Origin of the sequence: Paenibacillus sp. O199, from assembly GCF_001636635.1 — a bacterium.
In the GTDB taxonomy this organism is placed as follows: domain Bacteria; phylum Bacillota; class Bacilli; order Paenibacillales; family Paenibacillaceae; genus Paenibacillus; species Paenibacillus marchantiae.
Map to the genome: position 1 here is coordinate 40704 of NZ_LGRP01000009.1, position 57671 is coordinate 98374.

The 57671-nt window shown below is 47.3% G+C and carries 49 protein-coding genes and 1 pseudogene (1 of these 50 only partly in view); 40 read left to right on the forward strand and 10 right to left on the reverse strand.

The features are described from left to right. A pseudogene (locus A6049_RS34110) lies at window positions 1-187 on the forward strand (NADP-dependent phosphogluconate dehydrogenase); the annotation flags it as partial. A 520-nt stretch (window positions 188-707) separates the two neighbouring features. Further along, the gene (locus A6049_RS15655) at window positions 708-1217 is read left to right on the forward strand and encodes a shikimate kinase (RefSeq protein ID WP_240321453.1); all 510 of its coding nucleotides are present in this window, start codon (window positions 708-710) and stop codon (window positions 1215-1217) included. Window positions 1218-1490: 273 nt separating this feature from the next. On the opposite strand, the gene A6049_RS15660 is transcribed toward A6049_RS15655, so the two are convergent. Continuing rightward, complete coding sequence (locus tag A6049_RS15660) at window positions 1491-1796, reverse strand: rhodanese-like domain-containing protein (RefSeq protein ID WP_063565569.1); 306 nt, start codon at window positions 1794-1796, stop codon at window positions 1491-1493. Between the two features lie 164 nt (window positions 1797-1960). On the opposite strand from A6049_RS15660, the gene aroA reads away from it, so the two are divergent. From aroA to ptsP, 4 genes are all read left to right on the forward strand, one after another. Then, window positions 1961-3256, forward strand: coding sequence for a 3-phosphoshikimate 1-carboxyvinyltransferase (aroA, locus tag A6049_RS15665; RefSeq protein ID WP_063565570.1), 1296 nt, complete (start codon window positions 1961-1963; stop codon window positions 3254-3256). A 220-nt stretch (window positions 3257-3476) separates the two neighbouring features. Continuing rightward, window positions 3477-3911: a CoA-binding protein gene (locus tag A6049_RS15670; protein ID WP_053784277.1), complete on the forward strand. Its 435-nt coding sequence runs from the start codon at window positions 3477-3479 to the stop codon at window positions 3909-3911. 273 nt (window positions 3912-4184) lie between these two features. Beyond that, entirely contained in the window at window positions 4185-6065 is a 1881-nt protein-coding gene (locus tag A6049_RS15675; protein ID WP_063565571.1) for a glucose PTS transporter subunit IIA, read from the forward strand. Continuing rightward, window positions 6062-7822: a phosphoenolpyruvate--protein phosphotransferase gene (ptsP, locus tag A6049_RS15680; protein ID WP_063565572.1), complete on the forward strand. Its 1761-nt coding sequence runs from the start codon at window positions 6062-6064 to the stop codon at window positions 7820-7822. The genes A6049_RS15675 and ptsP overlap by 4 nt, the downstream gene beginning before the upstream one ends. A gap of 114 nt (window positions 7823-7936) precedes the next feature. Here the strand turns inward: ptsP and A6049_RS15685 are convergent, their stop codons facing one another. After that, window positions 7937-8464: a type 1 glutamine amidotransferase domain-containing protein gene (locus tag A6049_RS15685; protein ID WP_063565573.1), complete on the reverse strand. Its 528-nt coding sequence runs from the start codon at window positions 8462-8464 to the stop codon at window positions 7937-7939. A gap of 271 nt (window positions 8465-8735) precedes the next feature. Here A6049_RS15685 and A6049_RS15690 point away from each other — a divergent pair, with 271 nt between their 5' ends. The 4 genes from A6049_RS15690 to A6049_RS15705 all read left to right on the forward strand — a co-directional run bounded on the left by A6049_RS15690 (window position 8736) and on the right by A6049_RS15705 (window position 11644). Beyond that, window positions 8736-9149 (forward strand): hypothetical protein, encoded by a 414-nt coding sequence (locus tag A6049_RS15690; protein WP_090810777.1) that lies wholly within the window; start codon window positions 8736-8738, stop codon window positions 9147-9149. Window positions 9150-9271: 122 nt separating this feature from the next. Then, complete coding sequence (gene ytxJ / locus A6049_RS15695; RefSeq protein ID WP_063565575.1) at window positions 9272-9619, forward strand: bacillithiol system redox-active protein YtxJ; 348 nt, start codon at window positions 9272-9274, stop codon at window positions 9617-9619. Between the two features lie 92 nt (window positions 9620-9711). Next, a complete protein-coding gene (gene ccpA, locus A6049_RS15700; protein ID WP_024631149.1) occupies window positions 9712-10725 on the forward strand; it encodes a catabolite control protein A in 1014 nt (337 codons plus the stop codon). Window positions 10726-10948: 223 nt separating this feature from the next. Continuing rightward, window positions 10949-11644, forward strand: coding sequence for a 5'-methylthioadenosine/adenosylhomocysteine nucleosidase (locus A6049_RS15705; protein ID WP_063565576.1), 696 nt, complete (start codon window positions 10949-10951; stop codon window positions 11642-11644). Between the two features lie 152 nt (window positions 11645-11796). Here A6049_RS15705 and A6049_RS15710 read toward each other — a convergent pair whose 3' ends face one another. Then, window positions 11797-12429, reverse strand: coding sequence for a GNAT family N-acetyltransferase (locus tag A6049_RS15710; RefSeq protein WP_063565577.1), 633 nt, complete (start codon window positions 12427-12429; stop codon window positions 11797-11799). A gap of 271 nt (window positions 12430-12700) precedes the next feature. Between A6049_RS15710 and acsA the strand changes: the two genes are divergently transcribed. Then, window positions 12701-14425, forward strand: a complete 1725-nt coding sequence (gene acsA, locus A6049_RS15715; RefSeq protein ID WP_063565578.1) for an acetate--CoA ligase — start codon at window positions 12701-12703, stop codon at window positions 14423-14425. Between the two features lie 169 nt (window positions 14426-14594). Here acsA and A6049_RS15720 read toward each other — a convergent pair whose 3' ends face one another. Beyond that, on the reverse strand, window positions 14595-17717 hold the full coding sequence (locus A6049_RS15720) for a transglycosylase domain-containing protein (protein WP_063565579.1): 3123 nt from the start codon (window positions 17715-17717) through the stop codon (window positions 14595-14597). Between the two features lie 358 nt (window positions 17718-18075). Beyond that, entirely contained in the window at window positions 18076-18675 is a 600-nt protein-coding gene (gene rpsD, locus A6049_RS15725; RefSeq protein ID WP_063565580.1) for a 30S ribosomal protein S4, read from the reverse strand. A gap of 463 nt (window positions 18676-19138) precedes the next feature. On the opposite strand from rpsD, the gene A6049_RS15730 reads away from it, so the two are divergent. The 5 genes from A6049_RS15730 to A6049_RS15750 all read left to right on the forward strand — a co-directional run bounded on the left by A6049_RS15730 (window position 19139) and on the right by A6049_RS15750 (window position 24205). Then, a complete protein-coding gene (locus tag A6049_RS15730; RefSeq protein WP_063565581.1) occupies window positions 19139-21118 on the forward strand; it encodes a sensor domain-containing diguanylate cyclase in 1980 nt (659 codons plus the stop codon). Between the two features lie 132 nt (window positions 21119-21250). Beyond that, window positions 21251-22117: a hypothetical protein gene (locus tag A6049_RS15735; protein WP_063565582.1), complete on the forward strand. Its 867-nt coding sequence runs from the start codon at window positions 21251-21253 to the stop codon at window positions 22115-22117. Window positions 22118-22227: 110 nt separating this feature from the next. Next, window positions 22228-23343, forward strand: coding sequence for an aminopeptidase (locus tag A6049_RS15740; RefSeq protein WP_063565583.1), 1116 nt, complete (start codon window positions 22228-22230; stop codon window positions 23341-23343). A 96-nt stretch (window positions 23344-23439) separates the two neighbouring features. Next, window positions 23440-23685, forward strand: coding sequence for an HPr family phosphocarrier protein (locus A6049_RS15745; RefSeq protein ID WP_024631140.1), 246 nt, complete (start codon window positions 23440-23442; stop codon window positions 23683-23685). Between the two features lie 226 nt (window positions 23686-23911). Further along, complete coding sequence (locus tag A6049_RS15750) at window positions 23912-24205, forward strand: Fpa/YlaN family protein (RefSeq protein WP_024631139.1); 294 nt, start codon at window positions 23912-23914, stop codon at window positions 24203-24205. 191 nt (window positions 24206-24396) lie between these two features. Here A6049_RS15750 and cax read toward each other — a convergent pair whose 3' ends face one another. Then, entirely contained in the window at window positions 24397-25467 is a 1071-nt protein-coding gene (cax, locus tag A6049_RS15755; RefSeq protein WP_063565584.1) for a calcium/proton exchanger, read from the reverse strand. Window positions 25468-25650: 183 nt separating this feature from the next. Between cax and A6049_RS15760 the strand changes: the two genes are divergently transcribed. After that, entirely contained in the window at window positions 25651-26013 is a 363-nt protein-coding gene (locus tag A6049_RS15760; protein ID WP_024631137.1) for an Asp23/Gls24 family envelope stress response protein, read from the forward strand. Between the two features lie 158 nt (window positions 26014-26171). Here A6049_RS15760 and ftsW read toward each other — a convergent pair whose 3' ends face one another. Further along, the gene (gene ftsW, locus A6049_RS15765) at window positions 26172-27458 is read right to left on the reverse strand and encodes a putative lipid II flippase FtsW (protein WP_063565585.1); all 1287 of its coding nucleotides are present in this window, start codon (window positions 27456-27458) and stop codon (window positions 26172-26174) included. Window positions 27459-27471: 13 nt separating this feature from the next. Beyond that, entirely contained in the window at window positions 27472-27819 is a 348-nt protein-coding gene (locus A6049_RS15770) for a YugN family protein (RefSeq protein ID WP_063565586.1), read from the reverse strand. A gap of 212 nt (window positions 27820-28031) precedes the next feature. Between A6049_RS15770 and A6049_RS15775 the strand changes: the two genes are divergently transcribed. From A6049_RS15775 to A6049_RS15810, 8 genes are all read left to right on the forward strand, one after another. Then, on the forward strand, window positions 28032-29201 hold the full coding sequence (locus A6049_RS15775) for a M20 family metallopeptidase (RefSeq protein WP_063565587.1): 1170 nt from the start codon (window positions 28032-28034) through the stop codon (window positions 29199-29201). Between the two features lie 200 nt (window positions 29202-29401). Continuing rightward, entirely contained in the window at window positions 29402-31078 is a 1677-nt protein-coding gene (locus A6049_RS15780) for a DNA repair helicase XPB (RefSeq protein WP_063565588.1), read from the forward strand. Between the two features lie 50 nt (window positions 31079-31128). Beyond that, window positions 31129-33039, forward strand: a complete 1911-nt coding sequence (locus A6049_RS15785) for a helicase-associated domain-containing protein (RefSeq protein ID WP_063565589.1) — start codon at window positions 31129-31131, stop codon at window positions 33037-33039. Window positions 33040-33180: 141 nt separating this feature from the next. Beyond that, window positions 33181-33618, forward strand: coding sequence for a YlbF/YmcA family competence regulator (locus tag A6049_RS15790; protein ID WP_063565590.1), 438 nt, complete (start codon window positions 33181-33183; stop codon window positions 33616-33618). A gap of 80 nt (window positions 33619-33698) precedes the next feature. Beyond that, window positions 33699-33962, forward strand: coding sequence for a YlbG family protein (locus tag A6049_RS15795; protein ID WP_063565591.1), 264 nt, complete (start codon window positions 33699-33701; stop codon window positions 33960-33962). A gap of 217 nt (window positions 33963-34179) precedes the next feature. Further along, window positions 34180-34617 (forward strand): hypothetical protein, encoded by a 438-nt coding sequence (locus A6049_RS15800; protein ID WP_063565592.1) that lies wholly within the window; start codon window positions 34180-34182, stop codon window positions 34615-34617. Window positions 34618-34748: 131 nt separating this feature from the next. Next, window positions 34749-35666, forward strand: coding sequence for a selenium metabolism-associated LysR family transcriptional regulator (locus tag A6049_RS15805; RefSeq protein WP_063565593.1), 918 nt, complete (start codon window positions 34749-34751; stop codon window positions 35664-35666). A gap of 63 nt (window positions 35667-35729) precedes the next feature. Then, window positions 35730-36590: a PHP domain-containing protein gene (locus tag A6049_RS15810; protein ID WP_063565594.1), complete on the forward strand. Its 861-nt coding sequence runs from the start codon at window positions 35730-35732 to the stop codon at window positions 36588-36590. A gap of 155 nt (window positions 36591-36745) precedes the next feature. On the opposite strand, the gene A6049_RS15815 is transcribed toward A6049_RS15810, so the two are convergent. Then, complete coding sequence (locus A6049_RS15815) at window positions 36746-37192, reverse strand: GNAT family N-acetyltransferase (RefSeq protein ID WP_063565595.1); 447 nt, start codon at window positions 37190-37192, stop codon at window positions 36746-36748. 197 nt (window positions 37193-37389) lie between these two features. Continuing rightward, window positions 37390-39156 carry an Rqc2 family fibronectin-binding protein gene (locus tag A6049_RS15820; protein WP_063565596.1) on the reverse strand — a complete coding sequence of 589 codons (1767 nt, stop codon included), beginning with the start codon at window positions 39154-39156 and terminating at the stop codon, window positions 37390-37392. Between the two features lie 314 nt (window positions 39157-39470). Here A6049_RS15820 and A6049_RS15825 point away from each other — a divergent pair, with 314 nt between their 5' ends. The 15 genes from A6049_RS15825 to pknB form a co-directional block, all read left to right on the forward strand. Continuing rightward, a complete protein-coding gene (locus tag A6049_RS15825; RefSeq protein ID WP_063565597.1) occupies window positions 39471-42335 on the forward strand; it encodes a calcium-translocating P-type ATPase, SERCA-type in 2865 nt (954 codons plus the stop codon). A 184-nt stretch (window positions 42336-42519) separates the two neighbouring features. After that, window positions 42520-43353 (forward strand): diaminopimelate epimerase, encoded by an 834-nt coding sequence (gene dapF, locus A6049_RS15830; RefSeq protein ID WP_063565598.1) that lies wholly within the window; start codon window positions 42520-42522, stop codon window positions 43351-43353. A gap of 176 nt (window positions 43354-43529) precedes the next feature. Continuing rightward, window positions 43530-45419 carry a bifunctional homocysteine S-methyltransferase/methylenetetrahydrofolate reductase gene (locus A6049_RS15835; protein WP_063565599.1) on the forward strand — a complete coding sequence of 630 codons (1890 nt, stop codon included), beginning with the start codon at window positions 43530-43532 and terminating at the stop codon, window positions 45417-45419. Window positions 45420-45438: 19 nt separating this feature from the next. Beyond that, complete coding sequence (locus tag A6049_RS15840) at window positions 45439-46338, forward strand: YicC/YloC family endoribonuclease (protein WP_063565600.1); 900 nt, start codon at window positions 45439-45441, stop codon at window positions 46336-46338. Window positions 46339-46389: 51 nt separating this feature from the next. Beyond that, window positions 46390-46650 (forward strand): extracellular matrix/biofilm regulator RemA, encoded by a 261-nt coding sequence (remA, locus tag A6049_RS15845; protein ID WP_006209218.1) that lies wholly within the window; start codon window positions 46390-46392, stop codon window positions 46648-46650. Window positions 46651-46663: 13 nt separating this feature from the next. Then, window positions 46664-47236, forward strand: coding sequence for a guanylate kinase (gene gmk, locus A6049_RS15850; RefSeq protein WP_024631121.1), 573 nt, complete (start codon window positions 46664-46666; stop codon window positions 47234-47236). 155 nt (window positions 47237-47391) lie between these two features. After that, a complete protein-coding gene (gene rpoZ, locus A6049_RS15855) occupies window positions 47392-47607 on the forward strand; it encodes a DNA-directed RNA polymerase subunit omega (protein ID WP_024631120.1) in 216 nt (71 codons plus the stop codon). A 120-nt stretch (window positions 47608-47727) separates the two neighbouring features. Continuing rightward, complete coding sequence (coaBC, locus tag A6049_RS15860; RefSeq protein ID WP_063565601.1) at window positions 47728-48963, forward strand: bifunctional phosphopantothenoylcysteine decarboxylase/phosphopantothenate--cysteine ligase CoaBC; 1236 nt, start codon at window positions 47728-47730, stop codon at window positions 48961-48963. Window position 48964: 1 nt separating this feature from the next. Further along, window positions 48965-51514 (forward strand): primosomal protein N', encoded by a 2550-nt coding sequence (gene priA / locus A6049_RS15865; protein ID WP_063565602.1) that lies wholly within the window; start codon window positions 48965-48967, stop codon window positions 51512-51514. A gap of 181 nt (window positions 51515-51695) precedes the next feature. Then, window positions 51696-52184, forward strand: a complete 489-nt coding sequence (gene def, locus A6049_RS15870) for a peptide deformylase (RefSeq protein WP_024631117.1) — start codon at window positions 51696-51698, stop codon at window positions 52182-52184. A 12-nt stretch (window positions 52185-52196) separates the two neighbouring features. Then, window positions 52197-53150, forward strand: coding sequence for a methionyl-tRNA formyltransferase (fmt, locus tag A6049_RS15875; RefSeq protein ID WP_063565603.1), 954 nt, complete (start codon window positions 52197-52199; stop codon window positions 53148-53150). After that, entirely contained in the window at window positions 53147-54667 is a 1521-nt protein-coding gene (gene rsmB, locus A6049_RS15880; protein WP_090810748.1) for a 16S rRNA (cytosine(967)-C(5))-methyltransferase RsmB, read from the forward strand. Before fmt ends, rsmB begins: the two co-directional genes overlap by 4 nt. Window positions 54668-54897: 230 nt before the next feature. Beyond that, window positions 54898-55938 (forward strand): dual-specificity RNA methyltransferase RlmN, encoded by a 1041-nt coding sequence (gene rlmN / locus A6049_RS15885; protein WP_063565754.1) that lies wholly within the window; start codon window positions 54898-54900, stop codon window positions 55936-55938. Between the two features lie 7 nt (window positions 55939-55945). Then, complete coding sequence (locus tag A6049_RS15890) at window positions 55946-56722, forward strand: Stp1/IreP family PP2C-type Ser/Thr phosphatase (protein ID WP_063565604.1); 777 nt, start codon at window positions 55946-55948, stop codon at window positions 56720-56722. Beyond that, window positions 56719-57671, forward strand: partial view of a Stk1 family PASTA domain-containing Ser/Thr kinase gene (gene pknB / locus A6049_RS15895; protein ID WP_063565605.1) — the 5' end (the start) only. 1258 nt of this gene lie beyond the right edge of the window; 953 of the gene's 2211 nt are visible here — the first part of the coding sequence; its start codon is at window positions 56719-56721; the stop codon falls past the right edge of the window. Before A6049_RS15890 ends, pknB begins: the two co-directional genes overlap by 4 nt.

Consider the following 57671-nt stretch of genomic DNA (forward strand, 5'->3'; position numbering starts at 1 on the left):
TGTAGCTGCTGCGGTAACTCAAGGCGTTCCGGTCCCTGGGTTCTCCAGTGCATTGTCCTACTACGATAGCTACCGTACAGAGCGTTTGCCTGCGAACCTGTTGCAAGCACAACGTGACTACTTCGGTGCTCATACGTTCAAACGTCTGGACAAAGAAGGCAGCTTCCATCACAACTGGATGGAATAGTAGCATATATCGCAAGTCCGTGAGATTTGGCTAAAGTGTCCTGAATCAGGGGCCTTGGCTGGAAGAAGGGCTTGGACAGAAACTTAGATAGGGGACTTGGAGAGTCGGTTCATACCGATGAACTCTAGGTCTCTTTTTTTTACCGTATGTTAAGATGCTTCTACATTTTACGAGCCTGAGATGCTCTATTTCGTGGATATGAGCCTTTTCTATTCTCTAACGAACTCAGAAGGTCCTACTTACAACATTTGGAGCGAAATTGCGCTGTTTTGAAGGTGTTTTTGTGAAATGAGTTTCCTGAGATTTATTAGAATTCTAAAATCGCTTATAATTCGGAAATAAGCTGATCTGAGTTCGTTAAAATCGTTTGGAGTACATGGACATGCTTCGATATGATCTGGAAGTGCTTGCGGATGCTTGGAGGGAAGTGGGCCACACTATGGCCTTCCCCCGTCCGCAGGGCTGTGTTATGATAGGACAAAAGTGCTCACGAATTGCTTGAATTAAAGGAGTGTACACCTTGAGCAAGTCTAACAATATTATTCTCATCGGCATGATGGGAACTGGCAAATCAACCGTTGCTGACATGCTCGCACGCGAGCTGGGTTACCGACTGATTGATGTGGACGCCGCGGTGGAGAAAGAGGAAGGCTGTACGATTCCTGAATTGTTCACAGGCAAGGGAGAGACGTATTTCCGCGACGCTGAGAGTCGCATGTTGTGCTCGGTGTTAGAGAAAAAGGCGCAGGTGATTGCAACCGGAGGCGGTGTGGTTCTGCGTTTGGACAACTGTGATGTTATGTCGAAGAACGGCTGGGTGGTTGCCCTGACTGCTGATCCGGCAGTGATAGTAGAACGTGTCAGCGGCTGTGAGAACCGTCCGCTCTTGGCAGGCAATGCGGAGGAACGCATTCAGACCATTATGCAGGAACGGAAGGACGCATACCGGTTTGCGCATTACACGGTGGATACGACCGAGTTATCCGCTTCTGAAGTGACTCGTTTAATTTTAGCGCATTACCGCGTCTAAGCTTGTAATTATTTCGTTTTCTCTTCAGTGAGTGTATGGATAGACTGTACACATGAGTGCAGGGTCGATGCATGGAGAGAGGGATACATTTCGCATGTGGAAGAAGATATGCCGAAGGGTTTAAAGTGGTGAATGGAGCCATGTGATCGTGGAACGATGTGAAAAACGGGCCGATTGGCCCGTTTGACTTCCTGTAAGGATCAGGATGCACATTGGTTACCGAGAACTGCTTATTGCAGATATCCTAACCATTAACCTCGATCCTGATGTTGTTTAGTCTTCCTCTTGCCATTGCAGCATGCCGCCAACCATATTGGTACAGCCATCATATCCGAGCTGCTGTAAGTACTCACAGGCACGCTCACTACGGTATCCACTGCGGCAGATCAGAACAATCTCACCGGACTTTTGAATTTCGGACAGTCTGTCCGGAATCTGTCCAAGCGGGATGTGTTTCGCTCCTTCAATCATGCCTTGTGCGACTTCATCGTCCTCACGGACGTCTATCATCTGCAGCTTCTCTCCCGCCTGCAAACGGCGGCGTAGCTCAGAAGTTTCAATTTCAGCAATTTGTGTCATATTCAGGTCCTCTTTTCTGTATGGACTTAACGCCTATAATGATACCCAAGCGATGTATGGAATGTCAATTTGGCAGTACAACATCACGGCATGTATCCTGAATCAAATACGTAACAGAATCATCTAACGAAGCACATTATAATCAATGAAGGAGAATTTCATCCATGGACGTTATCGTTAAACCAACCCCATCCCTGAACGGGGAAATTGGAGCTTTGTCTTCCAAGAACTACACCACACGCTACTTGCTAGCTGCTGCGCTGGCAGAAGGCACAAGTACGATCCATTACCCGGCTCATAGTGAAGATAGTGACGCTATGCGCAGATGTATTCGCGACCTTGGAGCGGTGCTTGAAGAAGATGATAGCAAAATCGTTATCCAGGGCTTCGGCAGCCATCCACGTGATGTGCGTGAATTAAATGTAGGCAATGCGGGTGCAGTGCTTCGTTTCCTGATGGGGGTAACGGCACTTTGTCCTGATGTGACGTTTGTAAATACGTACCCGGATTCTCTGGGCAAACGCCCACATGATGACCTGATCGATGCGCTTGGTCAGCTTGGTGTTGAGGTACAGCACGAACAAGGGCGCTTGCCAATCACGATCAAAGGGGGTCAGGCTAAGGGTGGACATATCCGTGTATCCGGTTCCGTCAGCTCCCAGTATTTGAGCGCGTTGCTGTTTGTAACTCCTCTTCTGGAAGAAGACAGCACAATTGAAGTATTAAACGACTTGAAATCCAAAGTGGTTATTGGCCAGACGCTGGAAGTATTGGAACAGGCGGGCATCGTCATTCATGCGAGTGATGATTACATGTCCTTCCGCGTACCTGGCGGTCAAGCCTATAAACCACAAACATATACGGTTCAAGGAGACTATCCGGGTTCAGCAGCTGTCCTCGCGGCCGCGGCTGTCACCCAATCGGATGTTAAAATTTTGCGATTGATGGAACAGAGCAAACAAGGTGAGCGTGCCATTGTAGACGTTCTGCGCATGATGGAAGTGCCGTTGACGCATGAAAACGATGTGGTACACGTGCAAGGTAACGGTACATTGAAAGCCGTGGAATTCGATGGAGATGCCGCGACAGACGCGGTTTTGGCCATGGTAGCGGCGGCAGTGTTTGCGGAAGGCACCTCACGGTTCTATAATGTAGAGAACTTACGTTACAAGGAATGTGACCGAATTACAGATTATTTGAACGAACTGCGGAAGGCAGGAGCCAACGTAGAAGAACGTCAGGCCGAGATTATCGTACATGGTCGTCCGGAAGGCGTCGAAGGCGGCGTTGAGATTAACGCTCACTACGATCATCGCGTAATTATGGCACTGACCGTTGTCGGTCTGCGTTCCAAAGAACCGCTTCGTATTCGGGATGCACACCATGTAGCCAAGTCTTATCCGCAATATTTCGATCATTTGCAGGCGCTTGGCGCCTCGGTTCAATGGGTAAAAGAGTAAAATAACACGTTTAAGAGGTTGTTCAAAAAACCGCTTTTGATTACGAAGGATGCCTGGAGGCATCATCAGCATCGAATATGGAATTCAGCCGAAATGTCCGTTGCTCACGTAGTTTTCCCTACGCTCCGCTACTCCATTTCTAGCTTCATCCCATCTTCTCGGTACTGAAAACCGGTCTTTTTGAACACGCACTTTAAGCAGAAAAGGATGGTGCTTGAACATGGAATTTAACAATCCTACTCGTGAAGAAATTGGACAACTTTTGCGCAAGGCAGGCAACATCGCAGTCGTCGGCTTATCGGACAAATCAGATCGCACTTCCTATATGGTAGCGGAAGCCATGCAAAGCAGAGGTTATCGTATCATCCCGGTAAATCCACAGGTACAAGGTGAGATTCTCGGTGAGACGGTATATGCGACCCTCGCAGATATCCCTGAGCCGGTAGATATCGTGAACGTATTCCGCCGCGATGAATATTGTGCAGATGTCGCTCGTGAAGCTGCGGCGATCAAAGCGAATGTATTGTGGCTTCAGCTTGGTATCCACAGCGATGAAGCCGTTCAGATTGCAGCTGAGAACGGCATGACAGCGGTAACGAATCGTTGTATCAAGGTAGAGGATTCCATCGTTCTGCGCGGTGCTGGACGCGGTTAAATCTCGATTCCTAAAAAATCCCGTTAACCTCAAGTTGACGGGATTTTTTCTGTTGTATAATTGGAATATAAAATATACTTTGCAGCTTAGAAGACCGCATGAAGTTAAATCCAAGTGGTATTCCGCTCCATTTAATTATTGGGGGAACAAGGAAATACGCTCCTTTTTGTCATGCCTGGCGGGAGAGAAATACAAATTACCAACAGGTTACTGTTTTGCTTTGACAAAACGTTGCGTAAAGCTTACCATCTAGGATAGAAAGGAGAGGTCGCCATGAATTGGCTCGGATCCTTGCAGCAGCTCGGACGAGCGGTAATGCTGCCTACAATGGTCCTGCCCGCCGCCGCAATTTTGCTGAGTGTTGGCAGTTTGCCCTGGGACGCCTGGGGATTGAAAGTTGTTGGTGAAGTGTCTACCGTGGCCGGACACGGTATTTTTTATTTTTTGCCGTATTTGTTCGCTGTCGGTGTAGCGCTGGGACTCTCCAACCAGGCCGGACAAGCGGGACTCGCTGCTCTGGCTGGTATTGTGATATATGATCAGGTGACTCGCAATTTCGGGGATGGCACCGTTCAACCTGCTTCCTTAATCGGAATTATTCTCGGCGCACTTGCCGGGGTGACGCATAATCGCTTCAAAAGTATTAAACTGCCCGAAATCTTACAGTTTTTCGGTGGTTCAAGGTTTGTTTTACTCATAGTTGGACTTTGCTCGGCACTGTTCTCCTTCTTTATGTTATGGATCGCACCCATTTTGCAACATGCATTGAACGCCATCGCCACCTGGGAATACAGTCTCGGCGGTTTTGGGCTGTTTATATATGGGGTCTTGTACAGGGTGCTGGTGGCCTTCGGACTGCATCATCTGCTTAACAATGTATTCTGGTTCCAACTGGGGACGTATGAAACAGCAGACGGCAATATAGTGCAAGGGGATTTGCCGCGATTTTTTGCGGGTGATCCAACAGCAGGGTATTTTATGGCCGGGTTATTCCCGATCATGATGTTTGCGATTCCAGCGATTGCCTTTGCCATTATTCAGGAGGCAAGGGAAGATCTGAAGCCGAAAATCAAAAAAACATTTCTCACTTCCGCACTCGTTTGTTTTCTGACAGGGGTATCGGAGCAGATTGAGTTTGCCTTTTTGTTTGCGGCACCTTATCTGTTCATCGTGCATGCAGTCATGTCAGGACTTGCGATGTGGATCAGTTACTGGCTTGATATACGCCATGGTTTCTCCTATTCGGCTGGCATTATCGACTACATACTCAATTTCCATCTATCGGAGAATGCTTGGAAGCTCATTCCGATTGGCATACTATACGGGTTAGTCTATTATTTCCTGTTTAGGTGGGCGATTCGCACGTTCAAGATTCCAACTCCAGGACGCGAAGAGGGGTCCATGCTGGAAGATTGGGTAGGTAACATTCCTTATCAAGCTCCTCTTATTTTGGAAGCATTGGGCGGGAAAGAAAACATTGTGCAGGTAGAGGCTTGTATTACACGACTTCGTCTCACCGTGCATAATGATCGATTAATCGATACAGGTGCAATGAAGAGTATGGGGTCCGCAGGGCTTATCAAGCTGGGTGGCGGTAACGTACAAGTGGTATTTGGCACCTATTCGGAATTAATCCGGGAAGAGATTGCGAAGCTGCTCGAACGTGATCTGCAACAAGTTCTGTTCTGTGCTCCTGTGCAAGGCAAAATGCTGCCGATTGAAGAGGTACCGGATCAGATATTTGCAGCCAAGCTTGTGGGTGATGGTGTAGCCTTTGTCCCGGAAAAGGGAGAGCTGGTCTCACCCGTATACGGAACGATTATGCACATGTATCCAACAATGCATGCCTTGGGCATCTCCACTCGGGAAGGGCTTGAGGTCCTGTTGCATATCGGTATCGACACATCCCAACTGAAAGGCCACTTTGAAGCCTTTGTTCAGGAAGGGGATACGGTGGAGCCCGGTCAGTTGTTAATCAAGTTTGACCTGGCTGTGTTGCGAGCCGAGGCGGCATCGCTGACGACACCGATGGTCATCACGAATCCCGATCGTGTCAAATCATGGAGCTTTGCTCCATTTAAGCAAGTTAAGAAAGGTCAGGCATCCGTTATGTCCGTGGTGCTCTATGACAGGAACGTTGGAGGGGTAGAATGAAGATACAAGGCATCAACGGCGCTGCAGGCATAGCCATCGGCAAAGCATTTGTCCTGCCCAGTTGGGAATGGGATCTGCCGGACCAGAAGATGGATTCGGTGGATCTCGCCCAAGAGTTCGAGCGGCTGTACGAGGGCATACGGACATCGAAGGATGAGATTGAATATATCAAGAACGAGTTCAAGGAAGTCGTCGGTCCTGAAGAGTCCAGCATCTTTGATGCGCATCTGGCCATTCTGGAAGATCCGGTGTTCATGAACGAAATTCGTGGCATTATTGAACGGCAGTACAAAGCAGCAGAAGTAGCCGTCAAAGAGGCCATTGATCATTTTGTCACCATGTTTGATCTGCTCGAAGATGAGTATATGAAGGAGCGAGCCATCGACATCAAGGACGTGGGGAACCGTCTGTTAAAGCATCTGCTGGGCGCACCGGAAATTACGCTTCCATCGGATACCCAGCCTTATATACTCGTGGCCAAAGAGCTGTCTCCCTCTCAATTAGCGCATTTGAATCCAAGCCACGTGCTGGGTATTGTGACACTTATTGGAGGCAAAACGTCACATTCGGCAATTATGGCTCGTGCCCTTGGCATTCCTCTCGTTTCCGGTCTGGAAGCGAGTCTTGGCATGCCGGTGGAGACCGGAGATATGTTGGTTGTCGATGGAGATAATGGCCTCGTATTTACGGAGCCGGATCGCAAGACGATTGAACGTTACACGATGATTCGCAGCAAACAATTGAAGAAAAAAGAGCAGCTGCAGGTACTTGCAACAGTGGATGCCGTAACCAAAGACGGTTCCGTTCTGCATCTGGCTTCTAACATCAGTTCCGTCAAGGAACTGGATATGGCACTGAAACATGGGGCGAAGGGCGTGGGGTTGTTCCGGACAGAGTTCCTATACATGGACCGTGCTACGTTCCCGGGTGAGCAGGAACAGTATGAGGTTTATCGTCTTGTCGCTGAGAAAACTGCAGGACAGTCTGTCGTTATTCGTACGCTCGACATTGGTGGTGACAAGCAGCTAGACTACTTTGAACTGCCAGAAGAAGATAATCCATTTCTCGGATATCGTGCGATTCGGATCAGTCTGGACCGCAAAGATCTGTTCAAAACACAGCTCACAGCCATTCTGCGGGCCAGTGCTGCGGGCAATGTCAAAATTATGTACCCGATGATCTCTTCGGTAGAAGAACTTCAGGAGGCCAATGAAATCCTGCGTGAAGCGATGTCTGATCTGGACGAGCGCGAATTGCCGTACGATCCACATATACAGGTGGGCATCATGATTGAGGTTCCGGCAGCGGTGATGATAGCCGATTTGCTTGCCGAAGAAGCTGATTTCTTCAGTATCGGTACGAATGATCTCGTGCAATATGTACTGGCTGTAGACCGAATGAATGAGCAGATTGCACATATGTATCATCCGTATCACCCGGCTGTATTACGCATGCTTCGCGCAACAGTCGATGCGGCTCATACGGCAGGCATTGATGTCAGTGTATGCGGCGAGATGGCAGGAGACGAACGTTCGATTCCCCTATGGCTGGAGCTCGGGATCAGCAATCTGAGCATGTCTCCACAATCCTTGCTGCGTGTGAAGCACAGAGTATTGAATACGACGGCTGCTGCTGCCAAAGAGGCTGCCCATGATTGCTTCAGCCTGCGGACAAGTGCAGACATCGAAGAGCGTCTACAGGTCTTCAATGATTCGATGGGCAGTCCGGATGAACAGAGTGGATCGAATGCATCCTGAATGGGTTATTTTCAAATAAATACCTTTAAGTGAAAATGTTAACTTTTGTACAATTTTGGAAAATAGTCTTATTTTAACGATAAAGCCCCACGCCATATGGCGCGGGGCTTTGTTTTATTTTTCAGCAAGTGCATCGCAAAATGCTTTGCCATACGGCGGAAGATCAGGTGGACGGCGAGCTGAAATGATGTGTCCATCCACAACAACGGCTTCATCTTTCCAGATGGCTCCGGCATTTTCCATGTCATCCCGGATACCCGGTGTAGAAGTTACCGTAACCCCGTCCAGTATTTTGGCGGATATCAGTACCCAACCTGCGTGACAGATCTGTCCAATCGGCTTACGATCCGCATGCATTTCCTTAACGAGCTCAAGTACTTTGGGATAGCGACGAAGCTTGTCCGGTGCCCAGCCCCCGGGTACAAGGATACCATCATAGTTTGAACTATCCAATTCATCAAAACTGTATTCCGCCTGCGCGGGAACACCATATTTACCAATGTAGGTTTTGCCTTTTTTCTCTCCGGCGAGATGCACCTCAGCGCCTTCTTCACGAACACGATGTACCGGATACCACAGTTCCAGATCTTCGAATTCTTCATCGACCAGGGCGATGACTTTTTTGCCTGTTAATCTCATCATCATCTCTCCTTTTGCGGTAATTAGCACATAGCGTCTTTATTGTAACAGATTCTCATGTTGACTTCATCGTCATGCAATCTCGCCATTGGGGAAGCGATTACATCTCAATGAACGCCTACATTCGACAACCTTCATCTGGAGACAGTGGTAATTTGTGCAACCTCTGGTTTATAGCAGGATTTGAGCGGAAATAGGTCGAATGGTATCTGTATAAGAGTATAGAACGAATGAGGTGATGACTGTGCGTAAGACGTGCAGATGCGGACATGTAATGGAACTGGAATTAAGAACGGTGGTATATGCCAAAAAGGTGGAGATTCGTAACGTACCTGTATTTGCTTGTACAGACTGTGTTTCCTATGAAGTGCTTCAGCCGGTCAAGCCGGATTTGAAAGAGTGCATCAGTACACTCGGTGAACAGCCAGCGAAACAGGATGTATCGTTTGGAGAGCGAAATGAACTTGCGGATCTTTTCCATGAACAACTGCTGGCTTGGCCGGACGCTTCGGATCGTGAGATGGAGCATCGGATGCAACGTGCTGTGGAGGAGAGAATTAACCTGCTGCTGGATATTATGGGTTACGCCCAAAAGTCTAATGATGAAGAATGGATCGAGACAACACAGCGCAGATTAGGTCAATTATCCGGTTTTGTATGGCAGGCGCACTTCTCGAATGCTGTCTAATTTTGACGTGCAAAATGCTTGTTTTCATGAAAATTGGCTTTTTCGCCCGCTTTTTGTTAAGATATCGTAGAGTGAAAACGCTCAACATAGCGGTAATCCTGGTAAAGGGGGATGTATATCAAATGGCTGACATGACTAAAATGACAAGTATTGAACAGCTAAACTCCGCAGTGGAGGCTACCGAGGATCAACCCTTGCTTCTGTTTAAGCATAGTACACGCTGCCCGATCAGCGCGAACGCCTATCAGGAGATGAACGATTATTTGCAAAATAGTCCAAGTGAACAAGTGAAATACGGTATCATTTATGTAGTGGAAAATCGCCCTGTGTCCAATGAAGCAGCGGACAAGCTGGGTGTTAAGCACGAATCTCCGCAGGCAATTCTAGTCAAAAAGGGAATTCCTGTATGGCATACTTCCCACTCGAATATTACTTCAACCACAATCACGAAAGCACTGCGTGAGTCCTAAAGCCTATTTTAATTGATTAATGCATAAATTTGTCGTAATATAAATCTTAATGAAAATGGTATGAAAATTTACTGGTAATGGAGAGAAGTACTGTGACGGTAACCATTTATGATGTGGCACGTGAGGCCGGTGTCTCTATGGCAACGGTATCACGGGTTGTTAATAATAACCCTAATGTTAAGCCACAGACACGCAAAAAAGTATATGAAGCCATCGATCGGTTGGGATATCGTCCGAATGCGGTAGCCAGAGGCTTGGCGAGCAAGAAGACAACCACGGTCGGGGTCGTTATTCCGGACATTTCGAACTCAACCTTTGCAGAGATTGCCCGCGGGATTGAAGATATTGCGAATATGTATCACTACAACATTATTTTGTGTAATGCGGATAAGAAGAAAGAAAAAGAAATTCGTGTAATTAACACGTTGCTCGAGAAACAAGTGGACGGTCTGCTCTTCATGGGTGGAACTGTGACGGACGAGCATATTCAGGCGTTCCAATCAGCGGCTGTGCCGATTGTTCTCTGTGCAACAAGTGACGAGAAGGGCACGTACCCTTCTGTAGATATTGACCATGAAGCAGCGGCATTTGATGCTGTAAATACGTTAATCCGTCATGGACACAAGGAAATCGCAATGATCAGTGGTACACTGCAAGATCCTGCCAACGGTTATGCTCGTTTCCAAGGGTACAAGAAAGCGCTTGAAGCAGCAGGTATGGAATATCAGGAGGATCTCGTACGTATTGGTAACTATCGTTATGAGTCTGGTGTAGAAGCGATGAAGTATTTCCTCGGATTGAAGAAAAAACCATCGGCAATCTTCGCTGCAACAGATGAGATGGCAATTGGTGCTATTCATAGCATTCAGGATGAAGGTCTGAAAGTACCGGATGACTTCTCCATCATCAGTGTGGATAACATTCGTATGGCTTCCATGGTCCGTCCTCAGTTGACTACTGTAGCTCAACCGATGTATGACCTGGGCGCTGTAGCGATGCGTTTGCTGACCAAGCTGATGAAGAAAGAAAATGTGGAGAACCCACGGGTTATTTTGCCGCATGAAACGATTCTTCGTCTGTCTGTAAGCCATGCAGACGTAGTTTAAATACAGGCTTTGATGGTTCATCGTCATTTCTGATTGAAATGGAAATGATTTAAGAAAGGGAGAAGGCATTCTCTCTACATAGTGGAATGACGGAAGCTCCGGAAACGGAGCTTTTGTGCTGAATGGGACTCTGAACGTAGACGGAGAAACATACTTGGAGGGAAACGACTCCAGGTTTACATGCAGAATGCAGAATGCAGAATGCTATATAGGAGGTCATAACATGCGTGAAACGATCGGTATCATTGGTGCAATGGATGAGGAAGTAGAACTTCTCTTGGCTGGTATGAAGCAACTAGAGACTGTAAAACAAACTGGTATTACCTATGTTGCAGGTGAATGGCTGGGTAAACAGATTGTGGTCTGCAAATCAGGCGTGGGTAAAGTGAATGCGGCTGTGACAACACAGATTTTGATTGATCGTTTTCAGGTTAATCGTATTATTTTCACAGGTGTTGCGGGTGCAGTTAATCCAGAGTTGAATATTGGAGATATGGTCATCTCTTCCGAATGTGTACAGCATGATATGGATGTGACCCCACTTGGATTTGAGCGCGGGGTTATTCCTTACCAGGAGACGTCCGCCTTCCCAGCGGAAGCATCCCTTATCGCATTAGCTGAAGAAGCCTGCAAAGCGCAGGGAGCGAACTATCTGATCGGTAAAGTGCTGTCAGGAGATCAATTCATTGCAAGCAAAGATACGGTGAAAATGCTGTATACCGAAATGAATGGGGCATGTGCGGAGATGGAGGGAGCTGCCGTAGCGCAAGTGAGCTTCATGAACCGCGTTCCGTTCGTTATACTTCGCGCAATGTCTGACAAAGCAGATGGATCAGCACATGTGAACTTTGCCGAGTTTACTGTGGAGTCTTCCCAGCGCTCTCACCGTATTGTGGAACATATGCTGGAACATATGTAACCCCATAAGCTATACGCATGTTGAGCATGATAAAGGCTTAAAAAGCAACAAAAAACCGCTTATTCGTAGCAGATCATCCATGATGAACCTGTTCGCGAAGAGGCGGTTTTTCTATGTATACGTATTCGAAAATCATCCATGTGCATTCATGATTAGTACATAAACCGATGGCGGAATCGCACCCGGTCGAATTGTTCTTCCGATTCCAGGGGTACTTGGCTGCCAATGCGGACCATGAGGCAGTTTGCCGGATGTGAACAAATCTCGGGATCATCGGTGGCGTACCAGGTCATGTCTACGGTTTGCATCAATTTTTCCATCATCTTGCGGTAATCCCATACGGAAAGGGCGCTGCCCTTCAAATCCCAATGCCAGTAATATTCCGTTGTGAATATGATATATTTCTCCATCTGTCCATTTTCAAACGCGGTGAGCAGCATTTCGCGCCCAATCCCGAGAGTGCGATAGGAATCCGCAACCTCAATGGCTCCCAGCTCAATTAGATCGGTCATATTGCCCTCCGACCAACGCTCGCAATCATCTGCATAATGGAAAGTCACATAACCGACAATGGTCTCATTTTCCCGCGCTATTATGATTCGACCTTCGGGCAATGCGGCAATTTCGGCCAATGCCTCCTGTTGTTCCGAAGGGCGCCGGAAAGCATCCAGATCGGAATGAAATTCAAGCTGCGTAATCGTCTCGGCCTGAACTGGTCCCTCAATGATGATTCGGTGGCCGGACTTGAAGATGGAACGCATATGATGCTCCTTAATATGCTCCATAGTTCATGCTCCTCTCTCCCCCTACTTATAGCAAAAAACCAAAAATTTGAAAAGCCATAGACGATGATTGAAAAGATTTGCTATAATTGCGTAGACAAAAAATGTTCACAAATCAACTGCAGTTTGGGTTCATCGGTTTGGCCTGGCAAGTACATGATGAGAAGTTCTCTCTACTAATGTAAGCGCTAACTGGAAGTTCAGTCAACACAAAGGCAATCAGAAGTGACCCATATTGGGAATCGAAATGTCGAGTTGAAGGAGGCTGGCAAGCATGAGTCAAGCACATGGTGAGATGCTGCAAACGGTTGTGTCTGAATCTAATCTGGGCGATTACACGGAGGCCCGAAGCCGGTTTGATTGGGAATCGGTCGAAAGGCACTTTACGTGGCACGCCAGCGGGAAAGTCAACATGGCGCATGAAGCGATTGATCGTCATGTGCTGGAAGGAAGAGGCGGGAGAACGGCGCTATTATACAGTGATGCTACGCGTGAAGAGGCATACACGTTTGCTGACTTAAGTGAGCAATCGAGTCGCTTCGGTAACGTTCTCCGCAAATATGGTATTGCTAAGAGTGATCGGGTATTTATTTTTATGCCTCGCAGTCCTGAGCTCTATTTCAGCCTGTTGGGCATATTGAAGGTTGGGGCTGTTGCAGGTCCTCTATTTGAGGCCTTTATGGAAACTGCGGTGAAGGACCGACTGGAGGATAGCGGAGCTGTCGCCCTGGTGACAACCCCTCAATTGCTGGGACGAATCAAACGTTCCGAATTGCCTGAACTGAAGCATATTTTTGTTGTGGGTGGCGGTCCGCAGACGGAAGAAGGACTCATCGACTTTGATGCAGAGATGTCCGCAGCTTCAGATGATATGGAAGTGGAGTGGCTGACACGCGAAGACGGACTGCTGATTCACTATACTTCCGGCTCTACAGGCAAACCGAAAGGTGTATATCATGTGCAGAATGCAATGATTCAGCATTATTACACCGGCAAGGTTGTACTCGATTTGCGCGAGGACGACGTATACTGGTGCACAGCCGATCCGGGGTGGGTAACAGGTACCTCCTATGGAATTTTTGCACCATGGTTGAATGGTGTGACCAACGTTATTCGTGGGGGACGTTTCAGTCCGAAAGACTGGTACAGCACCATTGAGAAAAACAAAGTCAGCGTATGGTACAGTGCACCGACGGCTTTCCGCATGTTGATGGGAGCGGGCGAAGAGACCATTGCCCAGCATGATTTGAGCAGTCTCCGTCACGTCATGTCTGTGGGTGAGCCACTTAATCCCGAAGTTGTCCGTTGGGGCTGGAAAGCCTATGGACAGCGAATTCATGATACCTGGTGGATGACGGAGACGGGTGGACAATTAATCTGTAACTACCCGGGCATGCCAATCAAACCAGGTTCCATGGGTCGTCCATTACCGGGAATTGAAGCAGCCATTATTGACGATCGAGGACAGGAACTGCCGCCATATAGTATGGGGAACCTGGCTATTCGTACTTCCTGGCCGTCCATGATGGCGAAGATCTGGAATAACCCGGCCAAATATGAGGAGTACTTCCGACTTTCTGGCTGGTATGTATCCGGTGATTCCGCTTATATGGACGAAGATGGCTACTTTTGGTTCCAGGGCCGGATTGATGATGTCATTAACTCTTCAGGAGAACGTATTGGCCCCTTTGAGGTGGAGAGCAAGCTCGTAGAGCACCCTGCGGTAGCAGAGGCAGGCGTTATCGGCAAACCGGATGTAACTCGCGGAGAGATCATTAAGGCCTTTGTGGCACTTCGTGAGGGGTATGAGCCGACACCGGAGCTGAAGGAAGAGATCTATCGATTTGTAAAAGAGGGCTTGTCTGCTCACGCCGCTCCGCGTGAGATTGAGTTCAAGGATAAACTGCCCAAGACCCGCTCCGGCAAGATTATGCGCCGCGTGTTGAAAGCTTGGGAGTTGGATCTGCCCACAGGCGATCTATCGACCATTGAAGACTAAAGCATAAACCAGCGGATACAACGTGTCTGCCTGTCCCATGATTCCAATACAAAGCCTGATCCGTGTCTCATTGCGGATCAGGCTTTTACTTTTGGATATCAATGAATAACAAAACCCCATCCTCATGATGCGAGAATGGGGTTGAGAGGGGAGTTATGATAACTCTGTATTACGGTTGGAAATGCACAGCTCCGGACGGCTCGGATTCGCCTATGCTGTTGCTGGCGGATACCTTGAACCATCCACTGGTGGATGCAGGTACTCCGTAGTCCATGGAGGTCCCTGAAGTTGTGCCAATTTTGGTGTAAGGGGCTGACCCTGTTTCACTAAAATATACAGCATAACTTTGAACACCATCTGATTCCGGATTGGAGGCCCACTGAATGCGCAGTCCTTGGGAGAGCGCCGACACGCTCACTTGGCCCGGTGTAGCCGGAGCCGTAGTTGCGGCGTTCTCATTCTGAGAGTCTTCCGGTGTAACGACTGTTCCCGGAACATTAATCGGTTCATTTATTTCTTCATCTGCAGGAGGCTCCACCGTTCCCGCACTGCTAACTGCTGCGCTAGGAGCAGACTCACGACCAGCTACATCCACTGCTGTCACGTAGAACGCAAAGTTTCCATCTTGTGCATATGCAGTAAATGATCTGGACTCACCTGTCAGGACAACCTGCCCCTGATTCTGGAATCCGGCGCCATTTACTGAGCGATACAGGCGATAGCCAACCACATCACTTTCCGGTGTTGCGTTAAATGTAATCACGGCGTTCCCGTTGGCAACGGAAATTCTCACATTGCCTGGTGCATCTGGTGCTTTGCCGTTATCCGTTCTTGGATCGATCTGTGTCGGCATGTCTGCATCGGCATCTTCCGGCAGGTAATATGCAAGTGATTCGTGACGACTCATGCGTGAGAATGCACTTTGCAGTTCCTTGATGAGATCAGAGATCGGTTTCTTGCGCTTGACGACGGTTTTCTCTTTCGTCATATCTCCAGGTGTTTCATCACGCGGAATGTAGTTGACACCATTGTAAGTGATATATTTGGCTTTTGCGACACCATCATCGCTGTCCTTCGGCACAAATTTGCTATTGAAAATATCAGTGACAAATCTGTCAGTCAGAGATGTTGGCAATTTGCCGCTATAAGCCGATACAGTTCGTGTCTCGATCCCGGATGGTTTCTTGAATGAATCGGTTACGAACATCTCTTTGTCTGTAGCGATGACTTGATTCATGATTTGCGTCCACAGCTGCTGTGCACGTTTCTTCTGTGATTTGGTCTCGAGCGTGTTTATCGGCTGTTTGTATCCAACCCATACACCCAATGTGACATCCGGCGTATAGCCTTCAAACCAGACATCCGCATAGTTTTGGGTTGAACCCGTTTTGCCTACGATAGGCACACTCTTGGAGTACTTGTAATTTTCACGAACTTTATCGGCTGTACCTTCTGTAATAACGGTACGTAGCATATCTGTCATCAGGTATGCCGTCTGTTCTGAGAAAGCTTGAACAGGCTCTGCATCGTGTTTATAAACGATATTCCCTTTTGAGTCTACAATTTTGCTAATCATATAGGAATCATTGTACACACCATTGTTAGCAATGGCTCCATAGGCATTGGTAAGCTCTTCAACGGTAACACCGTACTGAAGTCCTCCAAGAACACCGGTCTGAGCTTGGTAATCTGCCGGCTGGATGGTGGTAATCCCCAGCTTCTTGGCAAAAGCCCATGATTTGTCGATACCAACTTCTTCGTTGAATAGCTTAAGCGCAGGCACATTTAGCGAGTAGTTGAGTGCTCTACGGGCAGTCACAAGTCCCTGGTAGCGATTGTTGGCATTTTTCGGAATATGGAATCCGGTCTGGCCGTCTTTCAGAATTATCGGTGAATCGTCAATAATGGAAGCTGGTTGAACAAGTCCTTCATCCAGTGCAGGCAGATAAGCGGCAATAGGTTTCATAGTTGAACCTGGCTGACGCACCATCTGAGTTGCATAGTTCATCTGCTCATCCTGGAAATTACGGCCTTCAATCATGCCGAGAATGGCTCCTGTTTTGTGATTGATCAACATGGCAGCAGTCTGTTCTTTTCCCTTCACGGGATCGTCAGCAGCGAAATTACTGTCATCTTCGGCAATGGTACGCATTGTTTTGTAGATACTTTTGTTGATCGTCGTGTAGATACGATATCCGCCTGTACGCAATTGCTGCTGAGCTTCTTCCAGCAGAGCACTGCTTTCTTTTTGCGGTGTATCGGTATCCGTATCCTTGGCTGTATCCGCATTGGCATCCGTGCCTTCAGCCTTATCCGAATTCAGTTGCTTCATTAAAATCTGTGCAGCTTGTCGCTCTGTTTCCATCATAAGGTATGGATAAGTATTGTAAGCTTTGATGGTTTTGGGTGCGAGTGAACTCTTGATGTCAAAAGCAAGAGCTTCGTCATACTCGGACTGATTAATTTTGCCCAGTTCCAGCATACGGCGCAAGACCAGATGCTGACGATTGATTGCACGCTCAAAATTGTCCTCAACAAAGTCGCCTTTTCCATTAAAGGCAGAGTAAGAGGAGGGGAGCTGAGGCAATCCGGCAAGATAAGCAGCCTGAGCTGTGTTTATTTTGCTCAAATCATTAATATTGAACAGTCCTTTGGCAGCTGCCTTGACTCCATATACATTATATCCACTGGAGCCGTTACCAAAAGGAACCTTGTTCAGATACGCTGTCATAATTTCGTCTTTGGTCAGGAAACGTTCGAGTCGGAGCGAAAGTAATATTTCTTTCACTTTCCGGTCTTCGGTTCGATCCAGATTGAGGAATACACGCCGGGCCAATTGTTGAGTCAGTGTGCTACCGCCTGTTTGAACAGATTCTTTCAGCACTTTCTGTTTCACGGCACGGAGCGTTCCGCTCATGTCTACACCTTTATGTTCGTAAAAATGATTGTCTTCAATCGAAATGACTGCATCAATAACGTTCTGTGGGATCTGGTCAAAGGTGACCGGACGCCTGTCTTCTTCTGTTCGTAATTGACCGATCGGGCTGCCGTCGGCAAAGTAAGCAAAGCCTGTGATGGAGTTTTCGCTGACTTTTTGTTCAATCAGCGCCCGTGAACGGACGGGTTCGTCTTTCACAATGGAACTGACGTATCCCATTAGAGCACCGCCTACAAATAGTACCCCCATGAATCCAAGGACAACCATCCATTTGACGAAACTACCCAGTCTGCGGGCAAAACTGCGCTTGCGGGCAGGCTGTTCCTCGGGCTTTTTCTTATTAACATCAACCATTCAGTGTCTTCCTCCTTTTAACAGCACTTATTATAGCATAAAAAGGCTGGTTTGCATGCCTGAGAAATACAAGCAATGGTCGAAAATTGCCATTCTTTCTTGGATTATGATATATATCATGCGGAATTGAATTACATATCATGAGAAGTCATGGAGAATTTCAATAAAACGTGGAAGTATTGAGCGTCCGAGTGTGGATGAAAATAGATGACTATGTATAGGAAAGAGGCCATATCCTTGTATTAGGTGCAGGTACGACCTCTTTTTTTTGCTTTTTGTTTCTCTCGAAATAAAAAAAACAGCTGCCGAGAAAATCTCGGACAGCTGTTTGGTGTGAAGCTTAATGAAATTCCAACGATTAACGGTTGTAGAACTCGACGATTTGTTTTTCGTCGATGTCTTGGGACAATTCCGAACGCTCAGGCAAACGGATAAATTTACCTTCCAGAGCAGTATCGTTGAATTCTACGTATGCCGGAAGATGCGAACGGTTTTCCAAAGCTTCCTTAACGGAAGAAAGACCGCGGCTTCTTTCACGCAGGCTGATAACGTCGCCAGTGCTTACTTGGTAAGAAGCGATGTCAACTTTTTTGCCGTTTACAGTTACGTGACCGTGGGATACCAACTGACGCGAACCAGCGCGGGAGTTAGCGAATCCAAGGCGGTATACGAGGTTATCAAGGCGGCTCTCAAGCAAGAACATGAAGTTTTCACCTGCGATACCTTGCATTTTTTGCGCTTTAGCAAAGAGAGTGCGGAATTGCTTCTCGCCCAAACCGTACATGTGACGCAATTTTTGTTTTTCTTGCAATTGCATACCGTAGTTGCTGATTTTTCTCCGTTGGTTAGCTCCGTGCTGACCTGGAGGGAAAGGACGTTTCAATTCTTTGCCTGTTCCGCTCAGGGAAATGCCGAGGCGACGGCTCAATTTAAATTTAGGACCAGTGTAACGTGCCATGTTTAAAGTAGCTCCTTTTTAGTTAAAGTTCATATAGGGCTCTGTTTGCGCTCCAATTTGTTGATGCGGGCTAAGCCACGCATAGAACGATCAGGAAAGTTCAGCCGCTGTCCTGAAAGCAACAAAAAGAATGAGGGTGACACAACCGGTAATGCCCAAATTTAAAGACCCATTAGTAGTCTTCATCAACAATTTATTTTACAGTTTACTAGAACCAAAGTCAAGCCTGTGATAAAAGCAAAAAAACGTCTAAATTTGTCGATAGGTCCTTAGGCCCAAAATAATGGGACAATTTTCTGAAATATGGATGCAAAAATGCTTTAAAGAGAGTAAAATAGATTGTATCTTAACTTTAAATGATCTTGTACATTAAGGTTATCGCATAGAATTTGCAGGTTTGCGATAACGTCTGCAGATTAATGCATCCGAGTGGATGCAAAAACGGTGCAAAGGAGCGCCTGACATGTTAGAACATCTAAGAAGTAAACCAGCCAGCTTGAATTCGCGAAGTTCGGGCGATTCCGCATCTTCTGCCGCTCCTCACGAAGCGCATGTATTCTGGATGCAAAAAATGGACATCACACCTTTTGATTTTTCATATTTGGGAAGCCTGCTGCAACAAGCATACACCGACTGGCATATCCAACGGCGGCCGCACTCCGACAGATCATCGATAATATACAACGTATGGAATACAGAAGGGATCTGTATGGGGCAAGGAAATGAAGGGGCTCCATTGCTCGATGTACATTCGACTGTGATGCAATGCCTTGAAACGGGACAGGTACAGTCGTTACGTGGAACCACTGAAAGTGGAGAGTACCATCTAATGGCTGAACCTCTTTTCTCCAGAACAAATAAGGATATGTTTGCTGTCTTCACTGCTGTAACCTACGAGCAAAATCGAGATGACACGTCTGAAGCCGTTGTTCGATCGGAGGCATTGCATTATCGTACCTGCTTTTACCGAAGATTTGAATACATATTTATGACGGATCTATTACATGCTCATGAACAAACGGCTCGTGAAGAGCACCGAAGGTCAATTCTGTTCCAAATCGTTCAACGGATGCATGACAAAATGGATGTGGATGCCATATTGGATGAAGTCTTTGACAGCATTGACTACTTATATCCAACGACCCGTATGACATTGTATATGTCTCAGGATCAGAGCAGCCTCAACCCCCGCATTAAACCGTTGCTTGTTCATGAACGTGGAGAAGACATCTGTGTACAATCGTTTATGGAAGGCAAGCTCATTGTTGTTCGATCGGATGAAGGTGAACATCGCATACTGGAGGTTGGTCTTCCTCTAAAAGGTAAACAAGGGATCTATGGTGTATTTCATATTGAGATGAATGAGGAGTTAATGGAAGATTCCGATCTCCAACTCATTACGATGATGGCGGATACAGCAGGAACTGCCTTTGAAAATGCCAAACTGCACGAGCAATCGAATATGTTGATCCAGGAACTTCGTCTAATCAACGATCTGACACAACGTTTGAACAAAAGCCTGCAGCTCATGGAGATCTATCAATTCTCTGAACAGGAGTTAAAGGACATCTTTCAGGCTGAATCATGTTGTATTCTTCAACTGAATGACAGTACGGATCACTTCGAAGTGATGTCATCCAATGTGAATGAGTTAGGTCGCAAATCGTTTCCAATGGATTATGGAATCGCTGGTTTGCTGTATCAAACCGAAGAACCGCTCATCCTATCCAATTATGCGAAATACGATAGAGTGTCATCGGTCTTCATGGATCTTACCGGCTCAATGTCATTGATTGCTTCACCCGTTCGGGTGAATGGTGAAGTGAAGGGTGCCATTTTGCTGGGACATCCCAAAAAGCAGTATTTTTCGTACGACAATTACCGTCTGCTGCAGATGTTGTCCATTCATATCGGACTTGCTCTCTCCAATGCAACGCTTCACGCCGAGGTACGACGTTTGGCTAACCTGGATATGCTGACAGGACTGTATGTGAGGCATTACCTGGATAGTGTGATCCATGAACGTCAGGCTCATGAATTCTGTGGTTCACTGGTTGTTGTGGATATTGACCAGTTTAAGCAGGTGAATGACACGTTTGGGCACCAAACAGGTGATCAGGTATTGAAACAGGTAAGCGACATTGTAACAAGTTCCGTCCGGCCTGAGGACATCTGCGCCAGATGGGGCGGGGAAGAGCTGGCCATCTATATGCCTCAGATTGGTGCTCGTCAGGCACTGGAATATGCGGAAATCATTCGCACCAGGGTTGCTGAAGAAACAAGGCCTTCCGTGACCGTATCCAGCGGTATTGCCGAATGGAACTGGATGGATGAGAAGGTTAGTGTGGAATCGTTATTTTATCGGGCTGATATGGCATTGTACGATGCGAAGCATGGTGGTCGAAATCGGATCGTCATGGAAGAACAGGAAGTTACACGTTAAGAGAGGACTATTCCGATTGCGGAGTCGTCCTCTCTTTATTTTTTTGAAGAGGCGATGCCAAAGGAAGGAAGTATAAGCAAATAAGGGAGGGGCAGGCTATGGAGAAAGTTTGATGGAAAGGTGGAATAGAACATGTTGAACCGTCGGTATTTACGTGGGCTATTGTTGATTCTGAGCATTGTTGTGTTGTGTGCTCCTGGTTGTGGATTGTTAGAGCGAGATCGAACTCCTGAGGAGTTATTTTCACTTGCTTTATCCGGAATAGCAGGTAAAGAAAAGCTGAGTTTTGATGGGGAAGCAGGATTACGACGCGAAAGCAACGGGCTGTTCGAAAATCAGTTTAAATTTGAGGGCAAGCTGGAGGATCATGACCGCTTGACCTTGCAAACGAGGCTGCCTGGAGCCGTGACTGCTGCCGGAGCGGGAGTAAAAGGGGTAAATGCCGCCGCTGTTAACAATAATGGGCAACCGAGTGGATTCAGTGCATCTTTTGAACGCAAACAAGGACAGTGGATGGCTTTAACTGCCCAACATGAGCCCCTGCGCGGATCGCTGTCCCGTTTTAATCCCATCGCTCAAATGGAAAGTATCGATCGGTTGAACAAAACGATAAAGTCCGAGTACGGTTCAGGTCGTCGAACGAAAATACTGCGAATTGAACTCGCACCAAAAGACGCCAAAACGTGGGCACTCGCGCAGCTTAACGACGAGATGAATGCGATTCGGGCAGAGTATATGCACAAGGCAACTGCGGTTAAGGGAGGCAGTCAGGAGAAGCTTGAGAAGGATTTGAACAAAGTGTGGGAACAAGGGGAAACATCGATGCAAGAGATGATGAAGCAGGCCGAGGTACAGACGGTGTATCATCTAACCGTAGATCGGAAAACTAGCTTGCCCTTGCGACTTTCTTCGGAAAGCCAGGTGAGCTATAAGGACATGAACAGCAAAAGGAATAAAGAAGCTCTTGTCACAGATGTAAACTTCAGGGCTTATGAATAGATAAGTTGCGGGGCTGCCTGCTGACGAGATCGTTGTAGCGTGCTACAATAGTATCGTAATTTACCGTTGTTCAATTCAAGGAATGGCGGATGACAGGAGGAGTTTACACGATGAAGGACCCAAGAATTCAGAAGCTCGCAGCCAATCTGGTGGGCTACTCTGTAGATGTACAGCCCGGCGAGAATGTGCTGGTTGAGATGATCGGCACGGAACGTGATCTGATTAATGCAATTATTGAAGAAGTAGGCAAAAAAGGCGGTAACGTCTTTGTACAGCTGACTGACAAAACAGTACAGCGTGCCATGCTCAAAAATGCGACAGAAGAAATGATGAAAACCTGGGCAGAGATCGATCTGAACCGGATGAAACAAATGGATTGTTACATTGGTATCCGTGCAGGGGAGAATGTGAACGATCTGTCCGATGTACCGGAAGAGAAAATGAAAATGTACAATTCACTGTATTCCCATCCGGTACATAGCGAGCAACGGGTAAAACATACAAAATGGGTTGTGCTTCGTTACCCGAATGCAAGTATGGCACAGCTGGCGAATACAAGCACAGAAGCGTTTGAAGATTTCTACTTCGACGTATGTAACCTGGATTACGCTAAAATGGACAAAGCACAGGATTCATTGGCTAATCTGATGAAACGCACGGACAAAGTGCGTATCACTGGACCGGGAACAGACCTGAGCTTCTCCATTAAAGATATCGGTGCAGAGAAATGTTCTGGCCAAAAAAATATTCCGGATGGCGAAGTGTACAGTGCCCCTGTACGTAATTCAGTGAACGGAACGATTAGTTATAACGCGCCAACGCTGTATAACGGCATTACTTTTGAAAATATTAAATTCACCTTCAAAGACGGTAAAATCGTTGAAGCAACAAGCAACGATACAGACCGCATCAATGAAATTCTGAATTCAGATGACGGCGCTCGTCATATCGGAGAATTCGCAATTGGATTTAATCCACATATCCTGCACCCAATGAAGGACATTCTGTTTGATGAAAAAATTGCAGGCAGCTTGCACTTTACGCCAGGCCAGGCATATGAAGAAACAGATAACGGAAACCGTTCCTCCATTCACTGGGATCTGGTGTTGATCCAGCGTCCAGACTACGGTGGTGGCGAAATTTATTTTGATGATGTATTGATCCGTAAAGACGGGATTTTCGTTATTCCTGAGCTGGAATGCCTCAATCCGGATCGTCTGAAATAGGAACAGTATTTTGCTGTTGCTAGGAAAGCGGATTCACGGTATCATGTAGTGGTAATTAATAGATGATACCAAAAGTGAAAAGACGGAGGGATTCCTATGTCGAGTAATAACGCAGCGGTAGTGGAAATTGCTCAAACAGCGAGCAAGTTTACTTCTTCAATCGTGCTTCATTCAGAGAACAAGTATATCGATGTGAAAAGTATTCTCGGACTGTTTACAACGCTGATCAGCACGCACAGCTATGAACTGCACGTTCATGGCCCGGATGCAGCTGAAGCCAAAGCAGCTATGTCAGAAGTATTTGCCAAACATGGACTGAATGTAAGTATCGCATCCGAGTAATGGCACTAAGAAGCATCTCTGCCTATTATGGCAGAGGTGCTTTTTTTTGCATGAGATAATTCAGGTGTACGGCAAGACCTCCGTAAAATAGGGGGATTAGGCAGGAATAAAGCTCTCCATAATCTATGGTTATTTTGGTCAGGTTCTTGTATTAGCTCCTGATTTCGTCTAATATTAGAGGTAGAACGTCTTTACGCGATTTTTGGGACATAGGGGGGAAAAATGCATGACTTCATCTGATCTGCAGGACCAGTTGCACTTGAAAGCGATCAGTCTTCTTCAAGAAGATGCAGATAAAATACAGAAGCTTATTGAAGTACAGATGGAGAATCTGGCTACCCGCTACTGCCCTCTCTATGAGGAAGTATTGGATACACAGATGTATGGGTTCTCCAAGGAAGTCGATTTTGCTGTTCGTGCAGGGCTTCTTCCAGAAGGTGCTGGTAAGCAGCTGGTAAGCGCGCTTGAGCGGAATCTGGCGATTCTATATGAAGCTTTGAACAAGAAGAATGAGCAATAGCCTGCAATAGCGTGGGTCAGAATAGAAGGCATGCAGGTGTTTGCATGCTTTTTTTGTGCGCCTGAATTGAAACAGCTCGTCTGATGTGGTTTAGGCGAGGGAGAAAAGAAAAAACAGCCTGGAAATGCGATTTCCAGGCTGCCTTTTACGCGCTAATTTTTTGTCTATTATTTAGGATGATGGGAGTACTGTTATACCAGGAAGAACGATACACCCAAAATAACATACACAACCATTAGGAGTAGACCTTCGTACCAGTTCGTTGAACCGTCCTGGGTGATGGACTTGGCGATAAATACGGCTACGCCAATGGCGACCAGCTCAATCGTTGTAAACACAATGTCCATCGTTCTGCCTGTGAAGTAGCTGACAAAAACGAGCACAGGAGCTACAAAGAGTGCGATTTGTAAACTGCTGCCGACTGCGATCTCAACGGCGGCACCGATTTTGTTTTTCATGGCAAGCATAATGGCTGCACTATGTTCCGCGGCGTTACCGATAATGGCAACGAGGAACGCACCGACGAACAGTTCGCTGAGTCCAAATTGTTCAGTAAACACCTCAAGGGTGCCAACGAGCCATTCACTGACGAAGGCAACCATGACGGTTGCAAGAACAAGATAGAGAATTGATTTTTTCTTAGACCACTCGGGTGCATGTTCATGCGGCAACTCTTCATCTTCATCCACAGTGACATCTGCGAGATAGTTCTTGTGCGTAACCATGGAGAACACCAACCACGCTATGTAGGCAAGGATCAGCAAACCTGCGACAATGAGACTGAGTGTGTTCGTATCCTTCTGTGTGATGGAATGGGTATTCAGGAAGACGGCTGGAATAAACAGGGCAATGATGGCTACAATCATCAGGGAGCCGTTTAGACCGGCAAGGGATACGTTATAATTCTGAATTTTGAACTTGAGTCCTCCGGCAAAGATACTTAGACCAAGCACCAGCAGCAGGTTACCGATAATGGAGCCTGTCAAACTGGCCTTAACCATGTCGAACAATCCTTCTTTGACGAGGAAAATGGCGATAATCAATTCGGCGGCATTGCCGAATGTAGCATTCAAAAATCCGCCTAACCGCTGTCCGGCATAGTGGGCTACATTTTCGGTGGCTTTGCCTAAAAAACCGGCCACAAAAATAACCGAAATGGCTGAAATGACGAATTGCAGAATCGAATCCCATTTCAAGTAGTGGGCGACGGCGCTGAGTGCAAAGGTGGCAATCAGCAAAATGGATGAAATTCGGTTTCTCACAACAAACACCTCGGTAACATATTATTTTGTTTTAAACGATATGACTAAATACTTATGAGATTATTTTCATATTTCAATATAACCAAATCATGGTAGGTTGTAAACGCATCTTTTTGAGTTTAATTTGCTTTTTGGGGTCGAAAGGATTTAAAATACGAGTAACGAAGTGAAGGAGGATGTGGCATGGCAGAACAACTTCAACTAGAGGGCGGAAACATCCGGATTGCCGATGACGTAGTGGCGAAAATTGCCGGAATGGCTGCGATGGAGACACCCGGAATTGCCGCAATGTCTGGAGGATTGTCAGAGGGCTGGGCCAAGCGCCTGAGCGGTAAAAACGTACAGAAAGGCGTGGGCGTGGAGGTCGGCCAGCTGGAAGCAGCCATTGATCTGCGCATCATCGTCCTGTACGAGACACCGATTCATGAAGTTTCCCGCATGCTCCAGCAGAATGTAAGAGAAGCGGTAGAGACCATGACCGGGTTACGTGTTGTTGAAGTCAATGTAAAGGTAGAAGGCGTATCTTTCAGAGGCGACGATCTGTAAACTTGAGCAATCCGTGATGGAAGAACAACGGTATATTGACCTGGTTCTTCATCTAGATAAACAACACCAAAAAGACTTCGCATCGAATTCGATGCGAAGTCTTTTTCTGTTTTCAATACATTTTGTTCCAAAACCATTCGTATGACGTTTCCTTCCCATTACCGAATTCGGCGAATGGATTCACGTGAACGAAGTGCGGGAGAAGTACGTGATGTCTGAACCGTCACTGACTTCGTTTTCTCTTCCTTGATGACGTCCAAATTATTGGTACGTGAGATGCTGAGCAGGATACCCATAGCCACCATCATCACAAAGAGTGAGGTACCGCCATAACTGATGAACGGAAGGGTAACCCCTGTCACCGGAATGGTCTGGGTCACGCCCCCAATGTTGATAAAGGCCTGGATCGCAATTAATCCCATAATACCAATACCGACCAGTGTCCCAAATGGATCGGGACAGCGAAGGGAGACGATAATGCCTCGCCAGATGAAGTAGAGGTAGACCAACAGAAATAGGGCAGTTCCAACAAAGCCGAGCTCTTCTCCAATTACAGAGAAAATAAAGTCGTTATAAGCATTGGGCAAATAATGCAGCTTCATCGTGCCTTGTCCGATCCCGGAGCCGGTGATGCCTCCATCCCCGATGGCAACAAGGGAGCGATAGAGGTTAAGGCTTCCGCCTGTTTTGTCGGATAAAGGATCTAGGAATGCCTGAATACGGCCGATTTTATAGTTCTGCGTAGCTTCCGTAGTTGTGGTGCTATCTGCAGTATCTGAAGAAGACATGGAAGAAAACAAGGCATTCGCTCCAAGCGCCAATGCTGCTCCCAACACTACCAGCAAAATAGAACCCATAATGTGTTTCATACTTGCTCCACCCGCATAAATGACCAGTCCGCACGTCGTAACCAGAATAAAGCAGGTACCAAAATCCGGTTGCAACATAATCAGTCCTGCAATGAATCCGACAATGACCAGCACGGGAATATATCCTGTCCTAAGATCCCTGAACCGTTCCCCTTTTTTGGTAATCAGTGCAGCAAGGTACAAAACAATGGCAATTTTGGCAAATTCCGCAGGTTGAATACTGAAGCCGATAATTTCAATCCAGCTTCGGGCACCGTTTACCTTCTTACCTGCAACCAATACAATTAGTAGCAATACCGTGGTGAGTAAGAAAAATGGTGCATAAAGTTTTTTGTATTTGTTAAATCGGATATTCATGGCAAAAAACATGCCCACTAAACCGATAACCGCCCACATAAGTTGTTTTTTCGTGAAGAACAGGGCATCATTGTTAAAATTTTTGTTTGCAATTGCAATGCTGGAACTGGAGCTGAACACCATCACCAGTCCGAAGCCCACCAACAATAAAGTGAGGATTAGCAGTTGGAAATCCGGCGTGCCTCTCTTCGTTTTCGTTTGGGCCGTTTGTTGTTTCATGGTTCGGCCCAGCCTATGCTTCCAGCAGTTCTTTAAGCTGCTGTAGTTTTTGGGCCGCCAGCTTCACGACTGGCTGCGGTATGGTAGAGTCATAATCCAGACCATGCGGAAAGGTTGCTTTTCCAAGATAAACAGCTTCAACTGCGAGAACCGTATCCGGTTTTTCGAGTTTGCCATCTATCGCACGGGTATTAATACGTACAAAGTATTCCGATTTGGTTTGTTCATCTTCAATTTTGTAGTCATATGTAGCACGATAATATTCCCATTGCCACCGGACAAATCCGACTTTCTCGGCGCTCTCATCCAGGTATGCCAAGTCGCTCTTCAAGCCATCCAAGCCTGTATTCTCAAAAATCATAAGCGTCTGATCCTCCTCATAAGCTTCCGAGAGTATAAATCTCGTTCTTTTCTCTAGTTTATGATAGTATGTTTCCCCTTCCCGTGCAAGCTTTCAAGCGTTCATTCGTATCGGTTTTCTTCCAATTCTGCTACAATATACAGCAATAGGTTTCAAGAGGAAGGTTCGGGCTTGATGAAAGTCCCGTATAGAGAGCGAAAGGATGGAGAGACATGACAAATAATATATGGTGGAATGACCTGCAAATCCACATGGTAGAATGGCGTCGTCATCTTCATCGGAATCCTGAGGTTTCCTTTCATGAGGAGAAGACATCCTCTTTTGTAGCGGGTATGCTGGAGAGCTTTGGTGTTGAAGTGAGACGACACGTTGGTGGACACGGGGTTATAGGTACCCTTCGTGGGGACAAGCCAGGGCCTGTCGTAATGCTTCGTGCAGATATGGATGCACTTCCGATTCAGGACGAGAAGGACGTTGAATATGCATCACAACAAGCAGGAGCTATGCATGCCTGTGGTCATGATGGTCACATATCCATTTTGCTAGGCACGGCACTGTATTTCAGTCGCCATAAACATGAGATCAAGGGTGAAATTCGCTTTTTGTTCCAACCTGCAGAAGAGTTGCTACCAGGTGGTGCGCTCAAAGTCATAGCAGACGGCGGACTGGAAGGGGTAGATGTCATCTATGGAATTCATCTGTGGACCCCGCTTCCTGTAGGCGTGGCAGCGAGTACTCCGGGGCCGATGATGGCAGCGGCAGATGACTTTTATATTGAGATCAAAGGAAAAGGTGGACATGGCGGCATGCCGCAATCCACGGTGGACAGCCTCGTGGCTGGTTCAGCCCTTGTGATGCAATTGCAGACGGTTGTCAGTCGCTCGGTGGATCCCTTGCGTCCCGCAGTATTGACAATTGGTACAATGCAGGCGGGCTCAGCGCAGAATATCATCGCCGAGTTATGTAAAATGACGGGTACAGTGAGAACCTTTGATGAAGAGACGCGCAGTATCATGAAGGAACGTGTGCATACGATCGTGGCTCAGACCGGAGAGATCTACGGTGCCGAGACGAAGTTGAACTATATTATGGGATATCCTCCTGTCGTGAATGATGAGCAGGAAACGGCACGTTTCTTCAAGGAAGCGGTAGATGTATTTGGTGCAGAACATGTACAGAAGTCACCGATGTTGATGCCAGCTGAAGATTTCGCTTATTACTTACAGCAGATTCCTGGCTGCTTTATGTTTGTTGGAGCAGGTAACCCGGAGAAGAATGCCATCTATCCGCATCATCATCCCAAGTTCGACTTTGATGAGGATGCCATGCAAAATGCTGTGAAACTATTTATAGCAATGGCTAAAGGATATACAGCCGAATGATTTGAGTATAGTTGGGCATCCTATTCATACCAAGGTATGAGCAGGGTGCTTTTTTTGTTAGGTCTTTATAAAGCTTAAATTAAGGTCGAACTGTTGTATTATACAGGTTCAATTTCGGAAGAAACCGGAACTGGACTTTTTGTGATGCCTGTTATTCGGAAAAATATATAACTCATTTTCTAAATTAGGGAGGAAGCGGAATGGAGAAAACGGACGCCTGCATTGTCCAGCGTGATTTTACAGTATTGCTTGAAGTGGGTCATCCTGGATTTGATCAGGCCAGAGCTCAACTAGGGATGTATGCCGAACTGGTGAAGACACCTGCGGCTTTTCATACATATCGCATCACTGCATTATCACTGTGGAATGCCGCTGCACTCGGCTGGAGTGCTGATCAAGTGATAGAAAGTCTGGAATCAGTGTCTCGTTGGAATGTTCCTGCCGCCCTGATTCAAGATATCCAAAGAATTATCCATCAATATGGGAAGTTGCAATTGAAGCCACAGGCAGATCACGGGAGAATGCGTCTCGTGAGTGAAGATGAACGATTGCTGGATGAATTAAGCAGTATGAAGACCATCTCGGCTTTTCGGATGGAACGTGTCGATCCCCATGAGCTCATACTTGGCGGTGAGCAACGCGGATTGCTGAAGCGTGAACTAACTCGTTTGGGTTATCCGGTGCTGGATTATGCGGGATATCGAGAAGGAACAAGTCTGCCGTTTGAATGGCAAGCGAATACTCAAGGTGACAGTTCAGAAGGATTCAGGTTACGCCCTTACCAGCGAGATGCAGTGGATGCATTTGAAGGTAGCGAAGGCATGGGAGGCAGTGGTCTGCTTGTTCTTCCCTGCGGTGCAGGCAAAACGGTTATTGGGATGGCCGTGTTAGAACGTCTGCAATGTGAATGTCTTATCTTGACCTCGAACACCACATCCGTTCGGCAATGGATTCAGGAATTACAGGATAAAACAACGATAACGAATGAACAGATTGGTGAGTATTCCGGTCAGAAAAAACAGGTGAAACCTGTGACCGTGGCAACTTATCAGATTCTTACACATAGAAAATCGAAAGATGCTGATTTTACTCATATCAAATTGCTAAGTGAACGCCAGTGGGGACTCATCATTTATGATGAGGTCCATCTGCTTCCAGCACCTGTATTTCGAGCTACAGCAGATATTCAGGCTACAAGAAGACTGGGATTGACAGCAACATTGGTGCGTGAGGATGGCTGTGAACAGGATGTATTTTCGCTAATTGGTCCGAAACTATATGACATGCCGTGGAAAGAATTAGAGCAGCAAGGGTGGATTGCGAATGTACAGTGCCAGGAAATACGCATTCCGTTTACTCCTGAACTACGATCAAACTATTTGGAAGCAGAGGTGAAGCACCAATTTCGCCTTGCAGCCGAAAATCCGGCCAAATTAGCTGTGATCAGACGGATATTGGACCATCATGAGGGAATGCCAGCGCTTGTCATCGGACAGTATCTGGATCAGCTCGAGAGCATTGCCCGGGAAATTGAAGCGCCGCTCATATCGGGTACGATGTCCCAGCAAGAGCGAGTGAAATGGTTTGCAGCGTTCCGGCGTGGTGAGATCAAAACGATTGTCGTATCCAAGGTTGCCAATTTTGCCGTAGACCTGCCGGATGCTGCTGTTGCACTTGAAATATCCGGCAGTTTCGGTTCAAGGCAGGAAGAAGCCCAGCGATTGGGTCGGATTCTAAGGCCGAAGTCCGGAGAAAATAAAGCTTATTTCTATGCCCTTGTATCGGAGGACAGTAAGGAACAGGAGTTTGCATTACGCCGTCAGATGTTTCTGGTCGAACAAGGATATGAGTACAAAATCGTTCATGAATTGCAATGAAAATGCGGTTTACATCTCTACTTAAAAATAAGAGAAAGGCATGATTAGCAATGCGTACACAAGGTAATCTGGATGTGAATTCATTAAAAGAGCTTTCATGGGTTGAAAGAACGGTACTTGGTGTGATTTTTTGCAAATATGCCGGACAACCCTTTTCCAACATGCTGACATCAGCAGAGTGGGCTGTGGATGGTCTTAGCAGAGCTGAAGCAGTGACGACGTTTATAGCGCTTCGGCATAAAGGCTGGATCAAAGCTGTGCGCAAGTCTTGGGGCGAACGCTTGTATTACATACCAGAATCACTACTTCCTTTGTTAACCATTGCCTACGCAGCACGAGTTGGACAGTTCGCTCAGCTGAAGACGAATGTAATACAGGATGAAATGACACAAGATAAGGCCATATCCAGTATTGAAGTCCACAAAGTGACGATTGTTCGAGAGGGAAAACCGGATATTGCCGCAGAGCTTCTTCATGTACTGGCTTGGATGGTAAGAGAAGGTCAAGCCCAAGGAGGACTCCTATTAACAAGTAAGGGAACGATCCACAAGAAAATGGTGCAGCGATTAAGTCGGATGACGGTTCTGGGCCCTGAAGATTTTGCCGAACTAGGTATTCACTATGATCATGCGGATGTGTATCCAGTCCATGTTGCCCTTATTATTGATTTGCTGCTCAGTCTGGGTTTGATTGAAAAGGCGCATAACCGAATGCATGTGTCACCTGACCGTCTTTATCACTGGTTAACGTTGTCGTGGTCTTCTATGCACCGAGAAATCTATAGCGTATGTATGGACCGATATGGTGCAGCTGAGCCTAAACTTCAGCATTTTCGTTATCAACTGATGATGTTTGCTTCACGGGAAAATGAATGGTTGAGTATTTCAGCAGGGACTTTAGACAACGTTGAGCTGAAAGAAGCAATTGAAATTAGAGAGAGTGAAGGTTCTTCAGGATTATCCTTCTTAACACATATCTGGGGTTGGCTCGATGTTCTGACAGGTTTGGGATATGGTGAGGTTGGTGAGTCAGCTGCGGGAGAGCTTTTATATCGCTGGCAGATTGATCCAAGAATTTTATTGAACTTTGCGAATGACGAGTCAGAAAAACCGGAAAAGAATACGATTTTTGTTCAGCCTGACTTTGAAATTATGGTTCCTCCAGATGTAGCCCCACAGGTCCGCTGGAATCTGGACATTGGTGCAGAGCTTGTGAGTCGTGATCGAATGTCCATATATCGGATAACAAAGGAACGAATCATCGCAGCATCAGAGATCGGTCTTACAGCGGATGTAATGATAAACTTCCTTAGACTGTATGCTGTCTCGGGAGTGCCTGAGCATGTGGAGCTAGCGATCCAGCAGTGGGGACAGGATGCAGACAGACTTTACATGGATGCTAGGCAGAACGTTGATCAGGATGAATCGGTGGATAAAGTTAAGAAAAAGGACACCTGGATATATGAATCGAGAAGTGAATTACTTGAAAAGTTGAACAGGCCAGAGGCGGAAGCCATTCTAGATGAGTCCATTGTCGGAGCAGATGAGTTCAAAGTCGGACTTGAGGTGCAGAAGGAACTCTTTTATATTCGTGGAAGAGCGGGGCTCATTCAATGTGACTCCAATCTGCACACGTATGAACACGATCATTCCATCACGGAGCAGTCAGGTCTGTTTCCCGGATACGGAGAGATCCCTGAGATGTGGCATAACGAGTGGCGAGGATATCATGTATCCACAGCTCGTCAGATTGCTGCGAAAGCCATTGAATGGCAGACAAAACTGGGTCTGAAGCTAGACAGCCATATCGTTTATGTTATCCCTGATCAGATTCAAGGTCATGAAGATTGGACACTAACGGGCTGGTCCATATCGGAGGATGGTACAGATCCCACAGAACGCCGTACTTTCTCACCTAACGAATGGAACCAGATACGCCTGATTATTCCGAACCATGCATAAACTTGATCGACTTTGCCAAAGCAGATCGCCTGTTCCCTTTATTTCTATTTGCAGGAAAAACTCTTCTTAACTTTTCGGGGATATGATATGATGAAGTAGTCTACGTTAAGTAGAACTTTATATATAGATAGGATGAATTTCATGAGCGTAGCGGAAATGAACACGGTCGATATGGCCCAAGTGTTAACGGGCGCATATGAACTGGGCGACATGATTAACCAATCAGCCGAAGTATCGGATTATTTATATTGGAAGCAGCAAGTGGAGACGAGCCCTGAAATTCAGGCGGGGATACGCAAGCTGGAAGCCAAAAAGGAACTATTCGAAGAAACCCAGCGTTTTGGGCATTTTCACCCGGACTATCACGCCGCAAAAGATCAGGTTCAGGCTTTAGAGCTTGAATTGGAACATTTCGAGGCGGTAGCCCGCTTCAAACAGGCGGAGAAAGCATTGGACGATATGTTGTTCCAGATGTCGGAGACGATTGCATTCGCCGTGTCAACGACGATCAAGGTACCGAGCAATGATCCGAATCCGAAGGGCGGCTGCGGTAGCGGAGGCAAGTGTGGTTGTAGCTAAGATTTGATAAGAACATAAATTTATGACAGACCGGACCTTTCCGAGGATCCGGTCTCCATTATAGAAAGGCGGGGAAAATGATGTTTGCGGAAAGGACAGGATTCATTATATGGGTCAGTGATTTGAAAGCGGCTCGTAATCTCGAAAAGTATGGTACCGTTCATTACATCTCCCGCCGTATGCATTATGTCGTCATGTATGTTAATGCAGAGCGGGCTGAAGATACGATGAAAAATGTGAACAGACTTTCCTATGTGCGCAAGGTTGAACGTTCCTACCGGAATGAGATTAAAACAGAGTATGCTAGCAAAACGATGGACAAAACGAGTTTTTACGGGATATAACAAAAATGGTTTGGGAATGTACAGTGAACTTATTGTCACTGTACATTTCGAAACGATTAACCAGAGGGGCCCTTCGGGGCCGCTCTTTTATTGAATTAGGCATAAACTGGATTTTGTGAAAAAATCTGAAGTTACGCCTTGAGGTTGCGGGACTTATGTTGTAATATATTGGGTAAATAAATAGATAGAAAGTCCTATCTGGTGGAGAGTGATTCCCATGCGTGATAAGGTGATGCAACGTTGGAGCACGTACGAGCCTTTTTTCGTGGCTCTTGGAGACAAAAAAGTGGCCGACATCGTCATTACCAATCATGCCAAGATGCGGTATGCAGACCGTATTGAGCCGGCACGTAATGATGATGACCATATTGCGGCATGGTTATGGGAGTGTCTGAAGCAGGACCGTATTACACCATACTACCGTAATGAGCAGGATGTTTACCTGATCGACGAAGATTTGGTCGTGGTTGCTGAATTTTCCGAACTTGAAGGGGAATATGACATTGCTGGCAATCCGCTTCATAAGATGATTGTTGTTACGTTTCTGGGGAAAATGTCCGAGACGATTGAACTGCGGGATTTAAAATCGTATTATTCTTGGCTAAGACATTCAAGACGAATGACTCTTGTCAAGAACAGTCGCAAGCATAAGTAAGTTTGGAATAATCCATATTTTCGAATTGATAGATTCAGGTTACATCGCATGCAGACAAGCTGCATGCTTTTTTTGTTGGAATTCACGAAATCGGCTACAATGGGGAAAGCGTACAGAAGAGGGGCGAAGATATGAATTTTCATCAATTGCATATTTTTTATACCGTAGCAGAGAAGGGAAGTTTTTCAGCGGCTGCGCAAGCACTACATATGACACAACCTGCGGTGACGATGCAGATTCAATCGCTTGAGGATTATTTTGGGACCAAGTTGCTGCATCGTTCTACCAAGAAAATAGAATTATCCGAGGCAGGTCGGACATTACTGCCTCACGCCAAACGCAGTGTAGAGTTGGTCAGACAGACAGATGAGGCGATGTCCGCGTTTACACAGATGCTGCAAGGCAGATTGCAGCTTGGGGCAAGTTTGACGATTGGTGAGTATGTGTTGCCACGAATGCTGGGTCCTTTTGCTCGCCAATACCCGGATATCTCGATCGTTATGAAAGTGATGAATACGACGCAAATTATGGACGATATCTTGAAACATCAGCTTAACTTTGGACTGATTGAAGCGCCAGTAAACCACCCGGATATGATTGTAGAGCCGGTCATGCAGGATGAATTGAAGCTGATTGTTCCGGCAGGGCATGCTCTGGCAGATCGTGGGGAAGTAGAGCTTGAAGATGTGCTGAACTACGCGTTTGTGTTGCGGGAAAAAGGCTCGGGTACCCGTCAGGTGATGGAAGATCAGTTGCAGAAGAGAAATATAGATCCACAGGATATGAATGTGGTGATGGAACTTGGCAGTACAGGTGCTGTGAAATCCGCCGTAGAAGCGGGTGTGGGTATCACCATGTTATCCCCGTCGTCCGTTCAGCATGAGCTGGCCCTTGGACTGGTTCATATCGTGGATATTCGTGGGCTTGAGTTCAAACGACAATTCTACGCTATACATCTGAAATCTTCATTGCTTCCCTTGTCAGCAGTAGCGTTCCTGAATTATTTGCGTCAGCATGAGCAGACAACATCAGAAGGACGAGCGGAATAAGAGGGCCATATTAATTTAAAATCCATTCTGTTACTCACTAGATATAAGAAGGAGCTGTTGTTCATGAATCAATTTAATGGACGTTGTGATCTTCATACGCATAGCCAAGCGTCGGACGGAATGCAGCCACCTGCCGAGAATGTGAAGCTCGCCAAACAAAGAGGACTGTCTGCGGTGGCGCTGACAGATCACGATACAGTAGCTGGTGTAGCCGAGGCACAGCGGGCTGGCCGTGAGTATGGAATTGACGTTGTGGCAGGGGTAGAGATCAGTACCCGCGCTAGCGGCAAGGATATTCATGTGCTGGGGTATTATGTGAATACAGAAGAGGAGAAATTTCTGGAGCGACTGCGCGGGCTTCGGGAGGCGAGAGAAGAACGCAATCATCTGATCATTGCCAAACTGCAGGAGCTTGGACTCGAAATTAGCTGGCAGGAGGTCATTGATGGCCTTGGCCGACCGCTGGAGCCGGATGAAAGCATCGGTAGACCTCATATGGCCGATGTGTTGGTACGAAAAGGATATGCCGCTGATATGAGGGATGCATTCAATCGTTATCTGGCTGAAGGCCAACCGGGCTATGTATCGGTTCCCCGAGTTGCACCGGAAGATGCATGCCAGTGGATTAAAGATGCGGGTGGGGCTGCTGTTATTGCCCATCCTGGTTTATACAGAGACGACGAATTGGTTCGTCGCATTCTGGTGGACGCCCATCCTGACGGTATTGAAGTGGTTCATTCGGATCATGGACCAGAAGAGGAGCGCAGATATGCGGAGTTGGCACGGGAATTTGGGCTCATTCAAACAGGTGGTTCGGATTACCATGGTGTAAGACAAGGGGTAGTATTTCATGGGGATCTGGGTAGCAAAACCGTAACCATTGATGTGCTCGATAAACTCCGGGCTGCAGCTGGAAAGTCTTGATGGGGAAACTTTCTTCATATGTTTTATTAGACTGGGGTATAAGGGATCGGTTGTCATCGTGCTAAAATTGAATATGAAAAAAAAGGACATAGAGATGGGGTGAGCGTTAGTCGCTAGCCATGTCTCTATGTCCTTTTTGATTGCCTATAAATAAGCTAGGTTATGGAATAATTCACCCATGTGCCGCGAGCAGCTCCAAGGCGTTCAAATAACTGCTGTGCCCGCTCGTTGGTTGCTGCTGTGATCCAGGACATGTAAGCACATCCGTGCTCACGTGTATACTGCTGACAATGTTCAAACAGTTTGGCCTCGGCTTCCCCTTCTCTGCAAGCTTCCGTCACAAACAAGTCATTCATAATGGCAACGCGGTTTGCCTTCATCGTGCTGTAGGTAAAATAGAGTGTAGCGAATCCGATAAGTTCACCGTCCTGCTCTGCAACGAATTGAACACCTATCTGCTGATCAAGCAGGTTTTTGATTAAAAGCTCGATTGCCTGATCACCAGGCCAGGGGTTGTTATAAAAGCCGACGACATACTCGTGCATTAATGCACTCAGCGGTAGTACATCATTAGGGTGAGTTGGTCTGATATTTAGCGTCATGGGACACATCCTTAGAAATTTATTTATAGATTCAATAATTGAATTATTATACATTAAAATGAATTTATATTCAAAATAAAACAATAAACTGAATCATCAACTTAAGTCCATGGTTATTTGAGAAACAAAAAATCCCCCGAACAGTCTTTTGTTCCAGGGGATTTTACGTTGCCTAACCGGGTTGAAAAGCAAGCCTCTTATCCATTTTTGATCGTGGATGGCAAACTTTTAACCAGCTCTTCGTTTGGCGTCACAAATAAGGTCTTCTGGTGGTCATAAATGACAAAACCTGGTTTGGAGCCACTCGGCTTGCGTACATGTCGGATAAAGGTGTAATCCACCGGCACGCTGCTGGATTCTTTGGCTTGACTGAAGTAAGCCGCGAGTTGTGCTGCTTCCTCCAAGGTCGCTTCGCCAAAGTCTGTACTGCGAATGACGACATGTGAACCCGGGATGTCTTTGGTGTGCAACCAAGTGTCATTGGAAGAAGCCAAACGGTTGGTGACGTACTCATTTTGCAGGTTGTTTTTGCCTACGAGAAGTTCAATTCCCTCTGAAGAAGTAAACTGATGCACTGTAGGGCGGTCGTTTTTCTTTTTCTTTTTGCCTTTTTTGTTGCGGTCGCGAAGATAACCCTGTTGCACAAGCTCATCGCGAATTTCCTCGATGTCGTTCATGGATGCGATAGACAGTTGCTGGAGCAGATTGTCGAGATAGTCGATCTCGTCTTTCGTTTTTCCAAGCTGCTCATGAATAACAGCCAGACTGTTCTTATATTTGTTATATCGTTTGAAATAACGTTGTGCGTTGTCAGACGGTGTAAGCAATGGGTCAAGCTGAATGGTAATGTTCGCTTGATCTTCATCATAGAAGTTCACAAGCTCCACACTTTTGTCCCCTTTACTAACCTGATGCAGGGAGGCAAACAGCAGCTCACCCCATAATCTGAATTTATCCGCATCGTCGGCTTCCAGCAGATCCTTGTTCAGGTTGTCCAGCTTTTTGATGTTTTTGCTGCGCTCATTTTGCAGAAAACGTAGCAGATCGCTCACTCTTTGCTTAACCGTATCCCGCTCGGCCTTGTCTCCGTAATAATCTTCCATACACTTGCTCATCGTGTCATAGGTTTTCTCTGCGTCCTGAATGCTCTGAAGCTGAACGGCTGAGAAAATCATTTTGCCTTTAGCATTTAGCCCAGTCACAGGCGTATAACTATTATCTCTTACTGGCCCCATGATGGACTCAAAAGCATTCCACAGCGCATCGGCTTCGATTCGAGCCACACCTTCACTTGCAGCTTGATCGTCACCTTGATTAGCAGGTACCCGAGAGGTAATCTCTCCTGCGATCAGCGGACTAAGACCGCTGAATGAATTCACCAGCCAGCGAGAGGCCTCTTCTTCAGCAGCAGTATAGCTATTTTGGAATTCAGTGCTGCTCACTTCCAGCGGATTGCTTTTATGCTGCTCTGGTGGCTCGGTGTACGAAAATCCAGGCATAATGACCCGGTAACTACTGATGGACGGGGTTACGTGATGAATCCCATCCAGAATCGTCCCCGTGATCGGATCGACCAAAACAATATTACTGTGACGCCCCATCAGTTCAATGATGATCCGTTTGACCGAAACATCACCCAGTTCATCGCGCTGACGCACGTCGATATGAATAATCCGCTCCATACCAATCTGACGAATTTCCTCAATGATCGCACCCTCGCAGTGCTTACGCAGCAGCATGCAGAACATGGGAGCTTCAGTAGGGTTAACAAACGTTTTTTCGGTAAAATGCACACGCGGATATGTCGGGCTTGCCGAAATAAGCAATTTGCTATTTCCACGCTGAGCACGGAGGGTCAGTACAACATCATGGCCGTTAGGTTGATGTATTTTGCTGATGCGTCCGCCCTTGCAGCCTTGCAGTTCATGTACGATAGCTCGTGTTACGATGCCGTCCAATGCCATTTTTTTCAACGTCCTCTCTATCTATAACTGAAATGAACACCGGGATATGTAAAAAAGAACCCGTTGCAGATTCGTATTCGTTTGTATAGCAATAAATCGGATTGCCACTGTGTATATAACCACAGACCTTTATTTTAGCTTATTCTGCCCATCAGGGAAAGGATTCGCCATCGGGTGCTAATTAGGGTCCTGTCCGAATACATATAGAGCAGGTAGTTTGTCCGGCATCGCGTACAACCTGTTGATTAGCATAGCCGGTGTAGTATGTGTGACGTTTTACAGAGGAAATACAGACTGGGAGGGAATTTTGAAGCATGGAACATACCAAGTGGCACCAACTTAGCGTTGAAGAGCTTCGTAACACTCTTGGCGTCAGTCTTGAGGAAGGATTAACCGAAGAGACTGCAACCGAAAAGAGGAAGGCCGCCGGTTCAAATGAGCTGAGCGAAGGAAAGCGCATATCTCCAATTACATTATTGCTTAATCAATTTAAGGATTTCATGGTTCTGGTGTTGATGGGTGCCACACTGGTGTCCGGATTGCTTGGAGAATACTTGGATGCTGTAACGATTGTTGCCATCATTGTGCTTAATGCCATTCTTGGTTTTGTACAGGAATTCCGGGCGGAGCGTTCCCTTCGTGCATTGAAACAATTGTCGGCCCCACTGGCCAAAGTGCTAAGGTCAGGTCAGGAATTACATCTTGAGGCCAAACTTTTGGTGCCAGGGGATATCGTGCTTGTGGAGAGCGGTGATCGCATACCTGCCGATGTACGCTGGCTGTCCACGAACAGCCTCGATGTGGAGGAATCTGCACTTACGGGGGAATCGGTTCCTGTAAGCAAACATTGCCATCCCATAGCTGCGGAGGATGTGCCGCTAGGAGATCAGAAGAACATTGGATTCATGGGAACGATGGTCACTCGTGGTACCGCCAAGGGCGTTGTGGTCCGGACGGGCATGGATACCGAGATGGGCAAAATAGCCGACTTGATCCAGAATACGGAGGAACAGGAAACACCGCTGCAACACAGGTTGGAACAGTTGGGTAAAATTTTGATTTTTGTGGCGCTCGGATTAACCGTCATGGTTGTTGTTGCAGGTATTTTGCATGGACAACCGGCAGTAGGCATGTTTCTGGCAGGCGTCAGCCTCGCAGTGGCCGCCATACCAGAAGGCTTGCCAGCGATTGTAACGATTGCGTTGGCCCTTGGCGTACAGCGTATGATCAAGCGAAAAGCGATTGTGCGCAAGCTTCCCTCCGTCGAAACCCTTGGTTGTGCCTCGGTCATCTGTTCGGATAAAACGGGTACGTTGACCCAGAACAAGATGACGGTTACGGACGTGTGGCTGGAGGGACGCAGCATCAAGGTCACCGGGGATGGTTATGCACCAGAAGGACAGATGCTGGAGAATGGTCGTACCTTGGAACTGATGAGTGACCAGACATTGCGGAGAATGCTTCAGATCAGCGCACTATGTAATAATGCCAGTATTATCGAGAGTGTTGGAGATGAGATGCGGAGTAAAAAGAAAGGTAAAGAGACAAATAAGGATAGTAAGAAAGAAGCGAAGAAAGGTACAAAGAAAGATCATGTTAATGAAACGGTCAAGGAAAACAGCGTGGTATGGGAGCTGAAAGGCGACCCTACGGAAGGGGCGCTTGTAACACTGGCCTCCAAAATGGGACTTACCCCCGCTGGCCTCAAAGAGTTATATGCACGTGAGCAGGAGTTCCCGTTTGACTCTGACCGGAAGCGGATGTCTGTCTTGGTTCACCATCAGGGTGGGCGGATGGTCTACACCAAGGGTGCACCAGATGTGCTGATTGGGCAATGCAGCTACATTTTGTGGGAAGGCAATGTGGTACCTTTCACAGGAACGCTGCGGCAGAAAGTCATGGCGGCGAACGAGAATATGGCGGGTTCTGCACTGCGGGTTCTCGGGATGGCTTACCGCGATGTACGGCCGAATGAAAAAGTAGAGAATGAACATGCTGCCGAGAGCCAGCTCGTCTTTGTCGGGCTTGCAGGCATGATTGATCCACCGCGGCGTGAGGCACGGGATGCAATTGCGACTTGTCGCAGAGCAGGCATACGTACCGTTATGATTACGGGCGATCATGGTACGACGGCAGAGGCTATCGCCCAACAGTTAGGTATTCTTCCACGGGGTGGGGCTTCACTTAGCGGCCAGCAATTGGCGGGTATGACGGACGAGCAGCTGGATAAACAGGTAGAGGGCATTTACGTATTCTCACGAGTATCGCCTGAGCACAAACTACGGATTGTAAAATCATTGCAGCGCAAAGGACATGTCGTAGCGATGACTGGAGATGGCGTGAACGACGCACCAGCCATTAAAGCAGCAGACATCGGTATTGCGATGGGAATAACAGGCACGGATGTGACGAAGGAAGCATCGGCGTTAATTCTGAGTGACGATAATTTCTCTACTATAGTAGCTGCAATTGAAGAAGGGCGTAATATTTATGAGAACATCCGCAAGTTTATCCGGTATTTGCTAGCATCCAATGTTGGCGAGATTTTAACGATGTTTTTCGCGATGATGATGGGACTGCCTTTGCCACTCGTGCCGATCCAGATTCTGTGGGTCAACCTGGTGACGGATGGATTGCCAGCGATGGCACTTGGTGTGGATCAGCCGGAAAAAGATCTGATGGAACACAAGCCGCGTGGCGCCAAGGAAAATATTTTTGCCAGACGATTGGGTTGGAAAATTGTCAGTCGGGGTGTATTGATCGGGCTTTGTACACTCGGGGCGTTCTGGCTTACCCTACAGGCCGCGCCAGATGAACCGGGTCAGCTCATTAAAGCTCAATCAGTAGCCTTTGCTACCCTTGTTTTGGCACAGCTCATTCATGTATTTGACTGCCGTAGTTCACGCTCCATTTTCCACCGCAATCCATTGCAGAACAAGTACCTGGTATTTGCAGTTATTTCATCCATCGTGCTGATGCTGGCCGTCATGTATGTAGAGCCGTTGCAGCCTATCTTCAAAACAGTACCACTGGGTATGCGTGAATGGGCCATTTCCATCGTTGCCGCAGGTATTCCAACCTTCCTGATGGGAGTGGGCAGCGTGTGGGGAGGTCGTCGCAACCGTCGCCGCATGGGCCCAGGCCGCTTCGTACCGAAAAGTACAAAGTTTTCGGCATAAAATCAATAGCAATTGCTTATCGTTTTCGTTATGCTATCCTCAAAATGATTAGAGGCGAGATTCCTCGGCATTTTGCAGGATAGCTTTTTTTATTGGGAATGTTGGATATGAATATCCAGGGTATCCTGTAGAGAAGCAAGAATAACGCTTTGGCAGCAGACTGCCAAAAGGAGTGGGCAAGGTTATGGAATTTACAAAAATGCACGGACTCGGCAACGATTTTATTGTTGTGTTTGGAGAACAACAGCTTCCGGCTGATGCAGCAGAATTGGCTGTAAAATGGTGCAACCGTTTCTTCGGTATCGGTGCGGATGGCCTGGTTTATATACTGCCTTCAGAGAAGGCGGATTTTCAGATGCGCATCATGAACTCGGACGGCTCGGAAGCAGAGCAATGTGGCAATGCCATACGCTGTGTATCCAAATATGTATATGATCATGGTCATGTGACCCAAGAACAGATTACGATTGAAACCATTGGCGCGGGTGTACAACCAGTAAGCTTGAACATTCGTGATGGTAAAGTGCAAACCGTTCGTGTGGATATGGGAGAGCCTATCCTGAATGGACTTCAGGTTCCAACGACCGTGGATGCCAATCCGGTGGTGGATCATTCCATCGAAGTAAATGGACAGTGTTTCAAATTTACGGCCGTCTCCATGGGTAATCCTCATGCAGTCATCTATGTGGATGATGCTGTGAATTTCGATCTATCGACATGGGGGCCACTACTTGAGGTTCATCCCATGTTCCCGAAAAAAATCAATGTAGAGTTCGCAACGGTTCGCGATCGCGGCTATGTGGACATGCGTGTGTGGGAACGCGGTGCTGGACCAACACTTGCCTGTGGAACCGGAGCTTGCGCAACACTGGTATCATCCGTTCTGAACGGACATACGGATCGCACAGCGGTGATCAGCCTCAAGGGTGGCGATCTTCATATTGAGTGGAACGAAGCCGACAACCACGTGTACATGACTGGACCTGCTGAAGTTGTTTTCAAGGGAGTCACTTCGTAAAGAATACGTTTAAATGAGGAGGCCTTAGGGCCTCTTTTTTTGCAGTTATATGAATTCCTACTAGTCCAGAGGGTTATAGAAACTGAATTTCACGAAAAACCTGTGTTTTTCTTCGTTTTCAGATGTTTTTTGTGTTACATTAGTATGAAATGATTAGTCAGGCGGGGGGAAAAGGGATGAAGGCGGATTTACGCAGTGTAATGCAGGAACGGGTCCTCATAGGGGATGGGGCGATGGGAACTTTCCTGTATCAGATGGGATTCCCAGTAGGGATTTCTTATGAAGAGTTGAACTTGATATCACCTGAAGTGGTGGCAGATGTGCATCGTCGTTACCGCGATGCAGGTACGGAAATTCATGAAACCAATACGTACTCTGCCAATTACGATAAGTTGTCCAAGTTTGGTCTGGAGTCCAAGGTCGAGGATGTCAACCGTGCCGGTGTACGTATCGCCAAAGGAGTAGCTGGCGCAAACGGTTATGTTCTGGGCGCGGTTGGCTCCATTCGTGGAGGAAAGCGGACGAACGTATCAACAAGTGAATTGAAGCGTTTCTATCAGCAACAGATTTTTGCACTGCTCGAAGAAGGAGTGGACGGCATTCTGCTCGAAACCTTCTATGATATCGAGGAAATGGATATCGCCCTTCTACAGGCGCGCAAGCTGAGTGATCTCCCGGTAATTGGACAGTTCGCTGTTGAGGATGTAGGGCATACACTGGATGGATATACGATGCCAGAAGCTTTTCGAATCATGCGTGAGCAAGGGGCTGACGTCATTGGTTTCAACTGCCGTTCCGGTCCAAACGGAATTATGCGGGCGATGGAGACGGTGTCAGGCCGTATCGGTGTCCCAATGTCTGTTTACCCGAATGCGGGTGCAGCGGATTACGTCGATGGTCAGTTCCGTTATGGAGCGTCACCGGAATACTTCGGACAGACGGCAGTGCAATTCGCTGATCTGGGCGCACGTATCATCGGAGGCTGCTGTGGTACAACACCTGATCATATCGCCGCAATCGCCCAGGCTCTTGTTGAATACACACCTGTTCCAATACTGGAACCTGATCCATCCGAGTCGAAACCGCGTATTATCCTGCATGAGAATGTAGATGAACGGTCTGGACGGGGTGGGCAGCCTACGATTGTGGATCTAGTCAAACAACGTCATACGGTCATCGTCGAACTTGACCCACCGCGTGATCTCGACATTGCGAAGTTTATGAAAGGTGCCGAGACATTGAAAGCAGCAGGTGCAGATGCGTTAACATTGGCTGATAATTCCCTAGCGGTTACCCGGATGAGTAATATGGCTCTCGGCCATCTTGTTCAGGACCGTACAGGATTGCGCCCACTGGTGCATATTGCATGTCGTGACCGGAATCTGATCGGGACACAATCGCACATGATGGGATTTGATGCTCTAGGCATTAATCATGTACTCGCTGTAACAGGTGACCCTGCACGATTTGGAGACTTGCCCGGATCAAGCTCGGTATACGATCTGACTTCTTTTGAAATTATACGTATGATCAAGCAGTTGAACGATGGAGTATCCTTCTCCGGTAAACCGCTCAAGCAGAAGGCAGGCTTTGTTATCGGTGCCGCATTCAACCCGAATGTGAAACATTTGGATAAGGCTGTACAGCGGCTTGAGAAAAAGATTGCTTCCGGAGCCGATTATATTATGACGCAGCCGATATACGATCCTGAACTAATTATAGCCATGCATGAAGCGACCAAGCATCTGGATGTGCCGATCTTTGTAGGGGTAATGCCGTTAGCCAGCGGCCGAAATGCAGAATATCTGCATAATGAGGTTCCGGGTATTCAGCTGTCGGATGAAGTGCGTTCCCGGATGGCTGGTCTCGAAGGTGAAGAAGGTCGAGCAATGGGTGTGAAGATCGCCAAGGAGCTTCTGGATGTAGCAACAAAACATTTCAAAGGAATCTATTTAATGACTCCATTTATGTTCTATAGTATGACGGCCGAACTGACCCAATATGTGTGGGAGAAGTCGGAGCATCAATGTCCTACTTGTTTCAACCCTAATAATCAATTACAATAGTGTAACGGATGTGATGCCGATGTCATTCAGTATGACCGGATACGGTCAATCCGCCTTTCATTTTGGAGGCTATAAGGTACAATTGGAAATCAAGTCTGTCAATCATCGTTATTGCGAAGTGATGATGCGTCTCCCAAGAGAGTGGACGTGTTATGAAGACGGATTGAGGAAAAAGGTACAGAGCCGCTTAAAACGTGGGCGGATTGATGTTTATGTAATGAAAGAAAAAGATGAAGACCAGGCTCTTCCCGCTGTTCTGAATGAGCAGGCGGTCAGGGCCTATCTTCAGGCCGCAGAGCAATTGGAAAGCCGCTATGGTATGCAGGGCAAACCGAGTATTATGGATATGCTGGCACTTCCAGATGTCATGGTTCATTCGGATGGGACGAGTTCGCTTCCGGAAGAGCAGAAGGACGAATGGGAGCGTGTCCTGCAGCAGGGGTTGGAAGATGCTTTATCCGGTCTGGAGCAGATGCGCGCCCGCGAGGGTCTTCATCTGGCCAGTGATCTGGAACGACGTGTCAGTCGTCTGGAATCACTGCATACCGAGATGCTTGCTCTTGCGCCGACTGTGGTGAGTGATCATCGCAACAAGTTAAGACAAAGGCTTACGGAAATGCAGGAAGAAGGCTCTTTCCCTTTTGACGAGCATAAATTAGGTATGGAAATTGCTATGTTTGCCGATCGTTCTAACATAGAGGAAGAGCTTACGCGTCTACAGAGTCACTTTGGACAGAGCAGGGAACTGCTGAAAAGTGATGAGCCAGTAGGCCGCAAGTTGGACTTTCTTATTCAGGAGATGAATAGGGAAGTCAATACGATTGGATCAAAAGCCAACCATTTGGCTCTGGTGAACCGTGTTGTCGAGATGAAGGCGGAACTGGAGAAAATTCGTGAGCAAGCGGCGAATATCGAATGAACGGTCATATTTCGGCAAAAGAGTCGCATGTATAGGGGGAAGAACCTGATTATGGCAATCAAACTCATTAACATTGGATTCGGTAACATCGTATCGGCGAACCGGATTATATCCATCGTGAGTCCGGAATCGGCGCCGATCAAGAGAATTATACAAGAGGCAAGAGACCGTCATATGCTGATAGACGCAACATACGGAAGACGTACTCGTGCCGTAATTATTACGGATAGCGATCATGTCATTCTGTCTGCGGTTCAGCCAGAAACGGTCGCCCATCGTCTTTCTTCGAAAGATGATGACAACGACGAATAAAATGGAGTGTAATATGTCTAAGGGATTACTGGTAGTGTTGTCCGGCCCATCTGGGGTCGGGAAGGGTACAGTATGCAGCGCTTTGCGCAAACGGGTGCCGGAATTGATTTATTCTGTATCGGCAACGACTCGTCAGCCACGTCTGGGTGAGGAACACGGCGTCAATTATTTCTTCAGAAGCCATGAAGAATTCCTGAACATGATTGCTGAAGATCAATTGTTGGAACACGCAGAATATGTAGGGAACTATTACGGAACACCGCGTGATTTTGTGGAGAAAACGATTAACGAAGGCAGGGACATCATTCTTGAGATTGAAGTTCAAGGCGCGTTGAAAGTGAAAGAAAAGTTCCCGGAAGGGATCTTTGTATTTCTGTTGCCTCCTTCATTGGACGAGCTTAAAGATCGCATTCAGGGCCGTGGTACGGAAAGTCAGGCGACGATTGATCACCGGATGTCCGTCGCGGTAGATGAGATCAGTCTGCTGGAGCAGTACGATTACGCTGTCGTTAATGATGAAATTGATTTGGCGTGTAAACGAATAGAAAGCATCATTATCGCCGAACATTGTAAGATCAATAAATAATCCATTTGCCGCCGCAAAATGTGATAATCAGTGGAGCTGCTGTCATAGGATATATGTAGAGCAGCTCAAGTCTGGTTAGCGTATCGAGCGGTTCACCATGATTCCGTCAGGCGGCGAATTGTGATTATACTAATGCAAAGAGGTGTTTTGTAAATATGCTGTATCCTTCTATTGATGAAATGATGAACAAAGTCGACAGCAAGTATTCCCTTGTTGTTGCCGCTTCCCGCCGGGCAAGACAGCTTCGTGAAGGTGAGAAAACGGATTTGAGAAATGCCAGATCCCATAAACAGGTTGGCGTTGCACTTGAAGAAATTTATGGTGATCTGCTCGTTGTCATCAAAGGACAGGACGAAGAGGAAGAAGAGTAAGCCGCCTGCGGCTGCTCTTCAACTGCATACGGCGCAAGCCGGATTTATTTGACAACCGCGAGGTTGTTATTTTTTTCTCTATTCATCCTTATAAAGGTCGTATATATCGGGGGGATAACCATGTTGAACGGTAAAAAAATCGTGCTTGGTGTGACTGGCGGCATAGCCGCATACAAGGCGGCTACATTATGCAGCAGGCTGGTGCAAAAAGGAGCGGACGTTCATGTCATTATGACGAATTCCGCGAAACAGTTTATTACCGAATTAACGCTGCAAACCTTGACCCGAAATGTAGTATATAGTGATACATTTGATGAGCGGGAGCCTTCGGTCGTCTCGCATATTCATCTGGCTGATATGGCCGATCTTGTGTTGGTTGCTCCGGCAACAGCCAATGTGATTGCCAAAATGGCACATGGGATGGCAGATGATATGCTCTCAACAACCTTGCTTGCAACCACTGCTCCGGTGATGATTGCGCCAGCGATGAATGTACATATGTATGATCATCCGGCGGTACAGCATAATATGTGCCTGTTAACCGAGCGCGGAACCATGATGATTGAACCGGGTGAAGGTCAACTGGCATGTGGGTATGTGGGTAAAGGACGGTTGGAAGAACCAGAGACGATTGTCGATGTGGTGGAACGTTTTTTTGAACAGCAGGAATCTGTTAAACGGGAACGTAATGAACAGCTTTCTTTGTTGAGCGGGAAGAAGGTTGTGGTCACTGCAGGAGGTACCATAGAACGCATTGATCCGGTAAGGTACATTACCAATGATTCCTCAGGAAAAATGGGTTTTGCCATTGCAGCGACAGCGCGTGATCTGGGGGCAGATGTGACTTTGGTTATGGGGAATACCCAGGTTCAGCCACCGGCGAATGTACAGGTGATCCCGGTGCAGTCAGCGCAGGATATGTATGATGCGGTAGTAAGCCAATGGGATAATGCAGATATCGTGGTTAAGGCCGCAGCTGTTGCGGATTATCGCCCCAAGGAAGTGTACACAGAGAAAATCAAGAAGAAAGGCGATACATTATCGCTTGAACTTATTAAAAATATAGATATTCTTGAAACGCTGGGTAAGCAGAAGAGCCATCAATTTTTGATTGGTTTTGCTGCGGAAACAAATTCATTAGAAATGTATGCACGTGAGAAACTGGAACGGAAAAACTGTGATCTGATCGTAGCCAATGATGTCACCCAGGCGGGTGCCGGATTTGGAACAGATACCAACGCGGTGCACATCTATGACCGTGAAGGTTTGGTGGAAGAGCTTCAGGTGGTGGCCAAGGAAGAGGTGGCCCGCCGGTTGCTTTCGATTGCGGCGGAGCGCATTGCCGGGAGGAATTAATATGGAAATCGCCAAGGTTATTGTCGATGTTCCTGTGAAGGAGACGGACCGGCCGTTTGATTATCTGGTGCCGGAATCCATGCGTGAATGGATTGAGATTGGCAGCAGGGTAGGTGTACCTTTTGGTCATCGGACGGTGCAGGGTTTCGTGATTGATCTGGTACCTCGCACGGGTACGGAGAAATTCAAACTCAAACCGATTCAGGAATTGCTAGATATCGTTCCACCGTTGTCAGAAGATTTGGTTGAATTGGCCGAATGGATGAGTGAACGTTATGCCAGCAACCGCATTTTGTCTTTACAGGTGATGGTACCGACTGCGCTGAAAGGGAAAGCAGAACGGTATATCTCCCTTGGAGATGCGCTGGATGGACAAATGGCAGGTTCGGCGTCAGGCGAAGAAGTTTTTTTTGTGTGGGGAGAAGAGTCGACTTCAGAAAAGGTGCAGCAAGACATTATTCGTTTTGTGAAGAGTCGTGGGCAGGTTCCCTTACAACAACTGAGTCGTAAATACCCCAATCATGCTGTGCTGATCAAGAAGTTGCTGCTCAGTGGTGTCCTGCTGGAAAGTCAGGCGATTAAGGACAAGCTGAATAAAAAAACGATGAAATCCATTGATCTTGCTGTGGATGTAGCGGCTGCGGAAGAGGCATTGAATTCATTCCCGGCAAAGGCACAACGGCAGAAGGAAGTTTTGACTTTCTTGCTGGAAATGAAAGAACTGTTGCCGATGGCGATGAAAGAATTGCTGTCCACACTTCAGGTATCAGCGGCTACAGTCAAAGGTCTGGAGGAGAAAGGACTGGTTGCAACGGTGGACGTCGAAGTCTTTCGTGACCCTTATCAGGGCCGTAAGTTCCGTGCGACCGAGCCATTGAATCTGACCGACGAGCAGCAGCATGTCTATAACAATATTAATGGTCGATTGCAGGAAAGGCGCCATGGCGTCTTTTTGCTTCATGGTGTAACAGGCAGTGGTAAGACGGAAGTATACCTCCAGACCATTCAGCGCTGTATTGAACAGGATCGACAGGCAATTGTGCTTGTACCTGAGATTGCATTGACACCGCAGATGGTTGAGCGTTTTAAAGGACGTTTTGGTGATCAGGTTGCTGTGATGCATAGTCGTCTGTCTGGTGGAGAGCGTTATGATGAGTGGCGCAAAATTCGGGAAGGTCAGGTGAAAGTTGCCATTGGCGCCCGTTCAGCAGTCTTTGCTCCGTTTAGTCGTCTTGGTCTGATCATTATGGACGAGGAGCACGAGACTTCATATAAACAGGAAGAAACCCCGAAATATCATGCCCGTGATGTAGCGGTAAAAAGAGCACAGCAGCATCAGGCGGTCGTTGTCCTGGGTTCAGCGACACCTTCGCTGGAAAGTTACTATGCTGCCCGTTCACAGAGCAATGATGATTTTGCACCACTTTTGTTGGAGATGCCTACCCGCGCACTTGGTAATAAGCTGCCGGAGGTACGGATTGTTGATATGCGCGAAGAGTTGAAGGACGGAAATCGCTCGATGTTCAGCCGCGCCTTGCACAAAGGATTGGAAGAGCGGTTGGAACGCGGGGAACAGACCGTGCTTCTGCTGAATCGACGTGGCTATTCCACCTTTGTGATGTGTCGCAGTTGTGGATACGTTGCAGGCTGTCCCGAGTGTGATATTTCATTAACCTATCATCAGCGCTCCAATAATCTTCGTTGTCACTATTGTGGATATGCGGAAGCAGCACCAGAAGTGTGTCCGGATTGCGGCAGTGAGCATATTCGATATTTCGGTACAGGTACACAGCGGGTAGAGGAAGAATTGGCTAAGCTGTTCCCGGGTATTCGTGTTATTCGGATGGACGTGGATACAACGAGCGAAAAAGGTTCGCATGAGAAGTTATTGAAGCAGTTTCGTGAGAAAAAGGCAGACGTATTGCTGGGAACCCAGATGGTTGCCAAAGGGCTTGATTTTCCTGATGTCACTCTGGTTGGTGTCATCACCGCAGACTCCGCACTCAATTTGCCTGATTTCAGGGCTGCCGAAAAAACATTTCAGCTGCTCACTCAGGTGGCCGGCCGTGCTGGTCGACATCAACTGCCAGGCGAGGTATTCGTACAGTCCTATACACCAGAGCACTATTCGATTGGGCATGCGAGCCAGCATGACTATGTTTCGTTTGTCCGTGAGGAATTATTGCATCGGCGCAATTTGCAGTATCCGCCTTACTGTCGCCTGATTTTGGTGACTTTCTCACATGAGCAGCTTCCGGTACTGATCCGGTTGGCTGAGAACTACACACGAATACTGAAAGAAAAGGCAAATGCTGCTGGCTGGTTAGGCAGTTTGGATCGTTTCAGCAATGATGCCTTTGACGTGCTTGGCCCGGTAGCCTCACCAATTCCTCGGATCAAGAATAGATACAGATTCCAATGTATGATAAAATGGCGGGGGGATGTCGACGCCATTGGACTGGCGCTCGCGACGGCCCGGCGCATGGACGACGATGTTCAGGCGCAAAAACTGCAAATTAGTCTGGATGTAGACCCGCAAATGTTAATGTGAGCATTTGTATTAAAATGCGGATGTAAACAAGCGGTATAAACATAGATTAAAAACAACATGAATGATGGCTCGATCTTAAAATCAGTTTTTGATACCTGCTACATAGCAGAAAATCAGTACTATTTTTGAAATGAGCCTGATGTCCTGAAATTATGATGAGGATTAGGAAGGTGCTTACAACATGTCGATTCGTATTATCGTGAAAGAACCGGATGAGGTACTACACAAAAGAGCTAAAGAGGTAACTAAAGTTACACCTAATGTACAGAAACTGCTGGATGATATGGCAGATACAATGTATGACGCTGAAGGCGTAGGTCTGGCTGCACCACAGGTTGGTATTTTGAAACGGCTTATTGTGATCGATTGCGGAGATGAGCAGGGGCTGATCAAGATGATCAATCCGGAGATTATTTCGAGTGAGGGAGAGCAATTTGGACCCGAAGGCTGCTTGAGTATCCCTGGCATTAACGGTGATGTGCGTCGTTTTGAGACGGTTACAGTCAAAGGGCTGGACCGCGAAGGCAAGGAACTGATTATTACGGGCAGCGGGCTGTTGTCACGCGCATTCCAACATGAGATTGACCATTTGGATGGCGTGCTCTTTACGGATATTGCTGAAAAAGTGTACGAAATTGCAGCCGATCAAACTGGGCCGCGTCGTAACTAAGGAGTGATCGATTTGAATATTGTTTTTATGGGAACGCCTGAATTTGCAGTTCCATCTCTCGATATGCTTATTGCCGAGGGATATAACGTGGTTGGGGTAGTGACACAGCCGGATAAACCACAGGGACGTAAAAAGGTGCTTACACCAACACCAGTCAAGGCTGCGGCAGAACGCCACGGCCTGCCTGTATTTCAACCAGTGAAACTGCGTGCTCCAGAAGCTGTAGCCCGATTGGCTGAATGGAAACCGGATCTGATTGTGACTGCGGCTTTTGGGCAGATTCTGCCCAAGGCTGTGCTGGATATGCCTGTTCGTGGTTGTGTGAACGTGCATGGCTCTCTTTTGCCAAAATATCGCGGTGGTGCCCCGATTCAACGCTCCATTATTAATGGAGAGCCAGTGACGGGAGTTACGCTGATGTTTATGGCGGAAGGCTTGGATACGGGAGATATGATCTCACGTGTGGAAGTGGCGATTACGGATGAAGATACATCAGGATCCATGTTTGTAAAGCTCAGCGAAGCGGGTTCCAAATTGCTTCAGGAAGAAATGCCGCGGCTGGTTGCTGGCGAAACAACGGCTGTCCCACAGGATGAAGCCGAGGCTTCATATGCACGTAATCTGACTCGGGATGACGAGAAGATGGACTGGAATCGCACGTCGCGTGAATTGTTCAATCAGATTCGCGGTCTTGTGCCGTTCTCGGGTGCATTTACGATGTGGGATGATCAGGTCTTCAAGGTCTGGGCAGCAGCAAATCCGAAGCAGGCGGATGTACTCTCGTCTTCGGATGCTGGACAAGCTGAGCCGGGAACGGTGTTACAATTGGGCAAAAACGGGATTGAAGTTCGCACAGGTGACGGTTCTCTCTGGCTTACTGAGGTTCAGCCCGCGGGCAAAAAAGTAATGCAAGCTGCTGACTTTGCCCGTGGTGGTACCCTGAAACCAGGAACGGTGCTGCAATGAGCGGAAATACACCGGGCCGTCCATCAGGAAATGGTCATAAAGTCGCAGGAAATGCGTCCGGACGCGGAGGAAACCAACGTCGTCCGAACTCGGGGAAATCGGGTCGTGCAGGAAATTCATCTAAATCCCCAGCTTCGGCCAATGGTGCCTCGCGTTCCGAACGGCCCAAAACATCTGCTCGTGCACTCGCCGTAAAGGTACTGAGCGCCGTTGAGCAAGAAGGAGCTTACAGCAACCTTGAGCTGAACCGGCGTCTGAAAGAGGCCGAGCTAAGTCCGGCAGATGCTGGACTGGCTACAGAATTAGTCTATGGTACGATCGCGAGACGGAATACCCTTGATTATTATCTGGAACGCTATGTAGCCAAAGGTGTATCCAAGCTGCAACCTTGGGTTCGCAGCCTGCTGCGCATCAGCGTGTACCAGATGTTATATCTGGACCGTATTCCAGAACACGCGGTAGTGAGTGAAGCCGTCAATTTGGCTAAGAAATTGGGTCATCAGGGCATCTCCGGTATGGTGAATGGCGTTCTGCGGAACATGATTCGCAATCGTGATGAGCTGCGCATCCCTGAACATCTGCCCGCTGCTGAACGTATCTCACTGGAACATTCTCACCCGCTGTGGATGGTCGAACGCTGGATCAGTCAATATGGCGAAGAGACAGCGGAAGCGATCTGTCGTGCAAATAATGAACCGCCTGCGGTTAGTGTTCGTGTGAACACGACAATGACTACACGTGAGAAACTGATGCAAGAGATGGTGAGCACGGGTGCGATCGTGGAACCTTCCCGACTTAGTCCAGACGGTATTCTCGTTCGTAGTGGTGGCAACATGGCTCTTACGTCCTGGTATCGGGATGGCTTGCTGTCCGTTCAAGATGAAAGTTCCATGCTTGTAGCCGAGGCAGTTGGGCCTGAAGAAGGTCAGACTGTATTGGACTGTTGTGCAGCTCCCGGCGGAAAGACAGCCCATATGGCTGAGAAAATGCAGGACCGTGGACGGATTGTGGCCAATGATGTACATGCTCACAAACGTCAGTTGATCATGGATCAGGCAGATCGTCTGGGACTCAGCTGCATTGATGCTGTGACAGGTGATGCGCTTGATCTGGATGCGCGTTATCCGGAGGCATCGTTTGACCGTATTCTGCTGGATGCGCCATGTTCCGGTCTAGGTGTTATTCGCCGCAAGCCGGATGTCAAATGGACCAAAACTGTGGAAGATATCCACGAAATCTCCAATCTGCAACGTGAACTGTTGGATCGGGTTGCACCGCTATTAAAGCCAGGTGGTATTCTGGTGTATAGTACGTGTACAATCGAGCCTGCGGAGAACGAGCATAGAGTTGCTGACTTTTTGGACCGGCATCCGGAATACAAGGCGGCTGAAGAGTCTGCCTGGTCTGGTCTGGAAACAGCCGAGTGGAAGGTTGTGAACGGTGGCGTGCAGATCCTGCCACAGTACGCTCACAGTGACGGATTTTTCATTGCCAGGTTGACAAGGATAGCGGATTAACAGTTTAATAGAGCACTGAAGGATAGCCGCCGAGGGGAACTTCGGCGGATTTCTTTGTGATTAGCCTCAAGGTTTAACATCAGTAAAAAGTGATGATAGGGTGCGATGCAGGCACTGAGGTGTTATAATGCATGAAGTACAGGCATCAAGGGTATACATGGATGTAAAGTGGTCTTTGTGATAGAATAGGAAGAATGAAAAGAAAAGAAGGAATAGGTGTTGACAACAAAATGAAACCTTTTATATATGATTATTCCCTGGAGGAGCTGCAACAGTGGGCTGTTGAGAACGGGGAGCCGGCTTTTCGCGGTGGTCAGATCTTCGACTGGATTTATGTGAAACGTGTGAATGATTTCAGTGAAATGACGAACCTGTCCAAAGCGCTGCGTGAAAAGCTGACTGAACAATTTGAATTCGTTACACTTACTGAAATTACGAAATTTGAATCCAAGGATGGAACGGTGAAATTCCTGTTCGGTCTGCATGATGATCATGCGATCGAAACAGTTATCATGAAGCACAACTATGGTAACAGCATCTGTGTAACAACACAGGTTGGCTGCCGGATTGGTTGCACGTTCTGTGCATCCACGCTGGGCGGACTGAAACGTAACCTTACGGCTGGGGAAATTGTCGCTCAGGTTGTGCAAGCCCAGAAAATTTTGGACGAACGCGGTGAGCGGGTCAGCAGCATCGTAATCATGGGTTCAGGTGAACCTTTTGAGAACTATGAAGCAACAATGACGTTCCTGCGTATCATGATTCACGAAAAAGGGCTGAATATCGGTCAGCGCCATATCACGGTGTCCACAAGTGGAATCGTACCAAACATTTACAAGTTTGCAGATGAAGATACACAGATTAACCTGGCGATCTCCATCCATGCGCCAAATGATGCATTGCGTTCCAAATTGATGCCAGTAAACCGCCGTTTTCCTTTTGAGGATGTAATGGAGTCGTTGCGTTATTACTTGGCGAAAACGGGTCGCAGAATTACGTTTGAGTACGCACTTATCGGTGGTGTGAATGATCAGCCGGAACATGCGGCAGAACTGGCAAGCGTGCTTAAGAACATGCTGTGCCACGTGAACCTGATTCCGGTCAACCATGTACCTGAGCGCAAGTACGTAAGGACATCCAGAAGCGACATTTTCAATTTTCAGAAGATTCTCTCGGAGCAGGGTGTTAATGTAACCATTCGTCGTGAACAGGGACATGATATTGCTGCCGCTTGCGGTCAGCTTCGTGCAAAGCATATGGAGTTGAGGTGAGAACGTTTTGATCAAAACAGTTCATGTGAGCCATATCGGACGGGTGCGTTCGGTGAATGAAGATTCATCCTGGATTCGAAATCTCGATACAGGTTATATTCTGGGTATTGTTGCCGATGGTATGGGCGGACATCTTGCAGGAGATACTGCGAGCCGCCTGGCGGTAGAGACGTTGGTGCAGGATCTGGGAACGCTTGAGCCGGGTCTTTCACATGCGTCTTTGTCAGCCGCATTGAGCGATGCTATTTTGCATGCCAACGAAGTGATCTTCCGTACTGCCTCCTCGGATGATAATTACCACAACATGGGAACCACCGTGGTTGCGGCGTTATTAAATGATACGGAAGGCGTTATTGGTCACATCGGTGATAGCAGAGCATACAAAATTGCAAACAAACATGTGATCCAGTTGACCGAGGACCATACACTGGTCAATGAATTGTTCAAAAATGGTCAGATCAGCAAAGAAGATGTCTCTCATCATCCGCGTCGCAATGTGCTGACACGTGCACTTGGCACAGACGCGGAAGTGAAGGTGGATCTGGATACCGTCAAATTGGAAGAAGGCGAAGTTCTTCTCCTGTGCAGTGACGGGCTTAGTAATCTGGTCAGCAATGAGCAGATCATTCAGGTCGCAGGTAATCTGGAACTGGCATTGGAAGATCGTGCGGATCGCTTGCTTCAGCTGGCTTTGCTTGCTGGAGGAGATGACAATATCACGGTGGCATTATTCGAACTGCAAAAGGAAGGTTCCGTGATATCGGAAACGGGGTGTGAGTCATGATTGGGCACCAGCTAGGCGGACGCTATGAAGTGATCGAGCGTGTCGGCGGTGGCGGCATGGCTCTTGTGTATAAGGCCCAGGACCTGTTGCTCAACCGGAACGTTGCCATCAAAGTGTTACGGCAGCAATTTGTTCATGACGAAGAGTTTATCCGCCGTTTCCGCAGAGAAGCACAATCAGCAGCTTCGCTGTCACATCCTAACGTAGTTAGTGTTTATGATGTAGGGCAGGAAGATGACGTTCATTATATTGTCATGGAATATGTTGAAGGCAAAAACCTGAATGAAATTATTAAAGAACGGGCGCCTCTGCAGGTGGACGAGGCCGTTCGAATCGCCTCCCAGATTGCAGATGCTCTCGATCATGCACATCATAATCAGATCATTCATCGGGATATCAAACCCCATAATATATTGATTGGTCGTAATGGCCGTGTGAAAGTAACGGATTTCGGGATTGCCCGTGCGGTTACGTCCACGACGATTACTCAGACCGGCTCAGTGGTCGGTTCCGTACATTACTTCTCACCTGAGCATGCCAAAGGCATCGTGACTGGCGAGAAGTCGGACTTATATTCTCTTGGTATAGTACTCTATCAAATGCTGACTGGGCAGCTTCCGTTCCTGGGAGAGAGTCCAATTAGCGTTGCTTTGAAGCATTTGCAGGAAGAGTTTGATGAACCGCGCAAATTCAATCCGCTTATCCCGCAAAGCGTGGAGAACGTTATTCTGAAATCCATGCGCAAAAATCCGCAGGAGCGTTACCAATCCGCTAAAGAAATGCAGACGGATCTGGAAACCTGCCTGATGCCGGAAAGACGTAATGAAACGAAGATTGATTTTCCGGATGAGGATGATATCGATCAGACCCGTGTTATGCCGGCGATTAAGCCGGAGCCACGTGGAGTTACATCCACAGGTGCTATACCCGTGATGGAGTCTGACCAAGA

What these genes read in the sequence shown, in the direction of transcription:
- A6049_RS15835 (WP_063565599.1), top strand. Translation starts at nt 43,530, where the DNA reads ATGAAGGCGGATTTACGCAGTGTAATGCAGGAACGGGTCCTCATAGGG.
- A6049_RS15775 (WP_063565587.1), top strand. Translation starts at nt 28,032, where the DNA reads ATGACAAATAATATATGGTGGAATGACCTGCAAATCCACATGGTAGAA.
- priA (WP_063565602.1), top strand. Translation starts at nt 48,965, where the DNA reads ATGGAAATCGCCAAGGTTATTGTCGATGTTCCTGTGAAGGAGACGGAC.
- A6049_RS15735 (WP_063565582.1), top strand. Translation starts at nt 21,251, where the DNA reads ATGTTGAACCGTCGGTATTTACGTGGGCTATTGTTGATTCTGAGCATT.
- rlmN (WP_063565754.1), top strand. Translation starts at nt 54,898, where the DNA reads ATGAAACCTTTTATATATGATTATTCCCTGGAGGAGCTGCAACAGTGG.
- dapF (WP_063565598.1), top strand. Translation starts at nt 42,520, where the DNA reads ATGGAATTTACAAAAATGCACGGACTCGGCAACGATTTTATTGTTGTG.
- A6049_RS15745 (WP_024631140.1), top strand. Translation starts at nt 23,440, where the DNA reads ATGTCGAGTAATAACGCAGCGGTAGTGGAAATTGCTCAAACAGCGAGC.
- A6049_RS15730 (WP_063565581.1), top strand. Translation starts at nt 19,139, where the DNA reads ATGTTAGAACATCTAAGAAGTAAACCAGCCAGCTTGAATTCGCGAAGT.
- gmk (WP_024631121.1), top strand. Translation starts at nt 46,664, where the DNA reads ATGTCTAAGGGATTACTGGTAGTGTTGTCCGGCCCATCTGGGGTCGGG.
- A6049_RS15740 (WP_063565583.1), top strand. Translation starts at nt 22,228, where the DNA reads ATGAAGGACCCAAGAATTCAGAAGCTCGCAGCCAATCTGGTGGGCTAC.
- A6049_RS15780 (WP_063565588.1), top strand. Translation starts at nt 29,402, where the DNA reads ATGGAGAAAACGGACGCCTGCATTGTCCAGCGTGATTTTACAGTATTG.
- ftsW (WP_063565585.1), bottom strand. Translation starts at nt 27,458, where the DNA reads ATGAAACAACAAACGGCCCAAACGAAAACGAAGAGAGGCACGCCGGAT.
- remA (WP_006209218.1), top strand. Translation starts at nt 46,390, where the DNA reads ATGGCAATCAAACTCATTAACATTGGATTCGGTAACATCGTATCGGCG.
- def (WP_024631117.1), top strand. Translation starts at nt 51,696, where the DNA reads ATGTCGATTCGTATTATCGTGAAAGAACCGGATGAGGTACTACACAAA.
- A6049_RS15790 (WP_063565590.1), top strand. Translation starts at nt 33,181, where the DNA reads ATGAGCGTAGCGGAAATGAACACGGTCGATATGGCCCAAGTGTTAACG.
- ytxJ (WP_063565575.1), top strand. Translation starts at nt 9,272, where the DNA reads ATGGCTGACATGACTAAAATGACAAGTATTGAACAGCTAAACTCCGCA.
- A6049_RS15710 (WP_063565577.1), bottom strand. Translation starts at nt 12,429, where the DNA reads ATGGAGCATATTAAGGAGCATCATATGCGTTCCATCTTCAAGTCCGGC.
- A6049_RS15660 (WP_063565569.1), bottom strand. Translation starts at nt 1,796, where the DNA reads ATGACACAAATTGCTGAAATTGAAACTTCTGAGCTACGCCGCCGTTTG.
- rpoZ (WP_024631120.1), top strand. Translation starts at nt 47,392, where the DNA reads ATGCTGTATCCTTCTATTGATGAAATGATGAACAAAGTCGACAGCAAG.
- rpsD (WP_063565580.1), bottom strand. Translation starts at nt 18,675, where the DNA reads ATGGCACGTTACACTGGTCCTAAATTTAAATTGAGCCGTCGCCTCGGC.
- A6049_RS15840 (WP_063565600.1), top strand. Translation starts at nt 45,439, where the DNA reads ATGTCATTCAGTATGACCGGATACGGTCAATCCGCCTTTCATTTTGGA.
- A6049_RS15685 (WP_063565573.1), bottom strand. Translation starts at nt 8,464, where the DNA reads ATGATGAGATTAACAGGCAAAAAAGTCATCGCCCTGGTCGATGAAGAA.
- A6049_RS15750 (WP_024631139.1), top strand. Translation starts at nt 23,912, where the DNA reads ATGACTTCATCTGATCTGCAGGACCAGTTGCACTTGAAAGCGATCAGT.
- A6049_RS15670 (WP_053784277.1), top strand. Translation starts at nt 3,477, where the DNA reads ATGGAATTTAACAATCCTACTCGTGAAGAAATTGGACAACTTTTGCGC.
- A6049_RS15760 (WP_024631137.1), top strand. Translation starts at nt 25,651, where the DNA reads ATGGCAGAACAACTTCAACTAGAGGGCGGAAACATCCGGATTGCCGAT.
- A6049_RS15815 (WP_063565595.1), bottom strand. Translation starts at nt 37,192, where the DNA reads ATGACGCTAAATATCAGACCAACTCACCCTAATGATGTACTACCGCTG.
- aroA (WP_063565570.1), top strand. Translation starts at nt 1,961, where the DNA reads ATGGACGTTATCGTTAAACCAACCCCATCCCTGAACGGGGAAATTGGA.
- A6049_RS15805 (WP_063565593.1), top strand. Translation starts at nt 34,749, where the DNA reads ATGAATTTTCATCAATTGCATATTTTTTATACCGTAGCAGAGAAGGGA.
- A6049_RS15690 (WP_090810777.1), top strand. Translation starts at nt 8,736, where the DNA reads ATGGAACTGGAATTAAGAACGGTGGTATATGCCAAAAAGGTGGAGATT.
- A6049_RS15800 (WP_063565592.1), top strand. Translation starts at nt 34,180, where the DNA reads ATGCGTGATAAGGTGATGCAACGTTGGAGCACGTACGAGCCTTTTTTC.
- rsmB (WP_090810748.1), top strand. Translation starts at nt 53,147, where the DNA reads ATGAGCGGAAATACACCGGGCCGTCCATCAGGAAATGGTCATAAAGTC.
- A6049_RS15825 (WP_063565597.1), top strand. Translation starts at nt 39,471, where the DNA reads ATGGAACATACCAAGTGGCACCAACTTAGCGTTGAAGAGCTTCGTAAC.
- A6049_RS15720 (WP_063565579.1), bottom strand. Translation starts at nt 17,717, where the DNA reads ATGGTTGATGTTAATAAGAAAAAGCCCGAGGAACAGCCTGCCCGCAAG.
- acsA (WP_063565578.1), top strand. Translation starts at nt 12,701, where the DNA reads ATGAGTCAAGCACATGGTGAGATGCTGCAAACGGTTGTGTCTGAATCT.
- ptsP (WP_063565572.1), top strand. Translation starts at nt 6,062, where the DNA reads ATGAAGATACAAGGCATCAACGGCGCTGCAGGCATAGCCATCGGCAAA.
- A6049_RS15785 (WP_063565589.1), top strand. Translation starts at nt 31,129, where the DNA reads ATGCGTACACAAGGTAATCTGGATGTGAATTCATTAAAAGAGCTTTCA.
- A6049_RS15795 (WP_063565591.1), top strand. Translation starts at nt 33,699, where the DNA reads ATGTTTGCGGAAAGGACAGGATTCATTATATGGGTCAGTGATTTGAAA.
- A6049_RS15705 (WP_063565576.1), top strand. Translation starts at nt 10,949, where the DNA reads ATGCGTGAAACGATCGGTATCATTGGTGCAATGGATGAGGAAGTAGAA.
- coaBC (WP_063565601.1), top strand. Translation starts at nt 47,728, where the DNA reads ATGTTGAACGGTAAAAAAATCGTGCTTGGTGTGACTGGCGGCATAGCC.
- A6049_RS15810 (WP_063565594.1), top strand. Translation starts at nt 35,730, where the DNA reads ATGAATCAATTTAATGGACGTTGTGATCTTCATACGCATAGCCAAGCG.
- A6049_RS15820 (WP_063565596.1), bottom strand. Translation starts at nt 39,156, where the DNA reads ATGGCATTGGACGGCATCGTAACACGAGCTATCGTACATGAACTGCAA.
- A6049_RS15770 (WP_063565586.1), bottom strand. Translation starts at nt 27,819, where the DNA reads ATGATTTTTGAGAATACAGGCTTGGATGGCTTGAAGAGCGACTTGGCA.
- A6049_RS15675 (WP_063565571.1), top strand. Translation starts at nt 4,185, where the DNA reads ATGAATTGGCTCGGATCCTTGCAGCAGCTCGGACGAGCGGTAATGCTG.